The following is a 57,671-nucleotide window of genomic DNA, read 5'->3' on the forward strand; positions in this document are numbered from 1 at the left end:
GTGCTAATGAATAAGCTTGATCATAAATCCCTTCTTGAGGACGACCTAAATGAGACATCAACATTACTTTAGCATTCTGCTCTAAAGCTAATTTAATCGTAGGAAGTGCTGCTTTTATTCTAATATCACTAACCACATGACCATCTTTAATCGGCACATTAAAATCAACTCGTATTAAAACACGCTGATTGGTTAAGTCTAAATCTGTTATTTTTACAATATCCATCTTTTATGACCCTTAAAAACAAAAAAGGCATGATTTTCATGCCCTAATTCTACTTAGATAATTAATTTGCTGCCATCCAGGCTTTGGTTGTTCTGAGCATTTGATTAGAAAAACCCCACTCATTATCATACCAAGAGATTACTTTAACTAACTTACCTTGAACACGCGTTTGTGTGGCATCAAAAACTGATGGACGTGGATCATGATTATAATCAATTGAAACTAATGGCTCATCAGAATAACCTAAAATACCTTGTAATTGTCCTGATGTAGAAGCTTCTTTTATAATACGATTAACTTCATCAACAGGAACTTCACGATGCGCATTAAATGTTAAATCAACTACTGAGACATTCGGCGATGGAATACGCATTGCAAACCCGTCTAATTTGCCATTTAACTCGGGTAAAACCAAACCAACTGCAGCGGCAGCACCTGTTTTAGATGGAATAATCGAAACAGCAGCAGCTCTTGCTCGACGTAAATCTTTATGAATTGCATCAACTGTATTTTGGTCATTCGTATAAGCATGAACGGTTGTCATTAAGCCATTTTCAATACCTATTGTCTCATTTAATACTTTAGCAACTGGCGCTAGACAATTTGTTGTACATGATGCATTAGAGACAACTGTATCTGATGCTTTTAATATAGAATGATTAACACCATAAACAATGGTTGCATCGACATCTTTACCACCTGGCGCTGAAATTAAGACTTTTTTAGCACCCGCATTTAAGTGTGCAGACGCTTTCTCTTTCGATGTAAAAATACCTGTACACTCATAAACCATATCTACATTCAATTTACCCCATGGTAAATCAGCTGGATTACGCTCTGATAATAACTTTATACGATCATCATTAACAAGCATATCATCACCATCTAATGCAACATCTGCATTAAAGCGGCCGTGTACTGAATCATACTTTGTTAAATGTACATTTGCTTCTTTAGCTCCTAGATCATTAATCGCTACAATTTCTATATCTGATTTGTGCTCACCTTCATAAAGTGCACGTAAGACTAAACGACCTATACGGCCATAACCATTAATCGCAACACGAATACTCATTTAAAAATTCCTCCATTTTATTTGTTATAGTTCTGCCAAACTGGAAATAACTATAACTTTACATTTAAACAATTAAGAATAAAAAATTTCCCCATTACAATAATGCTTTTAAAGTTAACAGTAAAGCTTTAACGAGCAATTAAATCAGATTGATTAATTAAATTTTTTAACCTATGTAATATAGGTAATCGAGAACCTATAAATGCTTATATATTTAAAAGACATTGATATGGCTAGATGATTGATTACTCTTTTGATTAGCCCAGCCACATCGTCCTTGCTGAGGATCAACTTGTTGACAAGCAAATATTAAGTTACCAGCAGTAAATATTGCTCCAACATCATTATGGCTACAATAGATGCCTTCACTAAGCTTAAAAGTACAATAAGTACCAGTGCCTGTAAAACTTATTTTATAAGTATCATCAGCTGTAATATTAATGCTTGTATTGTCACTTTGAGCTAGACCATTTTTAGCAATGCTCGCTTTCCCTAAACCAACAACTTTAATTTTTGCTTTAGCTCCATTTTGACAAGCAATAAATGAAACTGTTGGTGCTGAGCCTGTCCACTTTTTCGACTGATTGAAATCATATCCATTAACATTCCTTGCATCATAATAATATGTACAAATAGGAATTCCTGTATACTTTGAATGAATCCAAACTGTTGCTGCATCGCCATAACTATCAGAAACTGTAATCGTTGTCTCCCATCGTTCACCAATATTATAACTTCCTCCAGAATCTAGCGTAAAAGATTGATCTGAATAACCACTGGAGTATGTTGTCTTAAAATCAACTGGCCATGGGCAGTAATTTTTTGCATTAAATTTAACACTGGCATTACAAGAAGCATGCACATTTAATGGCATATACACAAGAATAAAACATGTAACTATGAATAATAATTTACAAAATCGGCTCATACCAACACTAACCTAAGCTTAATTATATGTAAGTATGGTAGTTATATTTGTTTAGTCAATATTTTGTAATTAATCTTAAACAGCAACTGCCTGTTTTGAAGCAACAGCAACATTTGATGTCATCAAGTTTTTCAACCATTTACTCATAATAAAATAAAGTAATGCAACGACTAAAGATATAATGGTTAATATAATAAATGTTTTCATATACATTGGATTAGTTTGGCTTGCAGGTGTATCTGCTAAGTTATCAACATGCCCTATAATGATATTTGAAATAGGCCCTGATAAATTAATGCCCATTGCAACATTTAAAAATAAATAGCCTGTAAATAAGCCCTGATGCTTTGGCTTACCCAACTCACCTGGTAATGAGTAATTAGTAGAGTTAACTCTTATTTCTGATGCTGCTGTTATAAATAATAATAATGCAGGGAATATCAGCTGTACTGTACCACTTTTAGGCGCAAAATAAATACCAATAGGAATCATAATAAATGCAATCGCCATAATTCCTAAACCACCTGCAATGGTTTTTTCAGAGCGTTGAATACGATTTTTTGTTCTCTGTCTTTGTAAGGCAAAAGCAAAAAATAGGCCAAAGATAATAACACCAAGTGATTCAAACATATTAACTGTACTTTGCTCGAAATGAACACCTAATATACTTAAATTAGTATTATATTTGACAAAGTTTGCAATTCCTGTTGATTGAAGGCCTTGTACAAATGCAAAAATCATCGAGGTTGCTGAGAGAATTAAATAAGCAATGATTTTATTACGATATTGCGGCTCAGATGAAAATGCCATAACAAGCATAAATACTAATATACAACCAAATGCAACATAGATTAATGCTGAACCAATATCAGCATGATGCATTAAAAATACTGAAATAATAAAACAAATAGCCATGACTAATGGTGCACTGATCCAGCGCAAAATATTTTTACTAAAAGTAGTTGCATAATAAGTCATTTTATCATTCACATAAGGCCATGCTAATGCTAAAAATATTGCACAAATTACAAGACAAGCTGCAGCAGTATAAAACGCATAGCTATACTCATTATAACTCTGAAAATAACCGCCAATGATAAAACCAATAATAAAACCTAAATTCATACAACTATAATTAATTGAAAAGGCAATACGTCGACGTTCATCATTTTGCTTAAATAATTGTATCAACATCATATTAACACAACTAACATTTAAGCCACTACCAGTAACAAATAATGCCATCCCACCTAATATCACATTGACATCATCCATAGCAACGCCAATTAAACCAAATATTTGCATCAATAAGCTCATGGTAAATAAACCACGAAAGCTCATAATACTACCACCGAGTGAACCACCTAAAAAATGTAAGAGAAAGTTTAGTGCGAAAAAACTAGCAACTAAGATATTTACTTTATCTACCGGCATTCCTCTTGATTGCAAATATAGATTTAAAGTACCCAAAAGAACAGCAAAACCAACCGTTGAAAAGGTTTGAACTGCATTAATATATAATACGCCTGGTGGCATAAAACGTTCACTCATTCATTTATCTCCATGAAAAGAATTTATAAGTATTTAATATAAAAAGTTATCCATCATTGGTCAATCAATTAAACTTAATGATATTAATCACTTAGATACTGGTACTCAGTGGTTTACTAGATTTTAATACTTCATGTGCTAGCTGGGTAATATGTTCAACTGTAAAACCAAACTCATTAAATAAGACACTGGCTGGTGCTGATTCACCAAAGGAATGCATAGCAATAACTTTATTATTTTTTCCTATAATACCATACCAACTATCTGCCACTGCTGCTTCAATTGCAACAACAGGCACATTATCTGGAAATACTTCATTACGATAATCTTCAGATTGCATCTTAAAGATATCCATACACGGCATAGAAACAACTCGCACATTAAGTCCTTGGTTTATTAATTCTTGATAAGCATTAACAACTAAAGTTACTTCAGAGCCAGTCGCAGCTAAAATCACATCTGGTTTATCAGAATTACTGCGTAAAATATAACCACCTTTTCTTATTTTTTCAGCATCAGCCATTTGCTCAACTACAGCTGGTAAATTATGACGCGAAAAAGATAAAATTGACGGAGAGCTATTTGATTCAATCGCAACTTGCCAAGCAACTGCCGTTTCAAATACATCTGCTGGACGCCATACGTTTAAATTTGGAATCACTCTTAATGAAGCTAATTGCTCTATTGGCTGATGCGTTGGTCCATCTTCACCTAAACCAATTGAATCATGAGTCATAACATAAATAACTGGTTGTTTCATTAAAGCACTCATACGAATGGCATTTCTAGCATAATCTGTAAAGACTAAAAACGTACCACCATAAGGGCGAAAACCGCCGTGTAGTTCGATACCATTCATAATTGCACTCATACCAAACTCACGCACGCCGTAAGAGATATAATTTCCACTAAAATCATCATGCGTTATTAATTTTGAATTCTTATGATTAGTTAAATTTGAACCAGTTAAATCAGCAGAGCCACCTAATAATTCAGGCATCATACAACCTAAATGATTTAATGCCATTTGTGATGCTTTACGTGTTGCAACTGTTTGTGGATTATTGATTACTTCTATTAACCAATTTTGACAAACATCAGACCAGTTCTCTGGCAGCTCACCTTTAAGCTGACGACTTAATTGAGCTGCCTCATTAGGGTATTGACTAATATATTGATTATAAAGCTGACCCCACTGAGTTTCTTTCTCTTTACCTTTTTCCTTTTGATCCCAAGCCTTGTAAATTTCACTTGGAATCTCAAATGGTGCATAGTGCCAGTTTAGTTTTTCTCTAACTAAATTAATTTCATCTTCACCTAATGGCGCACCATGAGATGACTCTTTACCTGCCTTATTCGGTGAACCAAAACCAATGGTTGTACGAGCACAAATAATTGTTGGGCGTGTTAAATCACTTTTAGCTTGAGTAATTGCTTGAGTAATTGCATCTCGATTATGTCCATCTACATCCGCAATAACTTGCCAACCATAAGCTTTGAAACGTTCAGGCACATTCTCAGTAAACCAGCCATCAACCTCACCATCAATTGAAATACCATTATCATCCCAAAAGGCAATTAATTTACCTAAGCCTAAAGTCCCTGCTAGTGAACAAACTTCATGAGAGATACCTTCCATTAAACAACCATCACCCATAAATACATAAGTAAAGTGATCAATTAAATCTAAATTTGGTTTATTAAAACGAGTACTTAGCACTTTCTCAGCAATCGCCATACCAACGGCATTTGCAAGACCTTGGCCTAGTGGTCCAGTTGTTGTCTCAACACCTGGCGTATAACCATATTCAGGATGCCCTGGTGTTTTAGAATGTAGCTGGCGAAAATTCTCAATTTCAGTAATCGGCAAATCATAGCCTGTTAAATGTAATAAGGAATATAAAAGCATTGACCCATGGCCATTAGATAATACAAAGCGATCACGATTAATCCAGTTTGGATTCGTTGGACTATGATTTAAAAAATCTCGCCATAACACTTCTGCAATATCTGCCATTCCCATTGGCATACCAGGGTGCCCTGATTTTGCTTTTTGAACGGCATCTGCACTCAACATGCGAATTGCATTTGCTAATACATTTTTTGAAACTGTCATTGTTAATATTCCAAGAATTTAAAATTAAAATAGTGGCACTATTCTAACATTATGCAATTAAAATCGTATAGTTTTTATTTAATCTATCCATTACACCCAAGCCACAATTGATAACCAACAGAAAAATAATATAAATAATTATTGTAATTTTTTATATTATTTTTATAATATACACCTTACATTTCATTCAAAATAATTAATTGAGAGAATTAAAAATGCATTTATTTTCACTATTTAGTATTGAACAGACAGCACTTATCATCTATATGTGCTTCCTATTAAATACGATCCTAATGATAAAAAAGCTTCCTATTCGCAAAAAAATGATACCCATCTGTATTATAATTTCAACTGCATTACCTTTTGTTATGGACTCTTTTCTAAGCTTTAGATTTCAATTAGCGCACCCATTTACACAAATTATTGCTGTAGGTTATATTTATATGCAGGTTATTCTAATCTTTTATATTCCCTCTCTGTTAATAAAAAGTCAGATTAACTCAAATATAAAATCAAAATGGAAATGGCTTTTTGGTTTTGGCTTACTAGTTATGATGTCACTTATTATTCCTAAACATCTACCAACGTTAGAAACATTACCACCAGGTAGTGATGCTGGATTACTACTTAATGGCAAGCTTTTAATTTTAGGTTACTTTATATCTATTCTTTTTTGGTTTATATACTGGATTGTTGTTATGGTAATTACTATACAACTAAAAACTAAAGAAGAAAAATAGCTAATTAAATATCCATTACTATATTATTAAAACTTCTAAAACTTATTCAAAACTGTATCAAGCGCTCTAGTAGGTAGTAGTGTTTTAAGCAACTTAGCTAAATAAGTAAATTTTGTAATGGTATATCTTGGTGCTGGCTTTTTTGAATTAAGGATTTTTGCCACAACTTTAGCAACAACAATGGCTTCTTCATTAAATGGCACTTTTTTGTGCTTACCCACTGCTAATTTTTCATACTGACTAATATGAGCAGAGCCTTCTTTATCTATATTTTTGACTGTTTTCATTGAGTTTGCTCTGATATTACTGGTTACAGGTCCTGTATTTAAGATCGTCATATGAATATTCGAGCCTTTCAATTCTTGTCTCATTGTATCAACCATACCTTCCATCGCATATTTACTTGCATTATATGCACCTCTATATTTAAGCGAGATCAAGCCTAAAACAGAACCATGTTGTATAATTTTACCATAGCCTTTCTTTCTCATAACCTTCAATGCCATTCGTGTTATGTTATGAACTGCAAAAAAATTAGTCTCAAATTGTTCTTTTAAGTATTTTGTTGGAATATCTTCAAGTGCGCCTGTTTGTGCAAAGCCTGCATTATTAAATACAACATCTAATTTATTATTGGTTTTCTTCAATATATCGTTTAGTGCATAAGTAATTTGATCTTCATTATTAACATCAATTAAATAAGTATTAAAGCCTTCACTTTTTAGCTTTTCAACATCTGATGGTGATCTTACTGATGCAAAAACTTCATGGCCAATTTCTTTTAAATATTTTGCACAGGCATAACCGATACCACCATGCGAACAACCGGTTATTAATATAGTTTGCTTCTTCATAATATCTTCCTAATAGGTATGGCGCTCACATTTTTGTGCCAAAGAATTTAGGAACAACTATATTAAATATCAATGATATACTCAAGCGTTTTAATTTCGGACCGTTAGATTGTCCTTAATATTCATAGGTATTATATTTACAAGATAAGCCAATCATTTTAATTTTAGATGCTGGCTGTGAATCAAATTCAAAATGTACCTGCATCGTATCTGGTGAATTTGAACCTGTAAATTCAAATTTCTGGCCTATCTTTTTAATCGCTTGAGAATAAGTACTCATACCCAACATTGGGCCTGTATAGTACTGTGTAATTTCAATAGAAAGCTTACCAACTTTAGTTTTAGCTGGATTTAATTTAGTGACAGAACAAAATACTGTATTAACTCGTTTTGGAAAGGATAAGCATTTATTATCTCCAGCAGATAAATCAATAGAAAACTCTGCACTTTTGAGTTCTTCGCAGCTTGAACTATCGGCAAATGAAATTAATGGACTAAAAACAAGTAGACTAAAAAAAAATAAGCGACCACAAGCAACTATTTTATTCATAATAAACCTTTAGTTATGATTAATGTGAGTTTTTTAATAACTGTTAACAGCCCTTAGTCTATTCCAAAGTTTTAACCAATTTCGTCCTTGTATAAGCTAATTTAAAACCAAATTTTTCACAGTTTCTTTGTGGAATGCTACCAGGGGTAAAACCTGCAACGACAAGTTTACAACCGTGTTTTTTGGCATACTCGATGCGTTTTGCAATTAGCGCACGCTGAACACCTCGCCCCCTAAAATCTAATAATGTACCACTTAAATTAAATTCACAAATACCATTTTCGCCAATAGCAATAACACTACCTCCGACAACAACACCATCTAACTTTGCAATAAATGCTGTTACATGTTCCATATTTGCATAACAATCAAAATATCGACTTAAGCTATGTGAGGTCGTTGAATCTCGTTGTGTATAACCTAAAACGGTTACTGCATGCCAAAGCTTAATATCATCAGTTTGCTCAATAATTACATCTGAGGGTAATGATATCTCAGGTAATTGTTTGGTTAAGTCCAAATACATCACATTAACGTATTCAGTTAAAGCATAACATCTTGATTTAATAAAATATAAAATACTTGAATCTGCTAACGGACATAGATCAATTACCGTATTAACATGTCGTTTTGTATAAATTTGCTCTATTAATTCCAAAGTTTCTTTAGTAACTTTTCCATTTAAACCAATACCAATGGCTTTGCTTAAAAGATCATCTTCACCACAAAAACTTGCAATACCCCCTTCAATATCAATGCATGATGCCTGCATTTGAGGATATAATTTAAGTGAGGTTAATGTATATTGACGTGCATTATAAACCATCAAAGCTTCAATTTGTTTTGCTAATGATTTATCTGCAAACATATACATTCTCCCAATAAAATAAGCCTATTCAAGCCTAAAGCTAATCTTTAAACTATAGCAAAGATATATTTAAATACTAGGATAAGCATAATGGCTTACCAAATAAAAACAAAAGACGCGATAAATTGCGCCTCTACCAATAAATAAACAGTATATCAATTATATACATTCCCAGATAACTGATTTTCAAATCATATATTCTAATTATCAGCAATTGATTTTTTAACTTAAAATATGACCTTGTAGAGACGCGATTTATCGCGTCTTAAGTCAATTCATGCTATTATTTTACAGGCTAAATTTATTCAAATCGATTTAATATTTAACTTCTCTTTAATATATAAATACAGTGCATTATGAATTTGTGAAGTTGGATGCACTCGATCCCAAAAAATATAATTTTCTGGATTGCTACACAATTGACCTGAATTTGCTACTAATACCGCACTACGAATATCAGCTGTATCTGGCAGTTGATTTAAAACATTAATAACATCAACAGATTGATTAACATAATATTTATTAATCAATGTCTGTAGTTTTGTTTGGCTATTATTATTTTGAGTAAGATTTGATACGCCAGAAGTGCTGTACCCACCATTCCAACATGACTGAGTATTCAATGCAGGATTTAATAATAAATGATATTCTTGGTTAATCTGATCAGTTTGATTAATTAGTTCATCAAACATTGATGCAATATCAATATATTTAAACATCATGCCACTATTAGCATAACTTGACTGAAGTGAAGCAACCATTTGTTGTAACTTTTGATTATGCATTAATGCTAATGCATGTGTTGAATCAGTATTTTTTGAATCAAACTGCGACTCAGGCGTAAAACTGATATCAGGCAAACCAATTACAATAAACCGCTTAACGCCATAGTTAATTAAATTAGTAATCGTTGATTGAATTTGATTAATAACGCTTGAAGTTAGTTGATCAACCTCTTGATCAGTCATATATGCTTTAGCTGTCAAATAATCATTAGCACCAATAAAAATAATCGCTAACTGCTTATCTTGATTCGTCCACCCCTTTAGTGTTGTATTTAGTGTATAAGTATTATATTCACCTTCTAATGAATAAGGTAAAGAACCCGTTACATCTAATACAGTCGTTGCACCACCAACAGCATAATTACTTGCTTCAATACCCTTTTCTCTTAAATCATTTGAAAACTGCACAGCCCAAGTATCACCATTAGAAAACATACCATCATAATAAGGTGGTGATTGAGGTATGACACCTAATGTATATTCATGTAATGTGCCTTTATCACTTAAACTATCACCAAAAAATATCACACGTTCAATGCCATTAAATAAATTACTCTGGCTTAAATCAATCTTACTTTTACAGGTTGTAATCGTTACTGTTGGTGTGCCATTCCAACTATGCCATCTCATTGATGGTTGATCAATGTAAATATCCCCTTTCAAATCTCGAGAATCCATATAATTACCCCAGGTGTCATCATGCAACCAAACGATAAGAGAACCAAGCTTGTCCCCTCTATCAGAAACAGCGTTTATTCCAACGCTTCTATTTTTAACATAGGATAATAATTTTTTAGTTGATGACTGAATCGTAACTTTCATTTCTATATTTGTTAGATTATCATCACCCATTGAAAAAGTTACTGGATAAAAACATCGGTTTTCGACATCAATATTGATACCTGCAGATGCAAATGTAATCTTTACAGTACAAAGTACTCCAAATAGAACACCCACTAAAAGTTTTTTAAAACTTAACTTTTGATAAATAGCTTTCATTGACACATCTCCATTGTATTAACAATATACCATCTAATCACAAGAATATATAATATACAAATAATTATTATCTAAGTAATTTCATACACTATAAATTAAGAAATATGACACTAATATCGCATATGCAAAAAAATAATTTAATATTTGATATGCCTTAATGATATTAATTAAGCAAACAAATAATCAAATGTATAAAATCAATCAAATAACATATAAATATCTATAAATCAAATATTTAAACCAACAACACAATGATGCTTTTTCAACAGCAAAATAATATTAATCAGTTTAACTATGACATTAAATTTACATTATCAATCATAGTATATCATTGACTAAACTCATTTTTTTTGTCAGATTATCTTACTGTGCCTCACAACGGTCATATTTTTATACTGAAGCACCCAATATTACTGTTTATTAATTGTTCTCTATACAATTGGACATCAAAAACAACTTAAATAAAAGGATTAAATAATTTATGGGTATGAAAAAAAAGCAAGTTGGCTTATTCTCAGCAACCGCTGCTAGCGTATGCTGTATTATTGGAAGTGGATGGCTTTTTGCATCCTATTATGCAGCTAAAAGTGCAGGGCCTGGAGGCGCCTATATTGCCTGGATATTAACTGCATTGATTATTTCAGTAATGGCACTTGTTATGGCTGAAGTTGCAACAATGTATCCAATGCGTGGTGTTACAACTAGAATGAGCGCTTTATCCCATAATAAAACCTTTGGTATCTTTTTTGCATTTTCAAACTGGATGGGCATTGTTGCTGTGATTCCAACAGAAGCTCAAGCAAGTATTCAATATTTAACTAGCATTTCTCATTATGCTCAAACAAACTGGATGGCAAATGGTTCATTAACTCCCGAAGGTTTATTTATTGCTTTTTTACTGATGATAGTCTATTTATTTATTAATTTTTTTGGCATTAAAATTTTCTCTTATATTAACAACTCCATGACCGTGATTAAGTTTTTTGTTCCATTATTTACAGCGATTGTATTAATTGGTAGTGCTTTTCACCCAGGAAACTTTACAGCTTATCATAATACTTGGATACCATTTGGTACCGGGTCAATTTTTACTGCCATTGTTGCTGGTGGCATGATCTATGCCTTTAATGGCTTTCAAATTGCATTATCATTTGCTAGTGAAATTAAAAAGCCAGAGCGTAATTTACCTTTGGCGATGTTTTTCTCAATTATTATCTGCTTAGTGATTTATCTATTATTACAAACCTCATTTATCGGTGCGGTTAACCCACAAGAGGTTGTTACAAAAGGTTGGGCTAATTTAAACTTTAACTCACCATTTGTACAATTAATGATTCCACTAGGCTTAAATATTATGGTGATGATTTTATATGCTGATGCCGTTGTATCACCATCAGGTACAGGTATTGCTTATTTAGGTGGTACCTCACGCATGCTCTACTCTATGGCTTCAGAAGGTCAAATGCCAAAATACTTTGCCAAGCTTGATCCAAAATACTATTTCTCAAGACGTGCGATGTTTTTTAACTTTATTCTAGCTAGCGGTTTGCTTTTATTATTTCATAGCTGGGCGGCATTAATGGTATTAGTCACAGCATTTCATGTCATTGGTTATATGGCAGCACCTATCTCTTTAGTTGCACTTCGTAGAAGTGAGCCAGATAAGAAACGTCCATTTACAGTACCTTATGCACATATCGTTGCGCCAATATTGTTTTTTGTTTTAACTATGTTATTAGTGTTTGTTGGCTATGTTGATATGATGAAACTTGCTTGGTTTATGACAATTTTACTTGCTATATTCCTTGTGATTAATTCAGGAAAAAATCATCAATACACAATGAAAGATATTTTATCGACTGCTTTACCAATGCTTATTTATCTTTGGATAATTACATTTATCATTGGTTTTGGTCCAGAGGCGTATAAAGGTCATGGTATTATTCCAGAGATTGTTTTCTATCCATTAGTCTTTATTACATCTATTGTATTCTTTCACTGGTTTACACATCCAAAACTAGTTGATTTATGTAATGCTTTACGTAAGAAAGATACGATTGTTGTGGAGGATTAAAATATTATCTCTGTACATATACCAATCACCATGATACATTAATAATCAGACATAAAGTGTATGGTTGTTGTTTTTGGAGGGTTGCATGCCAAAATTTACATTGTTTCATGGTACAAAATTAGATGCTGCTACGCCAATTGGATTATCTGGTTTTAAAATCACACAAACTCCAGCTGCTGGAAGATCATTTGGTAATGGTTTATATGCTACTGATGACTTTAAGATTGCAGCAAGGCATGGTGCAATGTTTAAAAATGAAAATCGTACCAATGGCAATATGTACAGTATTATTGAACTTCAAGCCAATATCGAAGAGGATAAAATTCTTAGGCACAATTTAACAATCGAAGATAAACTAGCTGTAGTATATCATGAATCCAAAGCCACTGAAGGTCATGTATATACTCCAGAGCATAACCCTAATCGTGAATCACGTATTTTTGCAAATGAAGCCATGTATGGAAAAGCATTTGCGCAAGAACTAAGCCAAATACTTGAAGATGACCCCGAGGGTATTTCAGTTGCTACTGGCCATATTACCCAAGCTGCAAAACAGAATGGTAAAAGTTTAATAATTTACGATTATGGTGACGGGCAAACGCCACCCATTTATGTATTTTTGAACCCTGAAAAAGACTTAAAAGTCTCTAACACGCATGTATTAGCAACACCTGAAGTTGACCCCCTATGGCATCAAAAAGTTGATCAACTTTCTGATCATTTAAAAAAACCTGATGATACAGAGGTTGCTATACAAAAAGCAATATCAACGCCTTTTTTTGAGCAAGAACTTCAACCAACTGTGACAACTACCCCTACTTTAGAATAAATTTCCCTCGAAAAACTTAAAATATTTTACTTCTTAGAAAATTTCGGCATAATTCATTTAAACTAATATTTATAGACAATTAAATAAACTTTGATTTTGTAATTATGAAACATATACGAAACTTTTCTATTATTGCGCATATCGATCATGGTAAGTCAACCTTGGCAGATCGTTTTATTCAAACCTGTGAAGGTCTAACTGAGCGAGAGATGCAAGCGCAAGTGCTTGACTCAATGGATATTGAGCGTGAGCGTGGTATTACCATTAAAGCACAAAGTGTGACGTTAAATTACACTGCACAAGATGGTAATACTTATCAACTTAATTTTATTGATACACCAGGTCATGTTGATTTTACTTATGAGGTATCTCGCTCCTTAGCTGCATGTGAGGGTGCACTATTAGTTGTTGATGCCGCTCAAGGTGTTGAAGCACAAACAGTTGCAAATTGTTATACTGCCATTGAACAAGACCTTGAAGTAATTCCTATTCTCAATAAAATTGATTTACCTGCAGCAGAGCCCGATCGTGTAGCAGAAGAAATTGAAGATATTATTGGTATTGATGCAACCGAAGCCGTACGCTGTAGTGCTAAAAGCGGTATTGGTGTAAAAGATGTACTTGAAACAATTGTCCACCATGTTCCTCCCCCTGAAGGTGACCCTGACGCTTCCTTGCAAGCTTTGATTATTGACTCATGGTTTGATAATTATTTAGGTGTTGTCTCATTAGTACGCATTCAAAATGGTACACTAAAGGTCAATGAAAAAATTACTGTCATGTCAACTGGCCAAAGTCACCAGGTTGATCAAATTGGTATTTTTACACCTAAAATGCTTAAGAAAGAATCACTAAGTGCTGGTGAAGTTGGCTTTGTGGTTGCTGGCATTAAAAATATTCATGGTGCACCTGTTGGTGATACCTTAACTCATACGCGCGCACCAGCAGATGAAGCACTTCCCGGCTTTAAGCAAATTAAACCACAAGTCTATGCAGGTATGTTTCCAATCTCAACAGATGAATACGAGAACTTCCGCGAAGCATTAGAGAAATTAAGCCTAAATGATGCATCATTATTCTATGAACCAGAAACATCACAAGCCTTAGGCTTTGGCTTTCGTATTGGCTTCCTTGGTATGCTACATATGGAAATTATCCAAGAACGCCTAGAGCGTGAATATGATATTGATTTAATCACTTCAGCACCTACGGTTGTCTATGAAGTTGATACCAAAGATGGTGAAATGGTTTTAGTAGATAACCCTGCTAAACTACCAGATCCAGCAAGTATTGAAGAAATTCGTGAGCCGATTGTTAGAGCCAATATTTTAGTACCTCAAGATCATGTGGGTAATGTCATTAAACTTTGCATTGAAAAACGTGGTGTTCAAGTGAATATGCAATACGTCGGTCGTCAAGTCTCACTAAGCTATGATATTCCTATGGTTGAAGTTGTACTTGATTTCTTCGATCGTTTAAAGTCTGTTAGTCGTGGCTTTGCATCTTTAGATTATGAGCTTAATCGTTATGAAGCTGCTAATATGGTGCGCTTGGATATTTTAATCAATGGTGAAAAGGTTGATGCACTTGCTGTCATTGTTCATAAAGACCAATCAACCTATAAAGGACGAGAATTAGTTGAACGTCTAAAAGATTTAATTCCAAGGCAGATGTTTGAAGTTGCCATTCAAGCTGCTATTGGTTCAACGATTATTGCCAGAACCAATGTTAAAGCATTACGTAAAAATGTCTTAGCTAAATGCTATGGTGGTGATGTCTCAAGAAAGAAAAAATTATTAGAAAAGCAAAAGCGTGGTAAAAAACGCATGAAACAAGTCGGAAATGTTGAAGTACCGCAAGAAGCATTTTTAGCTGTTTTAAAAAGAGACTAAATTAGCATCACTTTATATAGAGTAGTTGACTATTTCTTATTACGACTGATTAAACCATCAAACCATTCACCTAAAGTACAGCCTAATTTCTTATTTCTAATCTGAAATGACCAAAAATGGTATTTAAATGCATGTGCTAAAAACATCACAGATGCAGCAGCGCCAACAATAGCACCTAGATAATAAGTTCGATAAAACAATGAAATAGTATATAACAAAACAATAACACCTATGATACCAAAAAATCGGTATAAAAAGGTAAACGTAGCCAAATTCTCACGTAGCTTCTTATCTGTAATACCACGATCAGCTAAATCTTCAAATTTACACGGATCTTTTACTTTATCAATTTTAAATAACATTTTAATCATATTATATAAGAAAAACTGTTGACGTTTGATTCCTTCAAAGTCTGTCATTTTCTTTGCTGTTGTTCTTGTGCGTTTAAACCATACCATATAATACTCTCCACTTTTTATATATTTTATTTGATAACCATATAATATTAATATAGTTTTTCTAATATTAAATTACACCATTGTTGTTTAGCATCTAAGATAAATTGATCATATAAATTAATAAGGTCTTTTGAACTTAACTCATTATTATTATTAAGCATATGTGAGTTTCGATTCATTAATAATTTATCAACTTTAAGCTTTTCATACTCAACTAATCTTCTACATTGCTCAGTATCAGACTGACTACTAAAAAATATTTTAAGTAAATTTTCATTTCTAGTTAACTCACTAGACTCTAAGGTATTAAGCCATTGTCTATGATGTTTAATACCACTTTTAGTTAATTGATAATATTTGGTATTTGACTTATTTGAATGACCTTCTACTAATGTAACAAGACCCTCATCTGTCATTTTTTTCAAGCATGGATAGGTCGAATTATAGCCTTCATTCCAATATACTTTCATTGAGGTTAGTATTCTTTTATGAATTTCATATCCACTTAATGTTTCATTACGTAAAACACCTAGTATCGCATAAACTGTCTTATTTTTTATTGGCATTAGACTACCTATTATTATCATAGTTTATTTAATGCGATAATAATCAATCTAAAATCAAACATGAATAAAGATTTATTTAAGTTTTCTTAGTATTATATTATGGTGTTATATACACTTACCTTTTAATAAATCCATCCATGACATCAAAAGCTGTTTCTATATTTTGATAAGAATGTCCTTGCCCATTTTGTATATCAACATGAGCATCAGCTAATAAATCAACTGACCATAAATATGGACAGACTTCATCATCCTGTTGAAGTAATAAAAGATAATCTTCTTGATTGTCTATTTCAGTAGGAATAAATGAACGAATAATATCAACGTCTTCTTGACTAATATCTCCTTCACCATTTGTACCAATCACCAAGCCCATATTGGCTAAAATATCATCAAAACGTAAGGCTGGATTGATTAAAATGACATCTGTAATATCACTTCTTACTTGTTTTAATAAATGCGCCATCAAACCGCCTAAAGAAGCACCAATAACTACTTTACGCTGATTATCTACTCTATCTAATCTTGCATTAATCTTTTCAAATGCACCCAATGCATCACGATCAGATAACCTTGGTGCATCGATTCGTGATTCTGGATACTGCTCTCTTAACCATAATTGCAGTTTTAACGCACGTAATGTTGTAGGTGAACTTTGATAGCCATGAAGATATAAAAAATAATGATCCATCACTTATACTCAAGTTAGTCTTCTAATAATTGGTCAACTTTTGCTGCACAGATAAAATCATTGTCTGTTAAGCCATCCACTGCATGTGTTGTGAAATTAACAATACAACGATTAAAACTAACTTCCATATCCGGGTGATGACCTTCTTTATTGGCAATCCATGCAACAGCATTCACAAATGCCATTGTTTTATAAAATCCTTTAAATTGAAATACTCTTTGAATTTTTATATCATTAATAACTTGCCAAGCTGGTGTTAATTTTAAATATTTTTCAACTTCATTTTGCGTTAATGGTAAGACATCACCACCTTCACAAACCTTACATTTTTTTTCAACTAATACATTAGTCATTATCACTTTCCTTAAATAATTTAACTATTAGTTTTAATTTAAAAAATTAGCAAACTGGCATACTAGTCGGTTTAGTATGCGCATCAGCAATTACTGGTGGATACAATGGTGAATGATCACCCAACTCCCTTGCTTGTTCAATTAAATCTAAAATCTTTTCATTCATAATTGCATATAACTGTTCATAAGATTCAATCACATAATAAATCGGTTGCATAATATCGATACGATACGGCGTCCTTAAAATTTCCAATGCATCAAATGCAACACGCTTAGGTGCTGGATCATCTACCGCATAAAGTGTTTCACCAATTGAAGATAAGATACCACCACCATATGAACGTAAGCCTTTTTTTGTTTGAATTAAGCCAAACTCAGCCGTAAACCAATAGAATCTTGCCAACATTTTTTGTACGTAGGCTGGAGCGCCTACACCAAGCTTACCGTAGTTTTGAATCACATCAGCATAAGTTTGATCCGTTAACATTGGACAGTGACCAAATAATTCATGGAAAATATCAGGCTCTTGTAGATACTCTAGTTCCTCAGGTGTACGGATAAACGTAGCACAGGGAAATTTTTTCTCGCTTAATAATTTAAAAAATTTATCAAAATTAATTAATGCTGCAACAGGTGCAACTTCCCAGCCTCCATTCGCTTTTAATATCTTATTTAACTCCGGAATCTGTGGAATATGTAATTTTGGAAAATTAATAATATCTAAACCTTTTAAATATTCATCACATGCCCTATTTGCAACAATATCAATTTGACGTTCAATTAGTGTATTCCATACACTATGTTCATCATCTGTATATTGCACAAATCCCTGATTATCCGGTTTTTTTGACTTATATTTTTTATCTTCTTTCATCAGAGCTTACCCGCATGCTTATATTATAAGTATACCTACGTTATGCAAGTTGTTCATAAAAATCAAGGTAAAATATTATTTTCACATTTGCTAATGCAATAAATTCAAGCAGAATATAGAAAGTATTTCTGGCCTTTATTAGTACAAACTTTTACAATATTTTAAGTCATTTGGTGCTTAAAACTTACATAAGCACATAAACCATTTCAGGAGAGATATGTGGATAAAAAACCAAAGCCAATATTATTGATGATCTTAGATGGCTGGGGCTTTCGAGAAGAAGATCAAGATAACGCGATTAATCAAGCAGGTACGCCAAATTGGGATCGGCTGTGGCAAAAAAATGCACATACATTACTTGATGCTTCAGGGGAAGTCGTTGGATTACCAACAGGACAAATGGGAAATTCAGAAGTAGGTCATGTTAATATCGGTGCTGGGCGGGTTGTCTACCAGGAACTAGCTCGTATAAACCAAGATATTCAATCCAGTGATTTCTATCATAATAGTGTTTTAAATAATGCGGTTGAAAAAGCTGTTTCAAATAATAAAGCCATTCATATCTTAGGACTATTATCACCAGGTGGTGTTCACAGTCATGAGAATCATATATTTGAAATGATTCGATTAGCCTATCGCAAAGGCGCACAGAAAATTTATCTTCATGCTTTTTTAGATGGTCGTGATACAGCACCTAAAAGTGCACTTAATTCATTAAAAAAAGCAGATGATTTATTTAATGAAATAGGCGCAGGCTTTGTTGCATCAATCTGTGGCCGTTATTATGCCATGGATAGAGATAAGCGCTGGGATCGCGTTGAACAAGCATATAATTTATTGACGTTAGGTAAAGCTCCATACAGTGCAGACTCCGCTACAAATGCATTAGAAAAAGCCTATCAACGTGGTGAAACGGATGAGTTTATTAAGCCAACTATTATTACTCCCAATGGAAATCCAGCTACAATTGAAGATGATGATGCGGTTATTTTTATGAATTTTAGATCTGACCGTGCAAGAGAATTATCTTATGCGTTATCTGATCCAAATTTTGATGGATTTAAGCGACAAGTTGCACCCAATATCCGCTTAACGACGCTTACAAAATATGCTGATGATATTGACAGTGATATTGCATACCCACCTAGCGATATTCATAATAGTTTAGGTGAATATCTATCTGAACATGGCTTAAAACAATTGCGTATTGCTGAAACTGAAAAATATGCCCATGTGACTTTTTTCTTTAATGGTGGCGTTGAAACTATCTTTCCAGGCGAAGATCGTATTTTAGTACCTTCTCCAAAAGTTGCGACTTATGACCTTCAACCAGAAATGAGTGCTTATGAAGTTACTGACAAACTTGTTAGTGCTATTCATTCTGGTAAATATGATGCCATTATCTGTAATTATGCCAATGCCGATATGGTAGGTCATACAGGAAAAATGGATGCAGCAATTAAAGCTTGCGAAGCATTAGATAAGTGTATTGGTTTAATTTACACTGCTATTTCTGCTCAAGGTGGTGAAATGATTATTACAGCAGATCATGGTAATGCTGATTTAATGAAAAATCAACAAACACAAATGGCACATACTGCACATACAACTTCACTTGTTCCTGCACTTTTAGTTAGTGATTTACGATCATTTGAGCCAGTTATTTCTGATGGAAGATTATCTGATATTGCACCGACTATTTTAAGTCTAATGGGTATGGAAATTCCACAAGAGATGACTGGCAGAATATTATTTAAACCAAAAACGCATATTGAATAATTTTAAATTAAAATGACAGGCTATTAACTATGTTGGATATTAAACAGTTACGAAATCACACCGATGGTCTTGCAAAAAAATTAACAGAGCGAGGTTATCAATTAGACGTTAATTTATTTAATGATTTAGAAAATCAACGTAAAGAATTACAAAGCAAAACACAGCATTTACAAGCAGAGAGAAATGCTAAATCAAAAGAGATTGGAAAAATTAAAGCACAAGGTGGTGATATTAATGGCATAAAAAACGAAGTTGAAACTATAAACGAACAGTTAAAATCAGCAGAAATTAATCTTGATACTTTACAAGATAAAATCAAATCATTATTACTTGAAATGCCAAATGTTGCACATGAGAGTGTGCCTATCGGTAAAGATGAAGATGATAATGAGGAAATAAGACGCTGGGGAGAACCTCGAACGTTTGACTTTGAAGTTAAAGATCATGTTGATATCGCTGAAAATTTATCAGGCGCTGACTTTAAAGCTGCAGCAAAATTAACTGGCAGTCGATTTGTTGTTTTAAAAGGTGAAATTGCCAGATTACAACGCGCATTAACTCAGTTTATGATTAATTTGCATGTTAATAATCATAATTATACAGAAGTCTATGTACCGTTTATGGTTAATAATGATAGTTTATTAGGCACTGGGCAACTGCCTAAATTCTCTGAAGATTTATTCGAAATTGAAGGCCACTTCCCTTATCATTTAATACCAACAGCAGAAGTACCTGTTACAAACCTTGTACGTGATGAAATTCTTCAAGAAACTGACCTACCATTACAATTTGTTGCACATACACCCTGCTTTCGAAGTGAAGCAGGCTCTTATGGTAAAGATACACGTGGTATGATTCGTCAGCACCAATTTGAAAAAGTTGAGTTAATTCATATCACAACACCTGATGATGGCTTAAAGGCATTAGAGCGTTTAACAACACATGCTGAAACAATTTTACAACAGCTTGAATTACCTTATCGAGTTTTAACCTTATGTACTGGAGATATGGGTTTTTCAGCCTCTAAAACATATGATTTAGAAGTCTGGATTCCATCACAGAATACTTATCGTGAGATTTCATCTTGTAGTTGGTGTGCTGACTTTCAAGCCAGACGTATGCAAGCACGTTTTAGATCTAAAGACAGTAAAAAGCCTGAGTTAGTTCACACATTAAACGGCTCAGGTCTAGCAGTAGGACGTACTTTAGTCGCTGTATTAGAAAACTACCAGCAAGAAGATGGTTCAATTGAAATTCCTAAAGTATTACAACCTTATATGAACGGTGAGACTATTATTAAATAACTTACTAGATTATATGACTTAGCTTCTATTTTAAAAAGTTTCAGCAACAAGTTTTATTGATATATACATATACATCATTAATATATATAACTATTTTTTGAAAATATGTGAAACAAATCTTCATTTTTTTATTCGATTATTTTATGTAATAATGAATTATATCTTTTAATTTATTCATTAAGTTTTTGGAGACTATCATGTTTATTGCAGATGAACCCATTTTAGAGCCCAATCCCTTATTTATAAAATCTGAACCATTTTTTTCAAAGTCCGAAAAAATCTATTTACATATGACAGACACAGAAAATATTGAATCAATCATGGAAAAAGGACTTATTCCAGCCTATAAATTAGGCATTGGAAGAGCAAATGATCGTGGCAATTTAGATAAAAAAGAAGCTTGTCCAGAAGGTATTTTTGTTGTTAATCCTGGTAAATTTATTCTTGATACTGCTCCTGAAAGTATTTTTATAATAACACTAGAAGAACCTAGTTTAGATGTTAATTATAAACGTGATAAACATGACGAATATCCTGCTGGGTTTTTCCCTGTAACTGAACCAATTAAGCCACTACATCATGCAAAAAAGGATGATAAAAAGAAAATTTATTGCTTCATATTAACAGATGGTGACTTAGACGAAGTAACTAAAGAAGCTTTATCTAAACTTGGCATAAAAGATACTAAATGGATCACTGATAAAGTAAAAATTTCATTTCCATTAAGAAGTTATGTAAGCAATAATAAATCACCATCTTTACAAGATGACATACCCTCATCTACATATATTTTTAAATCTTATTCTAGTGATAATGATTATGACTCTGATAATGATGTGCTTGCCAATGATGATGACTTAATATTTCAAATGGATTTATAATTTAAATTTTAGGTTATAATTTATACAACAAAAGTCTTTATTAATCACACAGATTTTATTATAATATAGCTCTTAAAATAAGAATAATAATTCTATGGGGTTATAATGACAGCAATCAATACAGGTATATCTATTAAAGTAAGAATCATTCATATGGTTTTATTTGAATTATTTGGCATTTTAATTTTTGCACCATTTGCAGCGCTTGTTTTAGCAGAAAATATCTTAACAGTTGGCACTTTAGGTATTGTAATTTCATTAATCGCCATGATATGGAATTTTATCTATAATATCATCTTTGATAAAATAGAAGCTAATTTAGGTAAAAATCGATTTGAACGTACTCCTGTTATTCGTGTATTACATGCACTTTTATTTGAAGGTGGATTATTAATAGCAACCATACCTTTAGTTGCTATTTGGCTAAATATGAGCTTATTACAAGCATTTATCACGGATATTGCTTTTGTCGTTTTTTATCTTATTTATGCTTATGTTTATAACTGGTGTTTTGATAAAAGTTACCTTTATTTAATGCGTAAATATGCTTAAATATATTAATTCTACTCAAACTTATCCAACACCCCTTTACAATAATCTTTATAAGCCCTATAGGTACCTGTTGTTGCTTCAGTTGCAACTAGGCCTACCGCACCAACCCCTGTTGCTAATAGTGCTGCAGCAGCACCCGTTTTTATAATGCTGCCTGTTGTATTAGGATAAATATAAAGTTTACTAAATGTACCTGAAATCGTAATTGGTAACGCAATAGATGATAGATTAATAAACTTAGCTTTTGGTGTTAAAGTTATATCAATTTTTTGATTAACTAAATCAACTGTGCCTTCACCAGTAACAATAGCCCCTTTACTATTTATTAATAAATCTTTAATTGTTAAAACACCTTTTTCAATATCAAATAAAGTGTACGCACAAGGCACGGTTATAATTTTTGAAAATTTATCACCCGATAATAATAATAAAAATTTACCTAATACTGATTCGCTGTTGAATAGTTTAATTTTTAATGAGTCACCAGCTATTTTCATTTTACCTGTTAACTGTTTCATTAAATCTAAGCTACTTAAGCCATTACTTTGTGCTTTAACTTGCATCATTAATGAGCCTTCATCTAATGGTATCGTATCATCAAGTAACAAATTATCTGGTGTGATTTTTAAAGTACCAATATAACCGTTTAAGTCTAATAGATAATTATTCTTTAATTTTATATCCGGTATTAGCTTACCAACAAAATCAACTTTTCCTTGGAAAAAAGTATCTGCCGTTAATGAAAAAAGTGCACCTTTTGATGAACTTTGAGCTTTTAATACAACATTAGTCGACTGTTCATTTTTAGCTAAAATGAGTGTTTTAATTTGATAACTAATATCACTTTGGTATTGATTTAAAAGACGAGATAAAGGTTGCTTCATCCAGTTAGGTATTTCAGCTTGCTTTGCTTTAATTGCCTCGGCTTTTTTCTCTTTTTCTTCATTACTCTGCGATGGTTTCTTAGCTGTTAAACTCAGTGCATCAGAAGTTATTTTTAAAGTTGACTGTGCATTATGCATTGCTTGTTGAATCGAATAAATATTTAAATATTGACTATTAAGTTTTGCTAGTAGTTGATGTTTTGAATCTTGATGCTTCCATTGGATATTACCTCTTAAATCACCACTATCTGATTGAGTGTTTAGTTCAATATTCAATATTTGATTACTTTCTTTAAAGTCACTAGAAAGTTTCATATTGGTTAATTCAGGTAAATAAAAATCAAACCATTGATAAAGCAATTGATTTAAACCACTTAATGATTGTGCATTAATAGAAATTGTACCCTGATAGTGTCGATTGGCTTTACTTAATTGACCACTAGCATGACCTGTCACTTTCAAACCATTTAAATCTAACTGCGTAATTAATACTTTAAATAACTGATTATTAAAATTATAGTTACCCTGTAATTGTAAGGATGTTAGCGTTTGATTAGCACCTGACTGAAAGTTTAAATTATTTAATATTAACTGATGTGGGAAAAGCGATAACTGACTACGTAAGTTGATATTTAAAATATCCGGCAATTTAACGCCTATTAGCTGTGAATATCGGCTTAAATCAGCAATATTAGCTAATAAATTAACATTAATTCCCTGATTTTCTTCCCAGAATCCATTTAAATTAAGTTGAATGCTATCAGAATCATAGGTTAAAAATAAACCGCCATTAATTGGTTTATTGGTCTGAAAAATACCATAGACACCATGACCTTTTAGTGATAGTAATTTTTCTAGGTATTTAGCTGAAATCGTATCAATATTAAATTTCAATTGATCATTAGAGGAGTTGATCGCCATTTTAACATTTAAATCTGTTAAATTAGGTAATGGATAAGTTATTAACGGTTGAATTGACTTTAATGAATCGACATTACCATTAATTGATAAATTAAACCATGGATTTGCTTGTTGATAATGAGCAAGCATACCTTTTAGATTAAGGTAGTTTTTTGTATCTTGATCAGTTGATTGTGTAGTTGTTTGATTAAGATGAACCTTCAAATCATAATCTAACGATGGCGTTGATTTATCTAAAAAGGATTTTAACTGCCCATTTACTAATAACCCAACATGATTCACTTTTACCTTAGTCGGCTGAATATCAGCTATTAGTTGATAAGGTTTTTCACCACTTAAATTAATTAAAGTATCTATTGATTGAATTTGATAATTACCGGTTGAAATATTTAAATCTTTTAACAACTGAGCAATATGATCAGCATTAACATTTAATTTAGCTTTTAACCAATTCTTTACATCAATTGGCCATTGTGCACCACCAGCTAACTCAAATATTTGATGATTGTTATAACTACTAGTAAAATTAAACTTCATCGGGAAATGATCATTAGCTTTGATTAGCTGATAGTTAAATAAAACTATAAATGGTTTATTTTGATAATTTGCTTTAAATTTAGCATCATTAACATTAACTTTGTTACCATCACCAATTACTGTGGCATTTAAAGATAAATGATCAAATGGTAACTGATCCTTAATAAAAAGCTTTTTTGGCACTTTTAATTGACCTGTAAGCTCAGCTTTTAGCCATTGTTTATTCGTTTTATCATCAATATAACCTTTTGCAGCAACATTTAAATTATCTTGATTATCATTTGCTTTTAAAGTAAATGAAAGAGGGAAAATCGATGGATTATCCCCCATTGAGTACGCATTTAATAAAATTTTATAATCTAAATTATTATATTGAGAGCTTAATGTTAAATTTGATTGTAATGAATTTAACTTATCATAGCTAAAATTACCTTGCCAATTTAGTTGATCTAATTCATTTATTTGTTGATACTCAGTACCTAAAGCTGCTTGCCATTGCTTTAAATTTGTTAATGCACCTTGTGTTTTTAATCGATAGACTAACTCATTTTTTTGATTATATGAAATATCTCCACTTGCACTCAGATGATTATTACTGATATCTCTTATCGCTAGGCTTAATGCTACTGTTTGTTTTAAATTTTTACTCTTAATATTTCCATTAATATCAATACTAATATTATTAAATATCCAATTACCTTTGATTAATCCATCGTATTGATTACGGTCTTTACTTGTATTGGTCAAAGTTTGTTTTTTAATTTGTAGACGATAGGCTTGATTTTGATCTTTATAATTAATTGTACTATCGGTTATTATTACTTTAGGTAATAAATTTAACCATAAGAAATCAGATTTTTCTTCTTTTGAGGGTTTTTCAACTTTTTCTATTTTTGTTTTTTGCTCTTCAATTTCTTGTGCATGTGTTTGCTGATCTTTCTCAATAATAAATGGTTTTGTTACATCATAATTAATAATTGCATGATTCACCGTTAATGAATTTAATTTAAAATTACCACTAAAAATGGGCGCTAAATTAAATGATACTTTAGCTAATTCTACACCAGCAAATAAATAGGTTTTTTCTTGACCAACTTTATCTGTATTATTTTTTTCAGTAATGCTTAACCCTTGGATACTAATTGATAAGCCATCATTAAATGAATAGCCAACATAAATACCATTCAAACTAACATTTTGTCCTAGTGCTTCACTTGCTTGATTCGATATAAAGCCTGCTAATGGCGCAAATCGATAATAATTCAAAACTCCAAATGAAATACAGGCTAATAAAATCACTGCAACAATAATACTAATGATAATAAGCAATATACGTTTTGCTACTTTTTTCATATGATGAAAACTTTTTCAAATTAGGTTAACATGCATTAAGTTTAAGACTTATTAGGCATAGATACCAGTAAGATAAACAATATCTTTTACTATGGTCTATCTTTACTAACCCAGCGTTTCCACATCATCAAAGCAACTGCTATGCTTCTGGCTTCCATTAAATCAGGTTGCGCTAATAACTGATCTATATCTTTTAATTTCCATTCAATAACTTCTAATGCTTCAGGCTCATCACCTTCTAACTGTTGATCATACAAATCTGTTGCAATAACAATATCAATACTATGGCGCATATAATTAGGTGAAAGCATCATAGAGGTTAAAAATTCAAAGTTTTTAGCTCCCTTACCTACTTCTTCCATCATTTCACGATTAGCACCTTCAAATAAAGTTTCTTCTGCTTCAACAAGGCCTTTAGGAAAACTAATTGTGTAGTCTTCAATACCAACACTATACTCCCTAACCAACAGCAAGGTTTCTTCATCAAGCATTGGAATAACCATCACTGAGCGGTGATGGTGAGGGCTTAGTCGTTCATAAACACGCTGACTACCATTAGAAAATGTTAAATCAACTGATTCAATATTAAATAATTTACTTTGTGCGATCGGGGTAATTTTATTAATTTTAGGTAATGACATTGATTTCAAACCAAATATTATGCATTTTATTTATGCTATCGTGTTTATTGGTTTAATGCTAATTATTTTAATCTCAAGCTAGCAAGTTTAATAAATTTAGCTATGCGCTAAATCACATGCAATATCTCGATAAGCTTGCTTCGTATTAGGGTCTCTAATATCCATAAATATTACTAATGCATTACTAGAGCCTTGTCTTTTTTCTGCTTCACTACGACACTCTCTTAAAATTTGAGATGCATTTGCAATTACATCAGCTTTAAAAACGCCTGATTTATCAGCTAATTTATTCCATATAATACTAATACCTTCAGGAACAGTTTTTTCACTACTTGTAGTCTTAATTTTATTTCCCCCCATCAAACCTTTAACAGGGAAATTATCATTTTCAATTGTCTTATATAATTGATGTAGTTTTTCTAAATAATTTAGATTACATCTATCAGCATGTCTTACTAATACTTCTACACATTTATTTGAGCTTATATCTAATTGTTTTAATTTTTCATAGCCCTCAATAATATTACTGCATACATGCCCATCAAACAAAATCCTACCATGAAGGGACAATTGAGCATCAGTTATTATCTGACATGCTTTATTAAAGTTAACCATCTCTTTTTCTTCAACTCTATCTAAAAACTCACCATATCGAGGAAAAAGTGCTACTCCAAAACATTTATCTAAATTTCCAATAGTAGTCTGAAATTGTTCAAAATTATCAAGTGCTTTTGGAAGGTATTTATTTATATCTAAATTTTTAGTATATAGAAAATCTACCACATTAATGAAATTTTCAATATTATCTATTACAGACGGTAGATAAAAACTAAAATCCACCCCTTTGATATTTAACTTTTTTATAGTACTATCAATTTTTTCAATATTATCTATTACTTTCTTAAGGCGACCATGATTAATTTTAGGTTCACCTTTATCAATCTGTAAAATATTACAAATTACATTAAACTGATTAAGGTGATCTTTTATTTTAGGAAAATTTTCTTCTACATCTAAACCAGCTGATTCTATATATTCACGTGCTACGCTTTGTTGTAATTTTTTAAATTTATATTCTACAGCGTGTGACAATTTTTTAAGTTGATACTCTCCAATAAGCTCTTTTTCCAATTCACTTTTTATTTCTTTAAGCTGTTCATTTACTTGCTTCGCAGTAATATTTTTATTGAGAGTTTTCTGGCTTGCAATTTTTATTAAATTGTTAATTTTACTATTATTATCTATTAATTTATCATTAAAAATCCAAACTTGTTTGTTAAGATCTTGGCGATTCTTACTTACCATTTGAAACTGATAAGTAAGTCCACAATCTTCCTTAGTCCATATAGCTACATTTGTTTTTACAAAACCCAACACTCTTAAAGCAGCATATATATCTAAATGCTCTCGTGTTTCACTTCTGTGATTAGAAGGCAAAAATGCAGGAGTACCCCCAACAGAACCTTTACTGTCTAGATTTTTACTAAGTCCATAGTCTACTAAATGTAAATTTCCATTTTTATCAATAACAATATTATCAGGCTTAATATCTAAGTGAGCTATTTTTTCACCTGTTTTAGAAGCCCTACCTGAATGCATTTTATCTATTAATTTAAAAAGCTGAATAGCTAAATCAAGTTGCTGAATTTCTGATAAGTTATCTTTTTCTCTTTTTAAATAACTTTTTAATGATTCTCCTAAATATTCATAAGCAATATAATGTTTATTACTATCTTTTCTTTTATGATCACCAATTGAAGCGCCTAAATTTTTTGATGTTTGTGCCTCTTCATTTGCAAACTTATAATTTTTTAGTCTTTTAATAGCATATAGTTTACCATCTTCATCTTCAGCTAAAGTAACTTGACCATTACCTCCAGAGCCAAGAGCTTTAGTATTAACCGCTAAAATTTTACCTTCGATATTTAAAAAAGAATGTGACTTATGATTATCTTTATTTTTAGGGTTTACTTTACTAGAGCCTCTTTCATGCTTTAATTTAAATTCTCCAGAATTCTCTCTAAAATATTTTTTAGCCTTGCTCCACTCTTTAATTTTTGTGCCTTCATCCTGCCAATTGATCTTTATTTCAGCATTTATCAAGCCAAAATTAGACTCGAATACTCCTTTTAGCTCAGCATCATCTTCCTCTTCTTCCTTCTCTTCTTCTTTTTTTGATTTAAGACGTACATCATCTACTGGAGTATTAATTGGCTGAAATTTCTTAAAAATATCTAGAAAATCATTAACTTCTTCAGAATTAATAAATTTTTCTTTTATACTTAAGTCATCAGAACTTTCATATTTTAAATACCTTATACGCATAAGCTCTGCATATTGTTTAGATATATCCATCTTTGAAAGGTATTCTATACATTGTAGTAGCCTATTAAATTTTAACTGAATATCTTTATGCTTCATAAATAAACCTCTATACACTTACAACAGTACATAAAAACATGATAATCATTATTTATGTATAACAGCAGTAAAAAGGTCATAAATTAATAATAAAGAATGTATAAAGACTGTGAACTCACTATGGAGCTTTAAAATGAATAATTATTCTTTCAGCAATTCCCGCTATTAATGACACGGGTTGCAAATAAAGACTTTTAGACCGATCATATATTTATTTTTCGTAACCTAGTTATTTTACAATGAACAATCAATTTAAAAAACATCTATCTATACCAGGTTTATTACACACATTAAGAAATAGCTTTGCAAAAGCTACTGATAGGAAGTCATCCAGCATTTACTCACTTGTTGATTGTTTGATGTGTGGCATGGCAGTATTTGGAATGAAGTATCCTTCATTACTTAAATTTGATAAAGATATGCGATCAGAGGGCAGTTTGGTTAAAAATAATATTAGCTCATTATATAAAGTTGAAAAAGTGCCATGTGATACATATTTACGTGAACGTTTAGATGAAATTGATTATCTTCAATTACGTCAGTCATTTAATGCATTACTAAGCAATCTACAAAGAGGTAAAGTTCTAGAGCAATATTGTTTTTATAATGATTATTATTTGATTTCCAGTGACGGCACAGGGATGTTTTCATCACATGAAGTGCATTGTGATAATTGCTGTGTAAAACATCACCGTAATGGAACAAAAACTTATTATCATCAAATGTTGTGTGCTTCGATTGTACATCCTGATATAAAGCAAGTGATTCCATTAGCGCCTGAGCCAATTATTAAAAGTGATGGAACAAAGAAAAATGATTGTGAGCGAAATGCAGCCAAACGTTTAATTAAACGTCTTCGCCAAGAACACCCGCACTTAGCAATGATTTTTGTTGAAGATGCCTTATATGCCAATGGCCCTCATATTGATGACCTAAACAAACATAATATTCATTATATTCTAGGAGTAAAACCAAGTGATCATACCTGGCTTTTTGACTGGGTTAAAGCAAGTAAATCCGAGTTTTTGTCGATGTCACTAGAGGGTGTTAAACATGAATTTGAGTGGGTTAATCAAGCTGAATTAAATGAAACTAGAAGTGATATTAAGGTTAACTTTTTGTCTTATAAACAGACAAATAAAAAAGGTAAAGTACAGCATTTTACTTGGGTGACAGACCTTGATCTTAATTCAAACAATGTATTTAAAATAATGACAGGAGCACGTGCACGCTGGAAAATTGAAAATGAGACATTTAATACATTAAAAAATCAAGGGTATAATTTTGAACACAATTTTGGTCATGGAGCAAACAACTTATGTACAGTATTTGGCTTTTTGATGCTATTGGCATTTTTGGTAGATCAAATTCAAGAACTATGCTGTCCATTATTTAAGTCGGCATTAAAAAAATTAGAGACAAGAAGTCGTTTATGGGACAGAATAAGAAGTGCTTTTTTTATAGCACAGATTAATAGTTGGGAAGCGCTATATTTACACCTATCAGGAAAAGTTAAAGCCCAATTGATCATCGACACTGGTTAATTATATTTTGCCATGAACATCGTGTTTTTAACTATACCCGGTTATTTATTAATGAGACATAAAAATCTAATATACGGTGCATATGCTGTAGCGGTAAGTATTGTCAATGAGAATGCTAATGGAATTAATAATTAAATGAAAAATTAAGCGGGAATAGCTGTTATTCTTTAAGGCTACTTGATATCAGCTAAAAATTCCTCTAATGTATATAGCTAATTAGCTAGCTTATCTATATAAAAATTAATAAAGGCAAATGTTTATGCTGAAAATTGTATTTGCATCTTCAAACCAAGGAAAAATTAAAGAAATTAACCAATTATTTAAGCCTTTAAATATTAATGTCATATCACAGCGTGAATTTAATGTTCCTGATGCAGAAGAAACAGGGTTAACTTTTGTTGAAAATGCTATTTTAAAAGCACGCCACTGTTCGCAGTATACCAACCTACCTGTCTTAGCTGATGATTCAGGACTTGTAATTAAATACCTACATGGTGCCCCTGGCATTTATTCAGCTCGTTATAGTGGCGAACATGGTAATAGCCAAAAGAATATTAAACGTGTACTAAGTGAATTAGAAGGCGTAGAAGGCCTTAACCGTCAAGCTTACTTTCATTGTTCTTTAGTTTTAATGAAACACCAAAAAGATCCAGATCCAATTATTACTCAAGGTCACTGGTATGGAAAAATTCTTACTCAAGCACAAGGCAATGGTGGCTTTGGTTATGACCCAATATTTTATGTACCTACACACTTAATGAGTGCTGCAGAATTAACTTCAGATGTTAAAAATAAAATAAGTCATCGTGCACAGGCATTAGAAAAATTATTAGAACAAGTTTAATCTAAGTCATTGTTGAACTTGCAATACAATATTGTGCAATAAAATAAGTTAGTAAAATAATCGCTTGCGCTTGTTTAAATGAAAATCGAAATTTATCAATTGCTAAAACTGTATCAGATAACCCAAACAATATCACTCCAATAAAGATAAACCACGGTCCACCATTAAGCCACCAAACACAGGCAAACCAAATCATCACAAGAATAACACAAATATAAATCATTACAGGGAGTTTAAATTCATCCAATTTTGGATATAAATAGTAAAATATAGCTAACCCATATATCACTAGAGGGATTAATAGCCAATATTCAAAAGCATAAATATGAAAGTACAAAGCGAGTATATAAACTAAATGTGCCATTAAAAATGCAGCTAAACCAAAAACAAAACGATCTTGTGGCAACATCAAAAAGACATCACCGATCAAAGAAAAAATAAGCCCAATAACGATTAAATCAGCATACCACTGACTGTGAACTTTTGCAGTTAATATATAGACAATAATTATAACGATTGTTGCAGGTTTAAATAGGTAAAGCATATAACGATTACGATAGTTTCCTATAACTGCTAAAATCATCGATATAAAAATTAAAACACTTAAAATCATCTATATTGACCTAGGTTTGTGAATGATTTAATTTTTCAAGCACAATTTGCTTTGCTTTACCATAATCACATTTTCCTGAACCCAGTTTAGGAATTTCATCAATATAATAATACTCTCTTGGTTTTAATAAATTATTCATGTTAGAAGCATCTACTTTTGATTTAATACCCTCAGGAGATATTTCAAAATTATACAGTAATGATATTTTTTCACCTTTTTTAATATCTGGCGTTGCAACTGCTAAAAATTCATAGTCTTCGTTATACCCAAATAATTCCTTCATAGCATCTTCAACTGCCATTAAGGAAACCATCTCACCTGCTAATTTTGCAAACCTAGAATATCTATCTGCTATAAATAAATTACCTTTATCATCTAAATAGCCTTTATCACCTGTCATATACCAACGAATTCGATCACGAATAAAAATAACTTCTTTGGTTTTTTGAGGGTTATTTAGATAGCCTTTCATAACATTAACTCCCCCCATTGTAATCATACCTGCTTCACCTTGAGGTAATTCTTGGTGCGTGTCAGGATCAATAATCATAAAGCGTGCACCTGGTGCACTTCTACCAACTGAGCCAACTAAATTTCGATCTTCTGCTTCTGTATTCACTTGATTACATGATGCAACAGGTGATAACTCAGTTGCACCATAACCTTCATAAATTGTTTTAGAAAAACGTTTTTCAAACATTTCTCTTACCTCGCTTTGTAATTTCTCAGCACCGGCAACAACAAAGCGTAAACTCTCAAATTGCTTTGGATCAATTTGGCGACAACGAGAATACAATCTAAAAAATGTTGAGGTACCACAAATCATCGTTAACTTGTATTTTTCAATTAATTGGGCAACCATCTCACCATCAGTTGGATCAGGATGACAAACCATAAAAATACCCTCAACTAAAGGTAAAAGCGTTGTTGCAGTTAAACCAAATGCATGAAAAGTTGGTAAAATACTAACTACTGAGTCCTCACTTGTAGGTTCTAATAAAACCATTGACTGCTTAATATTACCAATGATGTTTTTCTGAGTTAACTCAACGCCTTTAGGCAAACCTTCACTACCACTACTAAATAAAATTACAGCAGCATGATCAATAGAAACTTTTTTAACAAACTTACGAATTAAATGCTCAGAGGAAAAGAGTTTAACTCTTAATAAATTAATTAATAAGGATAGTTTATCAATTTGTGCTTTAACATCTTCTAGTAAAACTATACGACATTGATTAAATACTTCTTCTAAATAAAAGCCTTTTTCCTTTAATTGTTCAATAAAACGTCCAGAAGTTAAAATCGTTTTAATGCCTGCTTCTTCTATAGCTGCATTTAAGGCGACAGGTGAAGCGGTATAATTTAAATTTACCATTGTTTTACCATTTAACAGCACACTGACAATTGCAAGAGAGCCACCTGCACTTGGTGGTAGACAAATACCAATTCTTTCTTGTTCACGCATATAAGGCTCAACAAATTTTGACATGGTTAAACCTGCAACTAACATTTTCTGACCGCTTAGTTCCACGCCTGTAGAGTCAGCAACAACTAGCTTTTTAGCGCGTGCTTTCATCTGGTTAATCCACAGTTCAGGCAATGTAGGCATCAGCGATATATAGTGTTCCCATGCATATATATCATAGGTTTCTAATAACTCTTTACGTTCTACTTTAGATAAATTATGGCTTAATGGCTCAAAAAAACTTAAATGTAGCCAACGTTTAATATTACGATCTTTAACATAACGTACGTGATGAGTGCCACAAACTCTTAATGGTATCATTGGTAAGGAAAAATTTTTCACTTTTTCATATTGATCTTCTGATACAATTAGCACACCTCGCTTATTCCAATTACTAATTTGACTATTACTAATTAGGCTAATCTGACATTTTTTTAAAAGTTTATTAATCCAACGCCCTCTCTTTAGCATTAAATCAAATGCCATAATAATTTCTCTTTGGGTTATTTTTTTGATTAATACGGCGATAAATAAATTTAAGTGGGAAGCTAAGATGATTTTTGGCGTGTCACCAGAGATATAATTTACATGATGAAAATTAGGTTCATATTCCTGTGAGTTTTGGTATTGTAATAACCACCATAAAGTATAACGTGGCCAGATAAACCAACAACAAAACCCAAAAGCAACGATAATGATAATGATAAAAATCAATAATTCCACAAACGATAATCCTTTTAGTTAAAAATGATTTTTTATTCTCTATCGTTATAATCAATCAGCTAAAAAAATACAAGTCAGTGATCAACCTTACCAACTAATCTCATTAATCTGATTAGCTTTTAAATAATCATTGCATAAAGAAAAATGTTTACAACCTAAAAAGCCACGATGTGCTGATAAAGGAGATGGATGTGGTGCTCGCAAAATACAATGTTTTTTAGCATCAATTAATGATGCTTTTTTTTGTGCTGGTGAACCCCATAGCATAAAGACAATATGTTGATGATGAGCGCTAATGATTCGAATCACTTCATCAGTAAAAGTCTCCCATCCTTTATTGGCATGAGAATGCGCTTTTTTATGCTCAACTGTTAATACCGTATTTAACAAAAAAACACCTTGCTTTGCCCAGTGGGATAAATCACCGTGCTCTTTAATTTCAACGCCAAGATCTGTTTGTAATTCTTTGAAAATATTGATTAATGACGGTGGCTTTCTAATGCCTTCATTAACTGAAAAAGCCAAACCATGTGCTTGATTTGGTCCATGATAAGGATCTTGTCCTAAAATGACTACTTTAAGATTATCAAAATCTGTTAACTCAAAAGCTTGAAATACTTTATCAGGTTGAGGGTAAATAATCTTGCCCTTTTTACGTTCACTTAAACTAAATTGCAAAGCACTCTGAAAGTAAGCGCTTTCTTTTTGATTACCAATAACATCTTTCCAAGATAATTTAGTATCGATCATTACTTAACTCCGCTGCCATCCTAAACCACAATGCTGCTTTATCCATATCTTGTTCTTTACCTGCAAGTCCAAAATAATAATCAACCCCCCAAGCAAATGCATGTTCATTATAAGCGTTAGGTTTCGCTGCGATAAAATACCATAATGCTGCAGCTTGGGTATTATTCTTAACGCCTAAACCAAACTCTGTTAAAAAACCAATTTCTAACTGTGCGATTGAATTACCTTCTAGGGCGTAAGGTAATAATGCTTGATAAGCTGATTTAAAATCAGATGATTTAAAATAAAACTGTGCTTGTGAAAATGGTACTTTTTGATCAGGCTGAATTGATTTAGATAATGATTCTAAAAATTGATTACTTTCAACACTAAGCATTTTCTCATTTGCAGGCTTGATTGTATAATCTTTTTTCTGATTACTAACTTCAATAAAAATACCGGCAAATAGAAATATACCAATAACGATAACAGTGACAATTACCAATATTATATTTTTTTTATTCTTACATTTATTTTTGGATGCAGTTTTTTCATCTGCCATAAACAAGTGGCCTATTCGCATTTGTATTGCCGCCATTATATCAATTTCAAAGAAAAATAAAATGTCTATATGTTACTACTTATGTATCTAATAATGATTGCTATAAACAACATATAACTCATATTACATATTGATGATTAAATAACAAACAATAATGATTTTTTAATCAAAAAATATGCATTGAACAAACTATTTGTATTTCATTATATAGCAGTATTTATATATCTAATTATTTTATTTATTATAACTAAATGTTATTGTAATAACCCACTTCTTTAGTCGATCTAATAATTTTAAACAATGAATTAATATAGAGTTGCAAACATGGCATTTTATCATCACTCGTTATACTTTCAATTAGAACAAAGTAGTCAAGCATTTAAAGATTCTCCGCCAGGTACTATTAATGTTAGCCGACTTGTTCAAGGTAAAAGTAATTATTGGGTTGATCCAAATTCTGAATTAGCACAACATAAAAAGACGCTTTTTTTTGCAGATTTTCTAGCATTTGCATCTAAAGATTTAGATCAGATTAAAAAGCAATTTAATCAATTATTGCATGACTTATCGAATGTAACAACTTTAGATTTAAGGGAATGTGCAAAATTAACCAATGATGATCTTGAGCGCATACTTGAAAGAGCAACGAATATTGAGAAACTTACAATTCATGACTGCAAATCTTTAAGTTTAAACTTAAAGAACATAAATAAATTAAGACATTTAAAGCAACTTGACTTAAGTCATATAAAAATTAATCAAGATGAATTAGATAATATTTTAAAAATAGCAACTGACCTAGAGTCCTTAGAACTAAAACATTGTAATGATAATGACTTAACAATATCAGAAGACTTAGATGGTAAAAAGGCTGATAATCCAGGTTTTATGGTAATTGGTACTCAAAACCCTGCAAGTTTAAGCGGTAGAAGACAAGCCTCTCAAGCACTTGAGCGACGTTTAATCAAAGTTGACCTGCCACCTTATACAAAAAATGAAATGCAAATAATTTTAGATGAAAGTGGCTTTGATCAATCTGAAACAATTCAAATGGTAGAGGCTTATGAGAAAGCAAAAGAGAATAATCGAAAACTTGTGTTTCGTGATCTAATGAAATTTGCTAAAGCATTAACAGAGTCTCGTCATTTATCAGAGTATGCTACAACTACAGATAAAAAAATGAAAGAAAGAGAGACTGATTTAGATGAATTACTAGGAGACTTTATAAATAGTGGTGCACCAGAAAAAGATTTAGACCATCATGAATTTGATGCCCCTAAACTTAAACACCCATTTACTTTTATACACAATGTATCAACAACGCAAAATCAAACAAATAATATAGAAGTTGAAGTATAATTTTAATGCATTTATAACCACCTATATAACTACTGAAACATAAATAATCATCAATACATATTTATTCCTTTAAAATCAAATAAATAAATCATATTTTTCATGTGATAAATAATTAAAATTATTTAGCAAAATTTCTGCAATAATTAATAATCAAATATATAATATTTTTAATTTTTGTGTGGTTATATGTGTAAAAGGAAGAGTAAATAATGTATAACGAATTAGATAACCCTAAAGATATGAAATTTACGGCTATGACATGGAATCTAGCTAACGAGAACCCTCCAGCAGAGACAATGGATCAGTTAGAGGGGCAAATAACAAGTGACCCAGATATAATTATTTTTAGTCTTCAAGAAGCAAAAGAAACATTACTAAAATGGGAAAATGCTGGTGAGCGTATAATAAAGCGACTAAATCAGAGTAATAGTAATGTAAATGAGCAATACTCTATTATTCATAACGCTAGTTTTAGAGTAGTAACGAAACCTAGTATCTATAATATTACGAATATGGCAAGGACAGGGCTTGTTATCGCTGTAAAAAATAAATATAAAGATCAAATAAGTATTCTTGAGTTTGGTCATGAACGTTCAAGCGAATCAATCAATAAAGGTGGTCTTTATGCAAAATTACAAATTGGCAATAAAAAAATAGGTGTAATTAGTGTCCACCTTGACTCTAATAGTCCAGAAGAGCGCCAGGCTGAAATAGAGGCATTAATGGATCATTTCAAAGGTGAAAAATTTGATGATATTATTTTTTTAGGTGACTTAAATGAACGACTTGAGACAGGATTTCAAGATTTACTAGATAACAGCTCTACACGTTTAGATGATATAGAAAAAAAAGAACAACAAATAATTGCAGAACATGACCCTATTTCTAAACATGGTACTTATCTTTCTATGACTTATGATTTTCAGTTTCATCAATTAGATCGCTTTACTTATGTTGAAACAAATGCAGATGGTACCGTTAGAGCAAAACCAAAAAGAGCAGGTCAACTTGATATTGGCACACTGGATAATATTGGTACTGAAGAAAAAGCACTCAAAAAAGATAAACCTACTGTTTTTACACCAACTGATAGTACTGGCAAGCCAATTAGTGATCATAAAGCAGTATTTTGTAACATAACACTACCTGCTGTCGACTTCACTGAGAAAAAAGAACAAACTGTAGTATCTAATCCTTTTTATCAGAAGTCATCAGATGCCAAAGGTGTCACAATCGAAATGCAAATACTAGGTAATAACAGCTCTACAAGTATAGATAGACAATAAAATATTTATTTCTGTAATTTTATTTATAAATTTAATAATTTATATATTATAAAATCTCTATGAAAAATAAAAATACTTTTGACATTCACAAAAAATAATATATGATTATCATCTGAACTATAATTATAACAGTAAACAACTAAACGATGAGCAGGTATTATGGGGACTTTGTTCGGTTATTTAATGATTATTCTGTGCCAATTTTCAGCGAGTGTAAATGTCGTTGGCTCTAAACATTTAGTCTCTGATTTAAATGTCTTTTTCTTAATGGAAACACGTTTTCTAATTGCTGCGGTTATTTTATTTATCGCATGGCTTTTTGTAGGTAAGAAAAATCGACCAGAACATGTTAAATTATCAGCACTTAAACGAAGTGATTGGGTTTTATTAATTTTTCAAGCACTTTGTGCAGGTGCATTTTTTAATTTATTATTACTACTAGGTATGCGTTATACATCCGCTAATAATGCTGCCATTATAACAAGTGCTATTCCTGCAATGGTTGCTTTTTTATCTATTTTTATTTTAAAACAAATACTTACACGCTATAAGCTAATCTGTATTGTATTTGCAACCGTTGGTTTATTTGTTATCAACGGCTCTAAAATTAATATTAATGGCTCTTTAGATGGGTTTTTTGGTGATATGTTAATTGTCATTGCCATCATTCCAGAATCACTTTACTATGTCCTAAGCAAAATACGTAATATTCGCTTACCTGTATTATTACTTTCTAGTATTATTAATGCAATTAATGCTTTATTTATGCTGCCATTTGTTTTTCTTTTCCCATCGACTATTCCAACGCATATTAGTGGGTTAGATTTATCATTACTGTTATTAGTTGGCTTGGCATCTGGTTTATTTTATATTGGCTGGGCTAAAGGTTGTCAATATATTGATGGCGCAACAGCTGGTATTATGACTGCATTAATGCCAATATTTGCAATTATATTATCTGTTTTATTCTTGCATGAAGCGATTGGCTGGTTACAAATTATTGGTATGGTATTAATTTTAGCATCCATTGTATTTAGTAATATGGGTGGTTTAATTAAAAAGTTTAAACCAAAAAAATTTCGCCTATCTAAAAAAGCACAAATCTAACGTAAACGCGATAAATCGCATTTCTACAAAAACTCAATTATATTGCCAAATTAATTAAACGCTCAATTAGATTATCATAATAATTAATATTATTGATATTAAATAACCATTTTAAATACTGTTTAGCTAATAAAGAATTAATTTTTATTTCAGTCTGTTTAAACTTACTTGCCAATTGATATAATTTTTGTTGCTGCAACGCTTCTGACTCTAGTTCAATCTGTAATAAGTTTTGATAAAACATATCTGGATACTGAGACTGATTTAGTTTGACACTTTTACGAGCTTTGCGTATTACCTTGGTTATATTTGATTGCATTACTTCAACTGATTTAATAATATCTTGAAATTCATTTGGCTGTAGCTGAATATCAACATAAGCTAACCATAGTGCAAATAAGATACAATTAATATTTAAATCATATTGTTCTTGCAAGTTTATTAATGCTGACTCTATCTGCTTATTTTTATATAGCTTTAATGAAAATTGCCAAAATGGGTTATTCACTTCATCTAATATGCTAGACATAGTTAAAATCAACTTAATACATTAATGTTTAAAATCATTATCACCTTCTGCTAAAGCGCCTGCTCTTCTTGGGTCTCGTGCACCATAAAACATATCATCTTGATAGGAAACAGAGTTTGCTGAGCCCATAGCTGCATCTAATACTACCTGATGCCCCATTTTTTCTAAAATTTTAATCGTATCTGGGCTTATTCCTTGTTCAATCTGAATTTGATCAGGCCAAAGCTGGCTATGAACTCTTGGTGTATTTACAGCGCTTTGAAGATTTAAATGATGCGTAATCATATTTAAAATTACTTGTAAGGTTGTCGTAATGATTCGGCTTCCACCAGGCGAACCAGTCGCTAGAAATGGTTGATTATCTTTAGTAATTATAATTGTCGGTGTCATCGAGCTTAAAGGGCGCTTTCCTGGCTCTATACTATTTGCTTTTCCTTGAACTAGTCCAAATGAATTGGCTACGCCAACTTTAGCAGTAAAGTCATCCATCTCATTATTTAAGAAAAATCCTAAGTCCTTAACAATAATACCATTTCCATAAGAGTAATTTAAGGTATAGGTATTTGAAACCATATTACCGTCATGATCAACGACACTAAATTGTGTTGTTTGATTACTTTCATTATTAATTACTTTAACATCTGAAATCTTATTACTTGGAACATGTTTATCATAATTGATTTGCTTTCTAATGCTATCAGCATATGATTTTGATACTAAATGCTCAACTGGATTATGAACAAAATCTGGATCACCTAAATCACTATTACGATCGTTATAGGCATAACTTTCAGCTTCTGTCATTAAATGAATACTCTCTGCACTATTTAAACCAAACTTTTCTAAATCAAACCCTTCCAAAATGTTTAATAACTCAATTAAAGTAACACCACCTGAACTTGGCGGAGGCATAGAATAAATCTTATAACCTTTATAAGTACCTTTAACTGGTTCTAACTCTTCAGCATGGTATGATTTAAGGTCAGCTAGTGTAATTAAACCACCATTGGCTTTCATATCTTTAACTAAGATTTTAGCCGTTTTTCCTGTATAAAAATCATCACCATTGGTATCTCTAATACGTTTTAATGTTTCAGCTAATTGTTTTTGAACTAACCACTGCCCTGCTTTATATGGTTGGTTATTTTTATTTAGAAAAATCTTTCGTGTTTCTGGATGTCCAAATAGCCAGTCTTTTGCATCACTTAATGATTCTGCCATTGGATAAGAAACTTCAAAACCATTCTCTGCCAAATCAATTGCCGGTTGAATGACCTCTTTTAATGATAACTTACCGTATTTTTTCTCAGCTAATATTAAGCCTTTAACTGTACCAGGCACACCACTTGCTTTATAAGTTCCAGAGATTAAGTCTTCATCAACATTACCATTTTTATCTAAAAACATATCTTTTGTAGCTGCCATTGGCGCTTTTTCACGGTAGTTAATCGCAATGGCTTTTTTCTTATCATTTAACCAAATTAACATAAAGCCACCACCACCAAGATTACCTGCTTTTGGCATTGTAACAGCTAATGCAAAACCAACTGCTACTGCAGCATCAACGGCATTTCCACCTTTATTGAGAATCTTTGCTCCAACATCAGTTGCTATAGATTCTTGAGTTGCAACCATACCATAATTACTTTCAATTGGATGAAATCGCTCTGGTGACTCTTGAACCGGTTGCCAATAAGCTGCTAATACTGAAATAGGTAGATTTAAGATTATTACAACAATAAATAGTTTGACTAGTTTTGATTTCCAAATCATTGACTAAAATCCTTTAAATTGATCCGTTAATGCTTACTAATTTACTACGCTTATTACACATAGCAACTACAAATTAAGAAAATATCCACAATACTGGTATTTCAAAGTAATTTACAGTACCATTTAGATCATCAATAAATACATTATAGATATAATCATAAATAACACTGGTGTTTTAAAATGACAGAAGATAATAAAAACCACAATGGAGCTGATAACAGTAGTGAAAATGGCAAAGAAAATACTACCGATACATTGCTAGAATTTCCTTGCCGTTTCCCAATCAAAATTCTCTGCAATCCTAATAAAGGTATAGAAGAATTTGTTATGAAAACATTACATGATCATGTAGAAGATAATAAGTCGATAGATTTATCAGTTAAAGAAAGTAAAAATGGCAAATATATTTCTATTACTGCTATTTTTACTGCTACAAGCAAAGATCAACTAGATACACTTTATACCCTTTTCTCTAAAAAAGATGATGTACATATGGTTTTATAATGAATCAGCTAACTAAAACAATACAAGTTCAATCATTAGGCTTAAAGCCTTATGAAACAGTATTACATGACATGCAATCATTTACGCGTAATCGCGATGATAAGACACCAGATCAGTTATGGCTAGTTGAACATGAAAAAGTATTTACTCAAGGCCGTCATGGCAAAGGTAAACATATTTTATCAACTGGCGATATTCCAATTGTACAAACTGACCGTGGTGGACAAGTTACTTATCATGGACCTGGACAGGCCGTTGTTTATTTTTTAATTGATTTAAAACGCACCAAAATTGGCATCAAAAACCTAGTCTGTCTAATTGAAAAATCAGCCATTGAGATGTTAAAGCAATTTGGTATTGAAAGTCATTTACAGGAAAATGCACCGGGGGTTTATGTCAATGACCAAAAAGTATGTTCTCTTGGTTTACGTGTTAAGCAAGGGCGAACCTATCATGGCTTAAGCATTAATGTTGATATGGATTTATCCCCCTTTAAATTGATCAACCCTTGTGGGTATAAAAATCTTCAAATGGCAGAAATTAAACAGTTTAAAGCTGATATTACATTAAATGAAGTTTATAACGTTTATACAAAAATATTTAGTGAAAAATTTAATGAGGCAGTCAAAGCTAAAGTTGCAAATGTGGGAGTTGATGCATGTCTATCATAAAAACAACCGTTGAAGAAAAAAATAAATACGCGAAAGATAAACTCTCTCGTATCCCTGTAAAAATCCAAGCTAAAAAACCAACCCTTCGTAAACCAGATTGGTTAAAAATTCAATTACCAAAAGCAAGTTCTGGTGGCGTCTCAGGTGTTAAAGATATTCTACGCGAAGGTCGATTGGCTTCTGTTTGTGAAGAAGCATCTTGCCCTAATTTACATGAATGCTTTAATAAGGGTACTGCAAGCTTTATGATTATGGGTTATAAATGTACACGTCGTTGTAGCTTTTGTGATGTTGCTCATGGACGCCCTGATGCCTTAGATCAGCAAGAACCTGAAAATTTAGCCGATGCAATTTCAAAAATGAACTTACGTTATGTTGTTGTTACATCGGTTGATCGTGATGATTTACGTGATGGTGGTTCAGAACACTTTGCTAAATGTATTCAAGCAATTAGAGAAAAAACACCCAATGTTAAAGTTGAAATTCTAACACCTGACTTTAGAGGTCGCATGGATGTAGCCTTAGAAAACTTATCTAAAATGCCACCTGATGTATTTAACCATAACTTAGAAACTGTGCCTCGTCTTTACAAAGCAGCTCGCCCTGGCTCTGACTATCAATGGTCACTTGATTTACTTAAACGCTTTAAAGACCTTTTCCCAGAAATTCCAACTAAATCAGGCTTAATGGTTGGTTTAGGTGAAACTGATGAAGAAATCATTGAAGTAATGAAAGATATGCGTAAACATAATATTGATATGCTTACTATTGGCCAATACTTACAACCAAGTATTTATCATATAGCAGTTGAACGCTATGTCTCACCTGAAATATTTAGAGAATATGCATCAATTGCAAAAGAGCTAGGTTTTAAACATGTTGCCAGTGGACCTATGGTGAGATCTTCTTATCATGCTGATATTCAATTTGAAGGTGATATGATTGCTTAATCAACCATACGGATTAACATAAAAACTAGAGTTACTACCCTCTTTAGTCACCCATGGGCATGCCGTATCATTCGATTCAGTTTGCTTACAAGAAAAAATTAAATTCTCATCCTGCCTTGTAAAACCAATTGAACTTGGACAGCTAACAATACCTTGTAATACCTTACATTCTTTTGTTGTTTTAGAAAATGAAATAATATATTTTTTAGTATAATCAAGCGTAACACGCCCTGTAACTTCTTCTGTAGGAACTACTTTACCATAACCATCCATAACCTTTATATCACCTAACTTTAAGCTAACTGGTATAAATTGATCTTCAGCGCCTGGTTTAATATTAATCTCTGCATACAAATCCATATCACCATTGCCTTTAGATTTTGTATCTAAGCAATTATTTCCATCACAGGTTGCTTTTGTTAAAGCTAGTACATTACTTTCACCACTAATGGTTGTATACCAACTACTATCTTTAGTATGTCGCCATTTAATCGTAATTTTTTGAGTTTGACCATTAACATCGACTGTGCCATCAAGATCTAATTTTTTTGTACCGTTATAACAATTTGTAGCAAATTTATTTTTATCTTCAAACTTGAATGTTTTATCTGAATTAGCTGCAATTGTCATTGGTAAATCATCAACATCATAAAGACATTTTTCATAAGACTTTGAAATGGTTATTGAATATGGCATATGATTGGAAATTTTAAATTTATAATCTGCAGAAGCATAGAGCACACTGATATTACATAAACCTAAGGTTAAAATACTTATAACTAATTTCATTGCACAACACCCACTTATAAAAATTATAATAAGTCTACTATATAAAAAGAACGCAATGAAATCAATTACAAAATAATCATATATAAATTAACAATATTGCTTTTATTAAATATTTCAATAAAGCTTATTTTCAATAGTTCATTTGAACTATAGCATCTTAATCATTGTAGTTGAATATTTTTATCACCAAGAATGAATACCAACATGCTGAAGATTATTTTCTTGAGATAATATTGTCCATGGACAACTAGTATCGTTTTTATCCTTTTGTTCACAAAAAAACAAGATAACACCACCACTTTTTATTTCTGGAGGTGTTTTTTTAGGACAATGAGTTGTACCACCATCCATATAACATTTTTTAAATCCAATACTACTTGGGCACTGAATAATACCTTGGTTAATAATGCACTGCAGTTGAGATTTTGAAAAAGAAATAATATATTTTTTAGTATTATCTAATATCATTTCACCCCTAAATGGATCTTTAGCTATAATATCTCCGTAACCATCAGTAATTACTACTGTCCCTAATTGAAGACTATTTAACTTTATTTCACTAGCACCACCAGGAGCTATTCCAACGTTTAAATTATTATAAAATTGATTGCCGCTGCCATCTCTATAAGTACGATTTAGACAGTTATGTCCACTACAAGTAGCAGTATTTAATGCTAAATATTGGCCAGGATTAGAGGAGAATTTAGTTCCCCAGTTACTCTGACCTCCACTTCTTTTCCATTCAACATCAATAGAAGTACTCTGACCACCGGCATACATCGTTACTTTAAATCTCAACCATTTATCTTGATCATTACACCCTGAACCAGGCAAAAAAGTAACTTTATTACTATCTTTAATATCAAAACTTCTGCTTTGGTGTTCAGGAATCGTTAAAGACAAACTTTTAACTTCATGTACACACCCATCATCTATTTTAGATATTGTAATTTGATGGTTTGTACTATTGTGTATATTAATATTATGCCATGCAGATGCATAATTATTTGAAAATAACAAACTCAATATTAAAAATGTAAATACAGATTTTAAATTCATATATAAGCAACCTCTTGACAAAATGAAGTTTATTATAATCATCAGATCAATAATTAAACATTAGGAAAAAGGAAATAAAATTTATTAACCAAAAGTTAAAGATAGAACAAGTTATTATTTATAAAAGATAAATATTGATTTATTTTTTTACCCGAGCAAACAATTGGTTATTTATTCTTCTTTAAAAATAATTCATTGGCAATCCACAATGGACCAATCAATAAAAATTGCAAGTCTTGAAAAAATGAAGGCTTTTTACCCTCAAGTTTATGACCAATAAATTGCAAAATCCAACTAACGACAAAAATAATAATACAAATACCAAGTCGGTTAGTCATCAAAGATATAATTAATAGCATAACTATTGAGGCAATAAACATAATAACGCCTAAGGGAATCGACAAGCGTAGATAATAAATTACACCAAAAAGTACAACTACGGCAGATAAAAACGGTGTAATCGCCCAAAGAATGCCTAAAATTGAAAACATAATTAACGGCACACAAATATAATGAATCCGTTTATTAATTTTATTTTGATGACTTTGTGCATAAAGCGCTAACCACTCTTCTAATGAACGCATCACTCACCTTTTTATTAAAATCTATATAAATCATCTGATTATACTTTAGCATAAAAAATTCTAATCAACCATTTAGATTTTTTAAATCTGCAATTCTTAATATCATGCTAGATCGTTTGCGTAATAGCGCTTGACTTTGATATGATATCAACACAAATATTAATGCACTTATTTGTGCGGTTTTGAATAAACATTTAGAAGGAATTGATTCACTATGAATGGCTCAAAAATTATCTATACACATACTGATGAAGCACCAGCATTAGCAACTTACTCTCTACTTCCTATTGTTAAAGCTTTTACTAAAGAAGCTGATATTAATATTGAAACAAGAGATATTTCACTTGCTGCTAGAATCTTAGCACATTTCCCAGAATATTTAGCAGAAAACCAAAGACAGTCAGATGACTTAGCTGAACTTGGGCAATTAGCAAAAACACCAGAGGCGAATATTATTAAATTACCTAATATTAGTGCCTCAATCCCGCAACTAACTCAAGCAATTAAAGAGCTACAAAGCCAAGGCTATGCTGTGCCTAATTATCCAATCGATGCAAAAACAGATCAAGAAAAAGAGATTAAAGCACGTTATAGCAAAGTATTAGGTAGTGCAGTAAATCCTGTGCTACGAGAAGGTAATTCTGATCGTAGAGTAGCTGATGCAGTTAAACAATATGCCAAAGCACACCCCCATTCAATGGGTCAATGGTCTCCTGATTCAAAATCTCATGTAGCCCATATGACTGAAGGTGATTTTTATGGTAGTGAGCAATCTGTTATGGTTGAGCGTGCTTGTAGTGTTAGCATTGTACTTGAAACACAATCAAATAATACAATTACATTAAAAGACAATATTACACTAACTGATAGTGAAGTGATTGATTCTTCTGTCATGAGTAAAAAAGCATTGGTTAACTTTTTTGAAACCCAAGTTAAAGATGCAAAAGAAAAAGAAGTATTATTATCATTACACTTAAAAGCAACGATGATGAAAGTCTCTGACCCTATTATGTTTGGGCATTGTGTTAAAACATGCTTTAAAGAAATATTTGATAAATATGCTGATACCTTTAATCAATTAGGCATTAATCCAAATAATGGCTTAGGTGATATTTATACTAAAATTAAAACCTTACCTAATGGTCAATGCGAAGCGATTGAAGCTGATATTCAAAAAACTTATGAACATCATCCAGCATTTGCTATGGTTAATTCAGATAAAGGCATTACTAATTTTCACGTGCCAAGCGATGTAATTATTGATGCATCAATGCCTGCTGCTATTCGCTCATCTGGCCAAATGTGGGGACCTGATGGTCAACTACACGATATGAAAGCAATTATTCCAGATCGTTCATATGCATTGATTTATCAAGAAGTCATTGATTTTTGTAAAACACATGGTGCATTCGATGTAACCACTATGGGTAATGTTTCAAATGTTGGGCTTATGGCACAAAAAGCTGAAGAATACGGCTCACACGATAAAACATTTGAAATCGTTGAAGCAGGTACAATCAAAGTCATTGATGATCAAAATCAAACACTGATGTCACATCATGTTGATGAAGGTGATATTTTCCGTATGTGTCAAACAAAAGATATTGCAATTAAAGATTGGGTTAAATTAGCAATTACTCGTGCTAAAGCAACTGGTAATCCAGCTGTATTTTGGTTAGATGAAAATAGAGCACATGATGCAAACTTAATTAAAAAAGTAAATACTTACCTTAATGATCATGATACAACTAGTTTAGAAATTAAAATTCTTGCACCTGTAAATGCAATGCATTATACACTTGAGCGTGTTAAAAATGGCCAAGATACAATTTCAGTTACTGGTAATGTACTACGTGACTATTTAACTGATTTATTCCCAATTTTAGAATTAGGCACATCAGCAAAAATGCTATCTATTGTACCACTTTTAGCTGGTGGTGGCTTATTTGAAACCGGCGCAGGTGGTTCTGCACCTAAACATGTTCAACAATTATTAAATGAAGATTATCTACGTTGGGATTCTTTAGGTGAGTTTCTAGCCATTGCTGTTTCATTAGAAGATTTAGCATCAAAAACGAATAATCAAGATGCTAAGGTTTTAGCAGAAGCTTTAAACCAAGCAAATGCAAAAATACTAAATAATAATAAATCACCTCAGCGTAAGCTCGGCACAATAGATAACCGTGGCTCTCATTTTTATCTTGCACTTTACTGGGCTGAAGCACTGGCTAATCAAGATCAATCCATTAAATTAAAAACTGTATTTAGCCCTGTTTATGAAAAGCTATCTGCTATGGAAGATCAAATTATTACAGAACTAAATGCAGTTCAAGGACACTCAGTTGATATTGGTGGTTACTACCACCCTAACCCATCTAAAACTGAAATCATTATGCGCCCAAGCCAAACTTTTAATGAAATCGTTGATGGGATTTAATCATGAAAAAATTAGTTGTTATTACAGGCGCCTCTTCTGGATTTGGTGCAAGTATTGCAAAGCAATTACACAAATTAGGTCACCCTTTATTACTAATTGCCAGGCGTATTGAAAAATTAGAGGCGCTTAAACTTGAAAACTCAATCTGTGCACAAGTTGATATTACCAATAGAGAAGCATTTGAAAGTGCAATAAGAGATGCTGAAGCAATCTATGGTAAAACTGACTGCTTAATTAATAATGCAGGCGTTATGTTACTTGGCGGTATCGACACACAAAATAACAATGAGTTTCAACAAATGTTTGATGTTAACGTTAATGCCTTACTTAATGGTATGCAAGTTGTCTTATCTGATATGAAAGCACGCAATGAAGGCACGATTATTAATATTAGTTCAATTGCTGGTCGAAAAACATTTCCATCTCATGCAGCTTATTGCGGTACAAAGTTTGCCGTTCATGCAATTAGTGAAAATGTCAGAGAAGAAGTTGCAAAAGATAATGTCCGTGTTATTACCATTGCACCGGGCGCAGCTGAAACTGAGTTATTAAGTCATACAACCTCTGATGAAATTAAAGAAGGTTATAATCAATGGAAAGAAGAGATGGGTGGTGTATTATCTGCTGAAGATGTGGCTAATGCCGTTGTCTATGCTTACCAACAACCTCAAAATGTCTGTGTCAGAGAAATTGTCATTGCTGCAACAAAACAACAGCAATAGAAGTGATTCAAGCGCTTCACACTATTGACCTAATTTTACCCTTAAGCGTATGATATCAGTAACTCATTAAATAGGTTTCACAAATATGAAAAAATTAATTCTATTATCATCAACATTTATTATTTTATGCGCATCAAATACGCTATATGCTTCAGCTAATTCTACCAAAGAAGTTGAAACAGTATGGACACCTACATTTTATGCCATTCAACCAAGAGTTGATGTTAAAAATCCTGTATCAATGAATTTTTGTTTAACGCATACACCGAATACACTGCAAACTACAATTTCACAAATCAAACAAGGTGTTAAAGCTGAAAATGGTGTTTATATTAAATATCTTTCTTATTCAACTACACATAAACATGGTTTAGGGTTTAATACCGTTAATGCCGAAGTTTGGACAGTTGATGCTAAAGGTAATAAAACCTGGAGCTCTCCTATGTGGGAGTACCAACAAAATTTATCAGATAATGGTGTCACTAATGTTGTCTGGGCAACGAATGAATGTAAAGGTAAATTTATTGGCGTACCTAATGTAATTAAATAATCTAAAGCGGTTTCATGGATGAACAAAGAACATTACCCTAAAAAAATCTTACAATCGACTATCTATGGTGGCATTACTGGTATTATCATTGGCGTTATTGGTGCCTTATTCCAGTTATGTATTCATTGGATTTCTCAAGGGCAGCAAGCTGCTTTTGCTGCATTAAAAGATTACTGGTTTTTAAAATCTCTAGTTGCTGTAATCTTAACAACAAGCTTATTAAGTTTATCACTTCTTATTGTTAGACACATTGTACCAGAAGCTTCTGGCAGTGGTGTCCAAGAAATTGAAGGTGTTTTAGAAAATAAGCGACAAATGCGTTGGTGGCGTGTATTACCAGCTAAATTTTTTGGTGGTATTTTATCGTTATCGAGTGGCTTAGTATTAGGTCGAGAAGGCCCTACCATTCAAATCGGTGGTGCGATTGGTCATTTAGTTAGACGTTTATTTAAACTTGATAAAGAATATGCTCATATTCTAATTGCAGCTGGCGCTGGTGCTGGTCTTGCCACTGCATTTAATACACCCTTAGCTGGTATATTATTTGTCATAGAAGAAATGCGCCATCAGTTTAAATATAGCTTTCAATCATTACAAACCGTTATTATTACCTGTGTAGTAGCTGACATTTTCTTACAAATTATCCTTCAGATGGGTGGCTATAATATTCGTCAAATGATGGATATTGATATGACAGCCTATCAGTCATTGCCTTTATCTAGTCTTTGGTTATTTATTATTTTTGGCGTTATTTTTGGTGCATTTGGTACTATCTTTAATAAATATTTAGTTTACTCATTAAACTTCTTTGCTAAACGCGATGGTTTTAATTTCTGGAAATGGATTATTTTAATCGGTGTTGCAACTGGGTTATTTTTAGTATTCTTTCCTGAAGTGATTGGAGGTGGTTATAATGTCATGCCAAAAGCTTTACACGGAAACTTTACATTAACCATATTAATTGTTTTATTTGTATTACGTTTTGCAACGACTTTAATCAGCTATGGTACCGGTGTCCCCGGCGGTATTTTTGCACCTATGCTGGCACTAGGGACTATTTTTGGCATGTTTTTTGGATTAATTGCGCATTATTTCTTCCCTGAACTTATTGTTCACCCCCAAGTCTTTGCTGTAGCTGGTATGAGTGCATTATTTACCGCAACAGTGAGCGCGCCTTTAACTGGTATTGTACTTGTTGTTGAAATGACAATGAACTATGCATTAATTTTACCACTTATTTTGACTTGTTTTAGCGCAACAATTACAGCAATTTTTATGGGTGGCAGTCCAATTTATAGTACATTATTAACACGAACATTAATCTTAGCCAAACGTAAAAAGCTTTATTTGAATTATAAGAAAAACTCTAATTTTATTGATAAGCCATCACAGTAGTTACTTTCTGTAAATTTCTTTGATTCACCATCGTAAAATATGAAATGCTATACACAATAATAAATGCTAATAATGCATATGCATTACTTGAGAACTCACCAGCTTCAACCATATAACTAAATGGTATACTAACGGCTAAATATAGAAAGATTGACCAAGATGAGCCTATTGCATTAATAATTTTAGATACGCTACCTTTATAGTAACTAACTGCATACACAGCAAATAATATTAAATGTACAGCCAATGCAAGTACAATTGCTTTAACTGTTGCCTGTATCATTAAATAGGAAACAACTAAAAATATTACATAGCTTAAGCTAATACCAAATGGTACTTTAAATGCACGTTTTCTATCTGGTTCTGATTTCCTTAGTTTTACAAGTGCTACTGGAATTGCAATACAAGAAATTAATTGAAATACAGTCACCATAATCATAATATTCTGCCAGTTCTTAGAGAAGAAGACCATAACTACACCAATAATGAAAACCGCAATTAAAGATCGCCTGGATAAATTATATTTTTCTATAATATGATTAAAAAATGATGGTAGTTGCTTATCCTGTGACATACCTGTAATCATTCTAGCACTAGAACCCATATACAAAGCACCTGTCCCAGATGGACTAATCGCAGCATCAGCATATAAAATCCAAATAATACCAATATTAATACCAACTAAACCTAAGAGCTGAGCCAATGGTGATGAGAAAATTTGTAGATTCTGCCAGCCATTGGCAACCAACTCTTGAGGCATTGCACCAATAAATGCAAATTGAAGAATCAGATAAATGATTAAACAAACTAATACACAGCCTATTAATGCTAATGGAATATTTCGTTTAGGATTTTTTAACTCCGAACCGAAAATAGCAATCATACCAAAGCCATAGAATGAATAAAATATACCTGCTGTTACAACCGTTGTAAATGCAGCACCAATCATTTGACTATAAGAATGATGAAAACCTGACAGTGAGAAGTTGGATAAATGAAACTCTCCATTGTAACCAGTATAAATAATTAAAATTAAACCAACTGCGAAAGGAACAATAAGCTTAATGAAAGTGATAAAGTTATTGACTTTAGATAATAGTTTTAACCCCCAAAAGTTAACTAAACCATAAATAATAATCATGAATACAACTGCAATAGAACCACTAATAGATAAGTCTCCCCCAACCATTAAAGATGGATATACACCACTTAGGTATTGAATTGTCGCTGCTGCTTCTGATGGAATAACTAGAATCAGTCCCATTAAGTTTGAAATGGCTACCACAAATCCATAGTCACTGTTTTTATGGGAAATAGTTAATATCCTTGCAAAAAATGCCCGCTCCTTATACATTGTTGCCATTTCAGCTAATAATAAGGCCAATGTTAATGCAACAAAAGCACCTATAATCCAAGATAAAAATGCCATTGAACCAACTTCTCTTGCAGCATTATAAGATGCAAATAACCAACCACTACCAATAATACAGCCTACCCCGATTGCAATTGCTGAGAACAATGCTGGAGCTTTCACTTTGTCAGAACTTATCGCCATGCAACACCCTTTTTGATAATTTTACTTCATAAAAAATTATAAAAATTAATAACTTAAATACATTAGAATATCTATAAAAATATAAACATAATTTATACGTACAATTCATACCATATACAAAAAATGGCTAATAGACAACATATATTATTTATAAAATTGTATATAATTAAATTTTTCAATTTAGTTCTTAAATTTATAATATATTGTATTTAGTACTATTTTTATTATTGATCAGTCATAGATGTTGGCAATAGGAGATTTTGATATTACAATGGAATTACTGTAAAAAAAGATGATGATAAATATAAAGATCGTATCTAATTATATTTTAGTTTTATGAAGGCAAAACAGCTAGAGTTGTACCATCTTCACTTATAGAAATTTGTTCTCCACTAGCTCCATTAATTGTATTTCCTTGTTGCTTCCAGCTAGTATTATCAAAAACAAAACTTTTAGCTGAACCATTTGAACTTATTGCAAGTTCAGAGCCATTGCCACTGAGTGATACAGACATTCCAAAATAGGCTCTACTATTTTCACCAGTAAAAACACCTATTTGATCCCAATTCGCACCATTCCATCCATAGACACGAACTTGGCCACTATCTTTTCCATTGGAATCATTTAAAGGTGCTCCAATAGCTAATCTCTTACCATCTGCACTTAATGAAACTGAGCTACCACTCTGGTCAAGAGGTGCTTTACCATCAATATCCATACCTAATTGATTCCAATTTGTACCACTCCACTCATAGACACGAACTTGACCACTATTTATTCCATTGTCACTATTTTTAGGAGCTCCAATAGCTAGTCTCTTACCATCTGCACTTAATGAAACTGAATAACCGCTCTTATCAAGCGCTGCTTCACCATCAATATTCGTACCTAATTGATTCCAATTTGTACCGCTCCATTCATAGACGCTAACTTTACCACTATCTTTTCCATTGTCATTATTTCCAGGTGAACCAATCGCAACTCTCATGCCATCTGCGCTTAAAGAAACTGAGTAACCACTCTGATCACCACTTGCTGGATGATTTTGTGGCATATTGTTACCAACTTGAATCCATGAACTTGATCCACCATCATATTCATAGACACGAACTTGACCGCTAGAATTTCCATTGTCATCATTTCTAGGTGAACCAATTGCCACTCTCATTCCATCTGCACTTAATGAAACTGAACGACCATTTTCATCATATGCAGCTTCTCCAGGAATGGCCGAACCTAGTAGTCTCCATGAAGTATCATCACCAGTATATTGATAAACATACACTTCATTAGCACTAATCGCACCAACAGCTAGAATCATACCATCAGAATTTATTGAAATAGAGTTACCATGTCGGCCAATTGATTTATCAATTGCAATTACACTCCCATGAGTAGTCCATAAATTAGTTTCTTGATTAAACTGATATACACATGCTTGCTCTTTATTTACATCACAATTTTGAACACCATTTGCTATCAAACCAGCAGGCAATGAAGCCACTAGAGAGATAAATAAAGCTATTTTTTTCATTATTTTCACCTATATTGTTGTTAAATATTTTTATAATTATTTAGATATTTAAGTGATAGAGTATACATAAAACTAAAAACAATAAAAGTAATATTTTATATTTTTTTTATATTTTAGCTTATTTTTTATATATATTTTTAATGAAAAATATCTCACATACCCTATTTTTGGGTGACTTTAAATATTTCGGACAAATTGACCAAGTGATCTAACAATCTTTTGATTTACCTTCTAAAAAATAAGATTATTTTATATGTTGTTTTAAGTAATCATTCTTATAAATTTCATAAAGTACATGTTTTGATAGTGGATTTTTCGTATCGATTTTAGGATGATTAAAATCATTTTTATAATCATAGGTCATGCCAATTTTTTCCATTACTCTACGTGAATTTAAATTATCTTTCACAGTAAAAGAAACAATTTTTTCTAAGCCTATTTTATTAAAACCAAATTCTAACATAGCATAAGCTGCTTCAGGCGCATAACCATTACCCCAACACTGAGAACCTAACCGCCAGCCTATTTCTACTGCTGGCGTAAAATGGGCTTGAAAACCTACTGTTAATAAGCCAACAAAGCCAATCATTTCATTTGTCTGCTTTAAAATAACAGGATATAAGCTAAAACCATGATCATTATGATGCTGTTCTAGTCGACCTATTAGCCAAGCAGTTGTATCTCTATTACCAATAGATGGGAAATACTTCATAACTTTTAGATCTTCATTAACCTTCGTCATTGGTGATATATCATCAATTTGCCAAGTTCTTAAGATTAAACGTTGAGTTTCTACAATTATCATTTTGATTTATTTCTTTATTTACTATTAACATGATCATAGTAACATAAATAAAAAACACTATTCAAAACGACTATATAATGCTTCATACTCAACATCATGTTCAACATTAATAAATCGACTATAAAATAATGACTTTGGATCATCATGCGCTTGCTGTTGGCTTAAAAAGTTATTTAAATGCTCAACCGTAAACTTGAACTTAAAATCAGTAATATCTTCTTTAATATCTAATACTGATTGAAAAACTTTTTTTATCTCTTCGTTTGTATAAACTGTATTAAGTGTTTCAATTAATGTTGATGCTGAACGTGTGGTGGCTTTTAATGAATTTGTTCTTCTATCTAGTAAACTAAAATAGACAAAATTATAAGCTAGTTGTTTTAGTTGAGGTATCTCTAATTTTCCTAAATCAGCACAAAATGAAAATAAAATTTTAGCCTTGGTATTTTCATATGGATGTACACCAAAATAAGATAACCATGTTGCTTTACGTTCATAATTTTTGAAGAAGTGATAAGCAAACTTTCTAAATTCATAAATTAAATCTGTTTTAACAAAATCATGATTAATCAGATAATCATTTGTTGAAAAATAACCTTCATAGTATAAATGCTCTTTTCGTTTTAAAAGCCCTTCAAAATCCCTTGCTTCAAGACTTGTTTTCATTTGAACTGTTTGTAATTGATAGTATTTTTGAATGTTTTTATAACCTTGCTCTGCTTCAATTGTACATAATTTTGGCGTTTGTATATTAGCTAACCAAGGCGCTACATTGTTTAATATAAAACGTGCAAGCCATCCTGGCGTATATAAATGTTTAGCTTCTGAATGTAATGCTTTATGTACTGGGTCACTTTCTTGCTCACTAAATGCAAAAACTAGTCTTTGTTCTCTGTGGTGTTGTTCTATTTCTTCGTCAATTAATGAACTTTCCTCATCCAATGATTCAACATCTGATAATATTTTTGTTTCTGCTTCTGTTGGAATATTTTCATAATAACCGCCATCAATATACTCTATGCCATTAATAACCATTGGTCTTAAAACAACTGGTAATGACCCTGATGCTCTTGCGGCATCTGCAATACTTACATCTGGTGTTAGTAGAGCATTAAAGTATTGAACCTTTCCTGTTAGTCTTTCAACAGCAGTTAATGTTAAATCTTTAAATCTACTTTTATCAAACTGTCGTAATATTGCCAAATCATTAAATGTTAAGTCATCATCTTGATCAATTTTTTGTGATATTTTTTTTAATGACATGAATTTATCTGGTTGTGATTGTGCTAAATGATCAAATGGATGTTCTTTAAAATACATTTTGACATTAGTACGAATGTTAACTTGTAAAAAGTTATGCATTGGTACGCCATTTCTTTCAATACCATACCAACTGGTTTTACTACCTAATAAATGCTCAAAATTTTGCCCCATTGTAACTGTTTGCAGGCGATGAGGACTCATTCCAGTAGCCATTAGTGCTGCAGTCATGCCTCCAATAGAAGATCCAGTTATAGATTTTACTTTTTTATACATACCAGCATCTTCTAATGCTCTAAATGCACCAACATAAACACCACCTCTAACTCCACCACCACTTAATATTAATCTTGTTATACTTTGCCTAGCTGTTGCATCAATTAACCCTTGATACCCAGACTGCCTAACATAATTTGCTGTTTGATATGAACTTGCATAGAATAAACTACTAAACCATCCACCCATATGTGTATCCTCCCTAATTACAGCACAAATAAAATTTTTAGTTTATTATTTCATCATAGCTAATTTCATAGATATTAATATAACAATATTGTAACCAAATATGATAATTTAAATATCTGATTAATATGATAATTTTAACTCTAAAAGAAGAA

General features: G+C 31.9%; 50 protein-coding genes (1 of these 50 running past the window's edge). 20 read left to right on the plus strand and 30 right to left on the minus strand.

The annotated features are described in order from the left end of the window. The 5 genes from KFE69_09025 to tkt form a co-directional block, all read right to left on the minus strand. Positions 1-226, minus strand: the beginning of a protein-coding gene (locus tag KFE69_09025) for a phosphoglycerate kinase (protein ID UTW41647.1). The gene continues 968 nt to the left of window position 1, outside the view; the window shows 226 of its 1,194 coding nt (coding positions 1-226); it begins with the start codon at positions 224-226; its stop codon lies beyond the left edge, outside the window. Positions 227-287: 61 nt separating this feature from the next. Further along, positions 288-1,301: a type I glyceraldehyde-3-phosphate dehydrogenase gene (gene gap, locus KFE69_09030; GenBank protein ID UTW41648.1), complete on the minus strand. Its 1,014-nt coding sequence runs from the start codon at positions 1,299-1,301 to the stop codon at positions 288-290. A gap of 214 nt (positions 1,302-1,515) precedes the next feature. Continuing rightward, the gene (locus KFE69_09035) at positions 1,516-2,229 is read right to left on the minus strand and encodes a hypothetical protein (GenBank protein ID UTW41649.1); all 714 of its coding nucleotides are present in this window, start codon (positions 2,227-2,229) and stop codon (positions 1,516-1,518) included. A gap of 75 nt (positions 2,230-2,304) precedes the next feature. Beyond that, positions 2,305-3,780 carry an MFS transporter gene (locus tag KFE69_09040; GenBank protein ID UTW41650.1) on the minus strand — a complete coding sequence of 492 codons (1,476 nt, stop codon included), beginning with the start codon at positions 3,778-3,780 and terminating at the stop codon, positions 2,305-2,307. A 91-nt stretch (positions 3,781-3,871) separates the two neighbouring features. Next, positions 3,872-5,896, minus strand: coding sequence for a transketolase (gene tkt / locus KFE69_09045; GenBank protein UTW41651.1), 2,025 nt, complete (start codon positions 5,894-5,896; stop codon positions 3,872-3,874). A 215-nt stretch (positions 5,897-6,111) separates the two neighbouring features. On the opposite strand from tkt, the gene KFE69_09050 reads away from it, so the two are divergent. Further along, positions 6,112-6,636: a hypothetical protein gene (locus tag KFE69_09050; GenBank protein UTW41652.1), complete on the plus strand. Its 525-nt coding sequence runs from the start codon at positions 6,112-6,114 to the stop codon at positions 6,634-6,636. 35 nt (positions 6,637-6,671) lie between these two features. On the opposite strand, the gene KFE69_09055 is transcribed toward KFE69_09050, so the two are convergent. The 4 genes from KFE69_09055 to KFE69_09070 all read right to left on the minus strand — a co-directional run bounded on the left by KFE69_09055 (position 6,672) and on the right by KFE69_09070 (position 10,692). Next, positions 6,672-7,490 (minus strand): SDR family NAD(P)-dependent oxidoreductase, encoded by an 819-nt coding sequence (locus tag KFE69_09055; GenBank protein ID UTW41653.1) that lies wholly within the window; start codon positions 7,488-7,490, stop codon positions 6,672-6,674. A gap of 115 nt (positions 7,491-7,605) precedes the next feature. Then, positions 7,606-8,040: a hypothetical protein gene (locus KFE69_09060; protein UTW41654.1), complete on the minus strand. Its 435-nt coding sequence runs from the start codon at positions 8,038-8,040 to the stop codon at positions 7,606-7,608. Positions 8,041-8,098: 58 nt separating this feature from the next. Further along, the gene (locus tag KFE69_09065) at positions 8,099-8,908 is read right to left on the minus strand and encodes a GNAT family N-acetyltransferase (GenBank protein ID UTW41655.1); all 810 of its coding nucleotides are present in this window, start codon (positions 8,906-8,908) and stop codon (positions 8,099-8,101) included. Between the two features lie 305 nt (positions 8,909-9,213). Further along, entirely contained in the window at positions 9,214-10,692 is a 1,479-nt protein-coding gene (locus tag KFE69_09070) for an SGNH/GDSL hydrolase family protein (protein ID UTW41656.1), read from the minus strand. 481 nt (positions 10,693-11,173) lie between these two features. On the opposite strand from KFE69_09070, the gene KFE69_09075 reads away from it, so the two are divergent. The 3 genes from KFE69_09075 (at position 11,174) to lepA (ending at position 15,487) form a co-directional block, all read left to right on the plus strand. Beyond that, positions 11,174-12,766, plus strand: a complete 1,593-nt coding sequence (locus KFE69_09075) for an APC family permease (GenBank protein ID UTW41657.1) — start codon at positions 11,174-11,176, stop codon at positions 12,764-12,766. Between the two features lie 85 nt (positions 12,767-12,851). Then, complete coding sequence (locus tag KFE69_09080) at positions 12,852-13,595, plus strand: hypothetical protein (protein ID UTW41658.1); 744 nt, start codon at positions 12,852-12,854, stop codon at positions 13,593-13,595. A gap of 104 nt (positions 13,596-13,699) precedes the next feature. Beyond that, on the plus strand, positions 13,700-15,487 hold the full coding sequence (gene lepA, locus KFE69_09085) for a translation elongation factor 4 (protein UTW41659.1): 1,788 nt from the start codon (positions 13,700-13,702) through the stop codon (positions 15,485-15,487). A gap of 29 nt (positions 15,488-15,516) precedes the next feature. Here the strand turns inward: lepA and KFE69_09090 are convergent, their stop codons facing one another. The 5 genes from KFE69_09090 to KFE69_09110 form a co-directional block, all read right to left on the minus strand. Next, on the minus strand, positions 15,517-15,945 hold the full coding sequence (locus KFE69_09090; GenBank protein ID UTW41660.1) for a hypothetical protein: 429 nt from the start codon (positions 15,943-15,945) through the stop codon (positions 15,517-15,519). Positions 15,946-15,992: 47 nt separating this feature from the next. Continuing rightward, a complete protein-coding gene (locus KFE69_09095; protein ID UTW41661.1) occupies positions 15,993-16,511 on the minus strand; it encodes a helix-turn-helix transcriptional regulator in 519 nt (172 codons plus the stop codon). Positions 16,512-16,626: 115 nt separating this feature from the next. Beyond that, complete coding sequence (locus tag KFE69_09100; GenBank protein UTW41662.1) at positions 16,627-17,202, minus strand: hypothetical protein; 576 nt, start codon at positions 17,200-17,202, stop codon at positions 16,627-16,629. 14 nt (positions 17,203-17,216) lie between these two features. After that, positions 17,217-17,555 carry a 4a-hydroxytetrahydrobiopterin dehydratase gene (locus KFE69_09105; protein UTW41663.1) on the minus strand — a complete coding sequence of 113 codons (339 nt, stop codon included), beginning with the start codon at positions 17,553-17,555 and terminating at the stop codon, positions 17,217-17,219. 46 nt (positions 17,556-17,601) lie between these two features. After that, the gene (locus tag KFE69_09110; GenBank protein ID UTW41664.1) at positions 17,602-18,429 is read right to left on the minus strand and encodes a phenylalanine 4-monooxygenase; all 828 of its coding nucleotides are present in this window, start codon (positions 18,427-18,429) and stop codon (positions 17,602-17,604) included. Between the two features lie 249 nt (positions 18,430-18,678). Here KFE69_09110 and gpmI point away from each other — a divergent pair, with 249 nt between their 5' ends. The 4 genes from gpmI (at position 18,679) to KFE69_09130 (ending at position 22,945) form a co-directional block, all read left to right on the plus strand. Continuing rightward, on the plus strand, positions 18,679-20,208 hold the full coding sequence (gene gpmI / locus KFE69_09115) for a 2,3-bisphosphoglycerate-independent phosphoglycerate mutase (protein ID UTW44047.1): 1,530 nt from the start codon (positions 18,679-18,681) through the stop codon (positions 20,206-20,208). Between the two features lie 29 nt (positions 20,209-20,237). Then, on the plus strand, positions 20,238-21,512 hold the full coding sequence (serS, locus tag KFE69_09120; protein UTW41665.1) for a serine--tRNA ligase: 1,275 nt from the start codon (positions 20,238-20,240) through the stop codon (positions 21,510-21,512). 197 nt (positions 21,513-21,709) lie between these two features. Next, on the plus strand, positions 21,710-22,393 hold the full coding sequence (locus tag KFE69_09125) for a hypothetical protein (GenBank protein ID UTW41666.1): 684 nt from the start codon (positions 21,710-21,712) through the stop codon (positions 22,391-22,393). 105 nt (positions 22,394-22,498) lie between these two features. Beyond that, entirely contained in the window at positions 22,499-22,945 is a 447-nt protein-coding gene (locus KFE69_09130) for a PACE efflux transporter (GenBank protein ID UTW41667.1), read from the plus strand. 11 nt (positions 22,946-22,956) lie between these two features. Here the strand turns inward: KFE69_09130 and KFE69_09135 are convergent, their stop codons facing one another. The 3 genes from KFE69_09135 to KFE69_09145 all read right to left on the minus strand — a co-directional run bounded on the left by KFE69_09135 (position 22,957) and on the right by KFE69_09145 (position 29,702). Beyond that, positions 22,957-26,640 carry a hypothetical protein gene (locus tag KFE69_09135; protein UTW41668.1) on the minus strand — a complete coding sequence of 1,228 codons (3,684 nt, stop codon included), beginning with the start codon at positions 26,638-26,640 and terminating at the stop codon, positions 22,957-22,959. Between the two features lie 89 nt (positions 26,641-26,729). Then, the gene (gene nudE / locus KFE69_09140) at positions 26,730-27,281 is read right to left on the minus strand and encodes an ADP compounds hydrolase NudE (GenBank protein UTW41669.1); all 552 of its coding nucleotides are present in this window, start codon (positions 27,279-27,281) and stop codon (positions 26,730-26,732) included. A gap of 96 nt (positions 27,282-27,377) precedes the next feature. Further along, positions 27,378-29,702: a hypothetical protein gene (locus tag KFE69_09145; protein UTW41670.1), complete on the minus strand. Its 2,325-nt coding sequence runs from the start codon at positions 29,700-29,702 to the stop codon at positions 27,378-27,380. 239 nt (positions 29,703-29,941) lie between these two features. Between KFE69_09145 and KFE69_09150 the strand changes: the two genes are divergently transcribed. Together KFE69_09150 and rdgB are read left to right on the plus strand one after the other, a co-directional pair. Next, a complete protein-coding gene (locus KFE69_09150; GenBank protein UTW41671.1) occupies positions 29,942-31,246 on the plus strand; it encodes a transposase in 1,305 nt (434 codons plus the stop codon). Positions 31,247-31,505: 259 nt separating this feature from the next. Then, on the plus strand, positions 31,506-32,090 hold the full coding sequence (gene rdgB, locus KFE69_09155) for an RdgB/HAM1 family non-canonical purine NTP pyrophosphatase (GenBank protein ID UTW41672.1): 585 nt from the start codon (positions 31,506-31,508) through the stop codon (positions 32,088-32,090). A gap of 1 nt (position 32,091) precedes the next feature. On the opposite strand, the gene KFE69_09160 is transcribed toward rdgB, so the two are convergent. From KFE69_09160 to KFE69_09175, 4 genes are all read right to left on the minus strand, one after another. Beyond that, positions 32,092-32,703: a lysoplasmalogenase gene (locus tag KFE69_09160; protein ID UTW41673.1), complete on the minus strand. Its 612-nt coding sequence runs from the start codon at positions 32,701-32,703 to the stop codon at positions 32,092-32,094. A 10-nt stretch (positions 32,704-32,713) separates the two neighbouring features. Continuing rightward, a complete protein-coding gene (locus KFE69_09165; protein ID UTW41674.1) occupies positions 32,714-34,894 on the minus strand; it encodes an AMP-binding protein in 2,181 nt (726 codons plus the stop codon). A gap of 87 nt (positions 34,895-34,981) precedes the next feature. Further along, on the minus strand, positions 34,982-35,644 hold the full coding sequence (ung, locus tag KFE69_09170; GenBank protein ID UTW41675.1) for a uracil-DNA glycosylase: 663 nt from the start codon (positions 35,642-35,644) through the stop codon (positions 34,982-34,984). Further along, positions 35,631-35,972 (minus strand): sel1 repeat family protein, encoded by a 342-nt coding sequence (locus tag KFE69_09175; protein ID UTW44048.1) that lies wholly within the window; start codon positions 35,970-35,972, stop codon positions 35,631-35,633. Before KFE69_09175 ends, ung begins: the two co-directional genes overlap by 14 nt. A gap of 537 nt (positions 35,973-36,509) precedes the next feature. Here KFE69_09175 and KFE69_09180 point away from each other — a divergent pair. From KFE69_09180 to KFE69_09190, 3 genes are all read left to right on the plus strand, one after another. Beyond that, entirely contained in the window at positions 36,510-37,544 is a 1,035-nt protein-coding gene (locus KFE69_09180; GenBank protein UTW41676.1) for a hypothetical protein, read from the plus strand. Between the two features lie 209 nt (positions 37,545-37,753). Beyond that, entirely contained in the window at positions 37,754-38,830 is a 1,077-nt protein-coding gene (locus KFE69_09185) for a hypothetical protein (GenBank protein UTW41677.1), read from the plus strand. 159 nt (positions 38,831-38,989) lie between these two features. Further along, the gene (locus tag KFE69_09190) at positions 38,990-39,937 is read left to right on the plus strand and encodes a DMT family transporter (protein UTW41678.1); all 948 of its coding nucleotides are present in this window, start codon (positions 38,990-38,992) and stop codon (positions 39,935-39,937) included. 37 nt (positions 39,938-39,974) lie between these two features. Here the strand turns inward: KFE69_09190 and KFE69_09195 are convergent, their stop codons facing one another. Beyond that, positions 39,975-40,466: a TIGR02444 family protein gene (locus tag KFE69_09195; GenBank protein UTW41679.1), complete on the minus strand. Its 492-nt coding sequence runs from the start codon at positions 40,464-40,466 to the stop codon at positions 39,975-39,977. A 21-nt stretch (positions 40,467-40,487) separates the two neighbouring features. After that, positions 40,488-42,239 carry a gamma-glutamyltransferase gene (gene ggt, locus KFE69_09200; protein ID UTW41680.1) on the minus strand — a complete coding sequence of 584 codons (1,752 nt, stop codon included), beginning with the start codon at positions 42,237-42,239 and terminating at the stop codon, positions 40,488-40,490. 180 nt (positions 42,240-42,419) lie between these two features. On the opposite strand from ggt, the gene KFE69_09205 reads away from it, so the two are divergent. Genes KFE69_09205 through lipA form a run of 3 tightly spaced genes read left to right on the plus strand, consistent with a single transcriptional unit; the run spans position 42,420 to position 44,364 of the window. Next, positions 42,420-42,743, plus strand: a complete 324-nt coding sequence (locus KFE69_09205; protein UTW41681.1) for a DUF493 domain-containing protein — start codon at positions 42,420-42,422, stop codon at positions 42,741-42,743. Further along, positions 42,743-43,414: a lipoyl(octanoyl) transferase LipB gene (gene lipB, locus KFE69_09210; protein ID UTW41682.1), complete on the plus strand. Its 672-nt coding sequence runs from the start codon at positions 42,743-42,745 to the stop codon at positions 43,412-43,414. The genes KFE69_09205 and lipB overlap by 1 nt, the downstream gene beginning before the upstream one ends. Next, positions 43,402-44,364: a lipoyl synthase gene (gene lipA, locus KFE69_09215; protein UTW41683.1), complete on the plus strand. Its 963-nt coding sequence runs from the start codon at positions 43,402-43,404 to the stop codon at positions 44,362-44,364. Before lipB ends, lipA begins: the two co-directional genes overlap by 13 nt. On the opposite strand, the gene KFE69_09220 is transcribed toward lipA, so the two are convergent. The 3 genes from KFE69_09220 to KFE69_09230 form a co-directional block, all read right to left on the minus strand. Continuing rightward, positions 44,365-45,153: a hypothetical protein gene (locus tag KFE69_09220; GenBank protein ID UTW41684.1), complete on the minus strand. Its 789-nt coding sequence runs from the start codon at positions 45,151-45,153 to the stop codon at positions 44,365-44,367. A gap of 183 nt (positions 45,154-45,336) precedes the next feature. Continuing rightward, complete coding sequence (locus tag KFE69_09225; protein ID UTW41685.1) at positions 45,337-46,212, minus strand: hypothetical protein; 876 nt, start codon at positions 46,210-46,212, stop codon at positions 45,337-45,339. Between the two features lie 167 nt (positions 46,213-46,379). After that, positions 46,380-46,796 (minus strand): DUF962 domain-containing protein, encoded by a 417-nt coding sequence (locus KFE69_09230; protein ID UTW41686.1) that lies wholly within the window; start codon positions 46,794-46,796, stop codon positions 46,380-46,382. A gap of 214 nt (positions 46,797-47,010) precedes the next feature. Here KFE69_09230 and KFE69_09235 point away from each other — a divergent pair, with 214 nt between their 5' ends. The 4 genes from KFE69_09235 (at position 47,011) to clcA (ending at position 51,900) form a co-directional block, all read left to right on the plus strand. Beyond that, positions 47,011-49,233, plus strand: a complete 2,223-nt coding sequence (locus KFE69_09235; GenBank protein UTW41687.1) for an NADP-dependent isocitrate dehydrogenase — start codon at positions 47,011-47,013, stop codon at positions 49,231-49,233. Between the two features lie 2 nt (positions 49,234-49,235). Beyond that, positions 49,236-49,955, plus strand: a complete 720-nt coding sequence (locus KFE69_09240) for an SDR family oxidoreductase (protein UTW41688.1) — start codon at positions 49,236-49,238, stop codon at positions 49,953-49,955. Positions 49,956-50,040: 85 nt separating this feature from the next. After that, on the plus strand, positions 50,041-50,505 hold the full coding sequence (locus KFE69_09245; protein ID UTW41689.1) for a hypothetical protein: 465 nt from the start codon (positions 50,041-50,043) through the stop codon (positions 50,503-50,505). Positions 50,506-50,523: 18 nt separating this feature from the next. After that, complete coding sequence (gene clcA, locus KFE69_09250; protein ID UTW41690.1) at positions 50,524-51,900, plus strand: H(+)/Cl(-) exchange transporter ClcA; 1,377 nt, start codon at positions 50,524-50,526, stop codon at positions 51,898-51,900. Here the strand turns inward: clcA and KFE69_09255 are convergent. The 4 genes from KFE69_09255 to KFE69_09270 form a co-directional block, all read right to left on the minus strand. After that, positions 51,878-53,455, minus strand: a complete 1,578-nt coding sequence (locus KFE69_09255) for an APC family permease (protein UTW41691.1) — start codon at positions 53,453-53,455, stop codon at positions 51,878-51,880. The genes clcA and KFE69_09255 overlap by 23 nt on opposite strands. 334 nt (positions 53,456-53,789) lie before the next feature. Continuing rightward, on the minus strand, positions 53,790-54,989 hold the full coding sequence (locus KFE69_09260) for a hypothetical protein (protein UTW41692.1): 1,200 nt from the start codon (positions 54,987-54,989) through the stop codon (positions 53,790-53,792). Positions 54,990-55,233: 244 nt separating this feature from the next. Further along, positions 55,234-55,794, minus strand: a complete 561-nt coding sequence (locus KFE69_09265; GenBank protein UTW41693.1) for a GNAT family N-acetyltransferase — start codon at positions 55,792-55,794, stop codon at positions 55,234-55,236. A gap of 57 nt (positions 55,795-55,851) precedes the next feature. Then, positions 55,852-57,519, minus strand: coding sequence for a patatin-like phospholipase family protein (locus KFE69_09270; GenBank protein UTW41694.1), 1,668 nt, complete (start codon positions 57,517-57,519; stop codon positions 55,852-55,854). Between the last annotated feature and the right edge of the window lie 152 nt (positions 57,520-57,671).

The organism is bacterium SCSIO 12844, from assembly GCA_024397935.1.
Taxonomy (GTDB): domain Bacteria; phylum Pseudomonadota; class Gammaproteobacteria; order Francisellales; family Francisellaceae; genus M0027.

Excerpts from the sequence above, each read along its gene's own strand:
- gap (UTW41648.1), bottom strand. The coding sequence starts at position 1,301 with ATGAGTATTCGTGTTGCGATTAATGGTTATGGCCGTATAGGTCGTTTA.
- KFE69_09035 (UTW41649.1), bottom strand. The coding sequence starts at position 2,229 with ATGAGCCGATTTTGTAAATTATTATTCATAGTTACATGTTTTATTCTT.
- KFE69_09040 (UTW41650.1), bottom strand. The coding sequence starts at position 3,780 with ATGAGTGAACGTTTTATGCCACCAGGCGTATTATATATTAATGCAGTT.
- tkt (UTW41651.1), bottom strand. The coding sequence starts at position 5,896 with ATGACAGTTTCAAAAAATGTATTAGCAAATGCAATTCGCATGTTGAGT.
- KFE69_09050 (UTW41652.1), top strand. The coding sequence starts at position 6,112 with ATGCATTTATTTTCACTATTTAGTATTGAACAGACAGCACTTATCATC.
- KFE69_09055 (UTW41653.1), bottom strand. The coding sequence starts at position 7,490 with ATGAAGAAGCAAACTATATTAATAACCGGTTGTTCGCATGGTGGTATC.
- KFE69_09060 (UTW41654.1), bottom strand. The coding sequence starts at position 8,040 with ATGAATAAAATAGTTGCTTGTGGTCGCTTATTTTTTTTTAGTCTACTT.
- KFE69_09065 (UTW41655.1), bottom strand. The coding sequence starts at position 8,908 with ATGTTTGCAGATAAATCATTAGCAAAACAAATTGAAGCTTTGATGGTT.
- KFE69_09070 (UTW41656.1), bottom strand. The coding sequence starts at position 10,692 with ATGAAAGCTATTTATCAAAAGTTAAGTTTTAAAAAACTTTTAGTGGGT.
- KFE69_09075 (UTW41657.1), top strand. The coding sequence starts at position 11,174 with ATGGGTATGAAAAAAAAGCAAGTTGGCTTATTCTCAGCAACCGCTGCT.
- KFE69_09080 (UTW41658.1), top strand. The coding sequence starts at position 12,852 with ATGCCAAAATTTACATTGTTTCATGGTACAAAATTAGATGCTGCTACG.
- lepA (UTW41659.1), top strand. The coding sequence starts at position 13,700 with ATGAAACATATACGAAACTTTTCTATTATTGCGCATATCGATCATGGT.
- KFE69_09090 (UTW41660.1), bottom strand. The coding sequence starts at position 15,945 with ATGGTATGGTTTAAACGCACAAGAACAACAGCAAAGAAAATGACAGAC.
- KFE69_09095 (UTW41661.1), bottom strand. The coding sequence starts at position 16,511 with ATGCCAATAAAAAATAAGACAGTTTATGCGATACTAGGTGTTTTACGT.
- KFE69_09100 (UTW41662.1), bottom strand. The coding sequence starts at position 17,202 with ATGGATCATTATTTTTTATATCTTCATGGCTATCAAAGTTCACCTACA.
- KFE69_09105 (UTW41663.1), bottom strand. The coding sequence starts at position 17,555 with ATGACTAATGTATTAGTTGAAAAAAAATGTAAGGTTTGTGAAGGTGGT.
- KFE69_09110 (UTW41664.1), bottom strand. The coding sequence starts at position 18,429 with ATGAAAGAAGATAAAAAATATAAGTCAAAAAAACCGGATAATCAGGGA.
- gpmI (UTW44047.1), top strand. The coding sequence starts at position 18,679 with ATGATCTTAGATGGCTGGGGCTTTCGAGAAGAAGATCAAGATAACGCG.
- serS (UTW41665.1), top strand. The coding sequence starts at position 20,238 with ATGTTGGATATTAAACAGTTACGAAATCACACCGATGGTCTTGCAAAA.
- KFE69_09125 (UTW41666.1), top strand. The coding sequence starts at position 21,710 with ATGTTTATTGCAGATGAACCCATTTTAGAGCCCAATCCCTTATTTATA.
- KFE69_09130 (UTW41667.1), top strand. The coding sequence starts at position 22,499 with ATGACAGCAATCAATACAGGTATATCTATTAAAGTAAGAATCATTCAT.
- KFE69_09135 (UTW41668.1), bottom strand. The coding sequence starts at position 26,640 with ATGAAAAAAGTAGCAAAACGTATATTGCTTATTATCATTAGTATTATT.
- nudE (UTW41669.1), bottom strand. The coding sequence starts at position 27,281 with ATGTCATTACCTAAAATTAATAAAATTACCCCGATCGCACAAAGTAAA.
- KFE69_09145 (UTW41670.1), bottom strand. The coding sequence starts at position 29,702 with ATGAAGCATAAAGATATTCAGTTAAAATTTAATAGGCTACTACAATGT.
- KFE69_09150 (UTW41671.1), top strand. The coding sequence starts at position 29,942 with ATGAACAATCAATTTAAAAAACATCTATCTATACCAGGTTTATTACAC.
- rdgB (UTW41672.1), top strand. The coding sequence starts at position 31,506 with ATGCTGAAAATTGTATTTGCATCTTCAAACCAAGGAAAAATTAAAGAA.
- KFE69_09160 (UTW41673.1), bottom strand. The coding sequence starts at position 32,703 with ATGATTTTAAGTGTTTTAATTTTTATATCGATGATTTTAGCAGTTATA.
- ung (UTW41675.1), bottom strand. The coding sequence starts at position 35,644 with ATGATCGATACTAAATTATCTTGGAAAGATGTTATTGGTAATCAAAAA.
- KFE69_09180 (UTW41676.1), top strand. The coding sequence starts at position 36,510 with ATGGCATTTTATCATCACTCGTTATACTTTCAATTAGAACAAAGTAGT.
- KFE69_09185 (UTW41677.1), top strand. The coding sequence starts at position 37,754 with ATGTATAACGAATTAGATAACCCTAAAGATATGAAATTTACGGCTATG.
- KFE69_09190 (UTW41678.1), top strand. The coding sequence starts at position 38,990 with ATGGGGACTTTGTTCGGTTATTTAATGATTATTCTGTGCCAATTTTCA.
- KFE69_09195 (UTW41679.1), bottom strand. The coding sequence starts at position 40,466 with ATGTCTAGCATATTAGATGAAGTGAATAACCCATTTTGGCAATTTTCA.
- ggt (UTW41680.1), bottom strand. The coding sequence starts at position 42,239 with ATGATTTGGAAATCAAAACTAGTCAAACTATTTATTGTTGTAATAATC.
- KFE69_09205 (UTW41681.1), top strand. The coding sequence starts at position 42,420 with ATGACAGAAGATAATAAAAACCACAATGGAGCTGATAACAGTAGTGAA.
- lipB (UTW41682.1), top strand. The coding sequence starts at position 42,743 with ATGAATCAGCTAACTAAAACAATACAAGTTCAATCATTAGGCTTAAAG.
- lipA (UTW41683.1), top strand. The coding sequence starts at position 43,402 with ATGTCTATCATAAAAACAACCGTTGAAGAAAAAAATAAATACGCGAAA.
- KFE69_09220 (UTW41684.1), bottom strand. The coding sequence starts at position 45,153 with ATGAAATTAGTTATAAGTATTTTAACCTTAGGTTTATGTAATATCAGT.
- KFE69_09225 (UTW41685.1), bottom strand. The coding sequence starts at position 46,212 with ATGAATTTAAAATCTGTATTTACATTTTTAATATTGAGTTTGTTATTT.
- KFE69_09230 (UTW41686.1), bottom strand. The coding sequence starts at position 46,796 with ATGCGTTCATTAGAAGAGTGGTTAGCGCTTTATGCACAAAGTCATCAA.
- KFE69_09235 (UTW41687.1), top strand. The coding sequence starts at position 47,011 with ATGAATGGCTCAAAAATTATCTATACACATACTGATGAAGCACCAGCA.
- KFE69_09240 (UTW41688.1), top strand. The coding sequence starts at position 49,236 with ATGAAAAAATTAGTTGTTATTACAGGCGCCTCTTCTGGATTTGGTGCA.
- KFE69_09245 (UTW41689.1), top strand. The coding sequence starts at position 50,041 with ATGAAAAAATTAATTCTATTATCATCAACATTTATTATTTTATGCGCA.
- clcA (UTW41690.1), top strand. The coding sequence starts at position 50,524 with ATGAACAAAGAACATTACCCTAAAAAAATCTTACAATCGACTATCTAT.
- KFE69_09255 (UTW41691.1), bottom strand. The coding sequence starts at position 53,455 with ATGGCGATAAGTTCTGACAAAGTGAAAGCTCCAGCATTGTTCTCAGCA.
- KFE69_09260 (UTW41692.1), bottom strand. The coding sequence starts at position 54,989 with ATGAAAAAAATAGCTTTATTTATCTCTCTAGTGGCTTCATTGCCTGCT.
- KFE69_09265 (UTW41693.1), bottom strand. The coding sequence starts at position 55,794 with ATGATAATTGTAGAAACTCAACGTTTAATCTTAAGAACTTGGCAAATT.
- KFE69_09270 (UTW41694.1), bottom strand. The coding sequence starts at position 57,519 with ATGGGTGGATGGTTTAGTAGTTTATTCTATGCAAGTTCATATCAAACA.